The sequence below is a fragment of the Microbispora sp. H10885 genome, assembly GCF_014161415.1.
Classification (GTDB): Bacteria; Actinomycetota; Actinomycetes; order Streptosporangiales; family Streptosporangiaceae; genus Microbispora; species Microbispora triticiradicis.
Window position 1 is genome coordinate 54320 of the sequence record NZ_JABBWY010000018.1, and the last position, 56973, is coordinate 111292.

The window sequence follows — 56973 nt, forward strand, 5'->3', positions numbered from 1 at the left end:
GCCGGTCACGCCGAGGACGAGGATCCCGGCGGCCAGCACGGCCATGAACGTGCGGAAGAGCCGTACCGGATGGTTGAGCAGGTCCTTCTGCAGACGCTCCCGGTGGACCCAGTCGTTGTTCTCGGCGGGAGGCTCGGCGACGTCCTCGCGCGCCGGCCGCTTCGGCGGCGGCCCCGGATCGGGGTACAGCAGAGCGTACTGCCAGCCCAGGTAGATCCGGTCCGCCTGCAACTGGGCATGCTCGGGGTGCGGGTCGCCCACGGGCCCTCCATGTCCGCCTAAGGTCACAGCGTAGGATCTGGAAGCCCTGTCAGGGCGGCCTTCTCGCCATTCGGACCTATTTCCCGCCGGCGCCTGGAACCTATGGGGCCCATGGGGCGATTGTGATCGTACTACCATCGCTTGCCATGACGTCATCCCCCAATGGCGCCCGACGGCGACGCCCGGTGCTGGTCCCGGTCGCCTCTGTGCTGGCCGTAGTGGGCATCGGCGTCACCGCCGCCTTCGGCGGCCTCAAGGAGGCTCCGGACGAACCGCCGCCCACGGCCTCGCCCGGGGACACGATCGACCAGGGGCAGTTCCGCACCCAGTTCATCAAGGCGATCGACACCACGGAGAAGGGCGGCTTCGGCGACCCCAAGCGCTACCTGGAACTCGTCGTCAAGGTCACCAACATGGGCGACGAGACCGCCTCGGTCGGTATCGTGCCGGAACCCGGGAAGGGCTTCCGCCAGACCGGCTCCTTCGCCGGCTCGCTGCTGCGGACCCGCCCCGAGATGAAGAGCGAGTACGGCCCGCGGGCCTCGGTGCTGAGCTACGGCATCGAGAGCCAGCAGCTTCATCCGGGGATCACCACCACGGTCGTGGTGAAGTACGAGCTCCAGCCCACCGCGACCGCACCCGAGGAGATCAGCCTCGACCTCGGCAAATTCGAGAACGAGCCGCTCGGGCTGCTCAACCAGAGTCGTGACTGGATGCTCGCAGGCGAGTACGAGGACGACGACGGCCCATTCCAACCCGAGGTCGCCGCGCGGATCACCCTCCCGGTGCGGAAGGAGGACAGCTGATGGCGCTGGCCCAGGCCGAGAGCCGTACGTCCCGCCGGGCCGCCGCCGGCCGGCCCCGCAGGCGCGGGCTGGGGCGGCGTCTCGCCGCCGGAGTGGCGGGCATCCTGCTCGCTGCGGCGGCCGTCTACGCGCAGCAGAACTTCGCGATGCCCTTCGAGCAGCGCACGTCCTTCCTGACCTACAACGGCCACATCGGGGAGACGGTGACGACCAAGCGCTTCTCCGTGAAGGCCGTGTCGGTCACCGCCGCCCACGCCGTGGACACGACGGACTACTCCGGCAAGGTGAGCAAGGTGGGGACGAGCCATCTGTTCCTGCTGGTCGACGTCACCGCGACCAGCGTCCGGGAGCCGATGAAGCTGAGCAAGCTCAGCCCGCCCCTCCTCCTGAGCGGGGACGGCCGGCGCTACCTGCCCACCGACAAGGTCGACGAGAGCCTGACCCTGTTCAACCGGTACATCCAGCCGGGATTCTGGACGAGCGGACCGCTCGTCTTCGAGGTGCCGAAGGACGCGGTGCCGGGCGCGAGCCTCGTCTTCATCCCGCCCAACAACCCGCTGGTCGTCGACAACTACGCGCCCGAGGCGCAGGTCGACCTGGATCTGTCCGGCGCCGCCGCCGACCGGCTGATCGCGCAGGCGGAGGACTACCACACACTGGCGGGCCCGAGCCGATGACCGAGACGCCCATGGACGGAAACCCGCCGAGGAACGGCCAGGACACCCGCGACTGGTTCGCGCCCCCTCCCGAGCAGCCCACCGACATCGCCTCCGACATCACCTACAGCGGCGCTTTGCCGCCGCGGCCCATGCCGACGGCGCCGCCGTCCATCCCGATCCCTGGGAAGCTGGCCCCGCCGACAGACCAGCTCGTGTGGCCGCCTCCGGAGCCCGAGGGGGAGGACAGATCGACGCAGCCGTTCCCCGCGCTGCGGACGAACCGGCAGCCGCCGCCCCGGGTGCTCTCCCCCACGACGCCTCCCCCCGCGGCCCCTCCCCTCGCCGCGCCACCGGACCCAACCGCCGGGATGCCGCCGGCTGCCCCCACGTACGGCGTGCCGGCGGAACCGCCCGGCGTGGACCTCGCCACGGACGCGTCCGCTTCGCCCGCGCGGCGGCGGACGGGGCTGCTCATCGGCGGAACCGTGCTGTCCGTCGGGCTCGCCGTCGCGGCCCCCTCCTTCTTCGGCTACCAGGCCTACAAGTACGGCCGCCCCGACTACACCGTCCACGTCGTGCCGCCCGGCCAGTCCGGGACCGTGCAGCACGTGTCATGGCAGGTCACCGTCGAGAAGACCAAGGACCCCAGCGGCAAGCCGGAGCGGTCCGACCGCCAGTGGATGAAGATCGTGGCCACCAGGACCGCGCTCGACGCCGAGGGCGCCATTCGTCACGGGGCGCCGTCGGAGGTCAAGCTCACGGACCGGGCCGGGCGCACCTGGCAGGTCGAGACGCTGAACAACGAGACGCCGCCCGACGTCAAGGAGAACAAGGTCGGCACGCCGTACCGGATGGAGATGCTGGGGGTGGTGCCGCCCTCGGTGGCCGACCAGGTCGAGGTCACCCTCCGCCCGAGCACCTACCGGGACGTGCCCGGGCAGTCGGCCAAGGACTTCGTGAAGGACGCCTTCAGCGCGACGGAGAAGGACGATCAGGTTCTGCGGTTCCGGCGGTGACCGGTGACGGGCCGCCCGGTCGGCCGCCTGTCCGTCCGTCGGCCCGGGCCCGGGTCGCGGCCAGGTCGAACGTGGCGGCGATCAGGCACATGGTCACCAGGGTGACGACCAGATCCGTCACGTAGTTGATCGGCACATCGGTCGCGAACCAGAGATACGGCTCCTCGCTCGCGGTGAGATAACGGCCCGCCCTGCCGAGGAAGTCACCGCCGATGTGCAGGCCGACGTAGCACAGCGCGAAGAGGCCGAACAGCGGCGCGCCCCCGCGGGCCGTCAGGCGCAGGGAGTTCAGCAGCGGGATCCAGCGGCCCGTCCACCCGGCGCTCAGCTTGGCCAGCGCCCGCCTCGTCCAGTCATGCGTCCGTTCCAGGTGCACCGCCGCCTGTTCGAGGCGGGTGCCCCTGATCGTGGTCTGGGTGTCCTCCGCGTACGCGCCGTAGACGAGGATGCCGACCGTCAGCCACGCGAGCGGGACGGCCAGGGCGTCGATCACGTACGGCCAGACCTCACCCAGCCACTCCGAGACCTGCTGCCACCCCGGGATGCCGCTCTCCGCCCCGGCCATGAGGTCGTGCCAGGCGGCGACGGCGGACCGCTGACCGATCCAGTCGGAGCGCGCCCCCACGGCCGTCGCGACCGCGTTGATGCCGTAGAAGGCGAACGCCAGCTCGCCGAAGGTGGCGAGCACACCGGAGAAACGGCCGTTCCCCGCCTCGTGGCGGCGGCCGAAGTACCACTTCACCCCGTAGGCGACCATCATCGTCGCGAGGGAGACCTTCGGGTCCAGGTTGATCAGCCCGGCCGCTACCCCGCTGTCGTCTCCGCTGCCCGCGTCGAGCACATACCGGTCCGGCTGCCGCATGATGTCGATGCCCATGAAGTCGCGGGCGTCCTCTGCGACGAATCCCCAGGTCGTGTAGATACCGGCGAAGACGAGCGCGGTCCGGTTGAGGGCGCCCAGCAGGCTCTCCTTGGCCTCGCCGCCGGCGCGCCGGGCCCGGGTCTCCAGCAGCGCCTCGCGGACGACGTACAGCATGCCCACGGTCGTGGCGAGGGACGTCATCACGACGAGCGTGAACAGGAACATCACCAGGACCAGCCGCGCCTGGTACCACGAGCCGTGCGAGACGGTCGCGGCCAGTAGGAGCAGACCCCACCGGACGAGCCGTCCGAGCGAGAACCAGATGATCAGCGGGAGCGCGCACTTCGCGAGGATCCGCAGGGCGTGCAGCGGCAACGCGTACGGCGACAGCATCCAGGCGAACCTGCGGGGGGCGGGCAGTGCGGACGTTCCGGACACCTGCCGCATGTTATCGGCTCCCGCTTCCCCCTATGGCGCGATCACCTTCGCGTGAGCCCGCTACTCGTCGCGCAGCAGCCCCAAGACCTCGTCCGTCGTCGGTGAACGACCGGTCATCCGAAACCGAAAGGCCGGTGCGTTCGCGGGAACGCACCGGCCTCGGGTGAAGCGGTGGATCAGACGGCGACCGAGAGCTGGACGACCTCGCCGAGCTTGGCCTCGACGGCGACGTCCTTGGTGACGCCGCCGCCGGCGATGATGCGGACGGTCCACTGGCCGGGAGCGGCGAAGAAGCGGAAGACGCCCTCGTCGGAGACGACGACCTCGCCGGTGAACTCGCCGCTGTGGTCCAGCAGGCGGGCGTACGCCGTGCCGGCGCCGGAGACGACGCCCTGGATCACGGCCTGGTTGGACAGGTCGATGCCGGCCGGCAGCGCGACGGTCTGCTCAGGAGCAGCGCAACCCTGTGTGGTGGTCATCAGCGGGCCTCTCCCAGCTCGATCGGCACGCCCACGAGCGAGCCGTACTCGGTCCACGAACCGTCGTAGTTCTTGACGTTGGGCTGGTCGAGCAGCTCGTGCAGCACGAACCAGGTGTGCGCGGAGCGCTCGCCGATGCGGCAGTAGGCGATGGTGTCCTTGCCGAGGTCCACACCGGCGCCGGAGTAGAGCTCGCGGAGCTCGTCGTCGGAGCGGAAGGTGCCGTCGTCGTTGGCCGCCTTCGACCACGGGATGTTGCGGGCGGTCGGCACGTGGCCGCCGCGCTGCGCCTGCTCCTGCGGCAGGTGGGCCGGGGCGAGCAGCTTGCCGGTGAACTCGTCGGGCGAGCGCACGTCGACCAGGTTCTGCTTGCCGATCGCGGCGACGACGTCGTCGCGGAAAGCGCGGATGTCGTTGTCGGGCTCCTGCGCCGTGTACTGGGTGGCGGGGCGCTCGACCGCGTCCTTGACCAGCTCGCGGGACTCCAGCTCCCACTTCTTGCGTCCGCCGTCGAGCAGCTTGACGTTCGCGTGGCCGTACACCTTGAAGTACCAGTAGGCGTAGGCGGCGAACCAGTTGTTGTTGCCACCGTAGAGGATCACGGTGTCGTCGTTGGCGATGCCACGGGACGACAGCAGGGCCTCGAAGCCGGCCTTGTCGACGAAGTCGCGGCGGACCGGGTCCTGCAGGTCGGTCCTCCAGTCGATCCTCACGGCACCGCGGATGTGACCCTTGTCGTAGGCGCTGGTGTCCTCGTCGACCTCGACGAGCACGACACCCGGCGTGTCGAGGTTGGCCTCGACCCAGTCGGCGTCCACCAGAACGGCGGAGCGGCTCATTTGATTCTCCCAGGTTGTAGACGGCGGATGAGCAGGTACGTTTCGCAGCCCAGGCAGAAGCCGAACGCTGCGTTGAGGAAGGCGGCCAGCAGTGCCGCTGCTGTCGCACCCAAGGCCAGTGCGGTGATTCCCGCCGCGAATCCGATCAGTCCCACGAGCGCGAACCCCAGGCCGACGATCTGCGCGAATCTCGGCGGCGCCGCGTCCTCCAGCTCGGCTGGCGGCCGCAACCGCGGCCGGACGAACCGGCGGAAGACGAACCCGTACGGCGACGCGTCGGCGGCGCCGAGCGCGAAGACGACCGCCTGTGCGGCGAGCACCCAAGGGTTCTGCGTGACCAGCACGACCGCGAGGACGAACGTGGTCACAGCCGCGTTGAATCGAGGGCCACGAGAATCTATCTGCATCGTGGGACGCTCCTGAAGGATTCTTGGAACGCGGCGCGAAGCCGCAGGAATCACCCTCAGGCGATGCGACAGAGCGATGTCGCGACGCGGCAGAAGTCCACCGCACGCCGCTTCGTGAGCAGCTCTGTCGTGGGAGTCATGGCCACGACAGTACCTTCCGTCTCGACATCTGTCACACCTTGTCCGACGGGTGAGACGGATTTTGAGACGTTCCATCCACGGCGGCACCGAGAGCGGCGATCACGTCGGCCTTGCGCGGCTGGCCCGACGCCCTCTTGACCACGTTTCCCGCGCCGTCGAGGACGAGCACCGTGGGGGTGCGCAGCACCTCGAACCGCCGGACGAGGTCAAGGCGCGACTCCGCGTCGATCTCGACGTGACGCACGCCCGGCACCAGGCCGGCCACCTCGCCGAGGATCCGGCGGGTCGCCCTGCAGGGCTGGCAGAACGCGGTGGAGAACTGCACGAGCGTGGCCCGCTCGCCCAGATCGGCACCGAGATCGGCGGCCAGGACCGCGCCGAGATCGCCTCTCGCCGCCGGGGCGTGTTCCACTGCCCGCACCCTCCCGTCGCGCCGCCCGGGAACCGGCCCGGCGGCCACGTCCAGGACGAGCGTGTCCACCCGGGTCGCGATGCCCGCCATCGCCGTTTGCAACCCTCCGTACGCCGGGGCTGATTCCCGGCCCGGGTCACGGAAAGGTCACAGGACGCTCAGAGCCTGGCGGCGACCAGTGTGCGGCCGTCGGCGCCGGCGAGTTCGACACGCGCGATCTGATCGGGGCTCAGCGCCGTCGAGCCCTCGAAGACCATCTTCGGCCCGCGGTACTCCCCGCGCTCCACCGTCCAGGTGCCGAGGACCGAGACGGTGCCGTCCTTCCCGACCACGCGGAGCGCGCACACCGTCCCCGCGGGCACCCCGGCGACCCTCGCGACGACCTGCGTCCCGCGCTCCTGCGGCACGAGCCGTACGGTCAGCCGCATGTCGCCGTTGCTGCCGCGAGCCTCCGGCGAGGTGGTCACGGTCGCCTCCGCGGGCGGCTGCTCGGCTTTCTTCGCCACGGTGCCGGATGAGGGCACAGGCGAGGCGGAAGCGTCGAAGATTCGCGGGATCTCGTCGTTGCCGGTTCTGGGCGCCTGGGCCGCGGCGGCGTCCGAAGCGGCGTCCGAGGCGGCGCCGCCGGCGGCCGCACTGCCGGCCGCGCCCTCAAGCCTGCTCTCGTACTGCGGGGCCGCGACGGCCGACCCCGCCGCCGTGTCCTGCGACGACGTCTGCGCCGCCGACAGCCAGGCCGTGCCGCCCACGGCCGCGACGACGACGGACGCGGCGAGCGCCAGCAGCACGCGGGACCTGCGCCCCCGCTTCGCCGACGCGGCGACCAGCCGGTCGAGCACGGCGCGCGGCGGCGCGGCGGCGCGCTCGACGTCCTCGGCCGACACGAGCGCCAGCAGGGGCGGCAGCCCCGACAGCGCGGCCAGCTCCGCCCGGCACTCCGCGCAGGTCTCCAGGTGGGCCTCGACCTCGGCGGTCTCCTCGGCGTCGAGCGCCCCGAGGACGTACACGCCGAGTGAGATCCGCACCTCCTCGCAGGTCATGGTGCCAGCCCCCGTTCCTCCAGGGCGAGTTTGAGCGCTCGGAGTGCGTAGTAGGTCCGCGACTTGACCGTCCCCTGCGGGATGCCGAGGATCTCCGACGCCTCCTTCACCGATCTCCCCCGGTAGTACGTCTCCATGAGCACCTCACGGTGCTCCGGCCTGAGTGAGGCCAGCGCCTCCGCGACCCCCCACGACTCGACGGCGCGGTCGAGCTCGTCGTCGGCGGGCAGCACGGCGAGCGCCTCGTCCCCCGTCTCCTGCGGCCTGGACCTGCGGGCACGGTGCTGGTCGACGACGATGTTGCGGGCGACCGTGAACAGCCAGGCGCGCACCGGGCGTCCTTCGAGCACCCCGGGGTTGCGCCAGGCCCGAAGCAGCGTCTCCTGCACCACGTCCTCCGCCCTGCCCGGGTCACTGGTCAGCCGCAGTACGTAGCCGTACAACGGCCCTGCGTGATCCTCGAAAAGCGCGCGTACGAGCTCCTCGTCGGCGGTTCCGGCTGGACTCACACCTTCTTCACGTACGAAACGGCCGGCCGGTTCGGCACTGTGACCATCGTCACGTGGGCCGTCACTTGAAGGAGACATCACTCGCGGTGCCCTGGACCGCGAGTCCCTCACTGGTCGAGGTCACGCGGGTGATGCGCAGGTTCAGCGGCAGGTTCTTCACCGGGACCGTGAAGGAGATGAGCCGCTCGGGGTTCGGCACCGGAATCGCGCCCGCGAGCCGCACGCTCGCCGGGGTGAGCCGGATCCCGTCCTTGATCATTTCGATCTTCATGTCGGCGGTGACCGGCACCTGGTTTCCCAGCACGGTCACGTTGCCCGAGACGCGGAGCTTGTCGTCGCCGGTGCCCTCGACCTTGATGCCCTTCGGCGCGTGGGCGGACAGGGTCTGGCGCGAGATGACCACGGTCCCCACCACGCGGTCGGCCCCGATCTTGGCGGCCGCGGCGTTCTGGATGAGATCGGCGAGCGGGGCGGTCACGCCGTAGAGCGTGGCGTCGATCCGTTCGAGCTGGACACCCTCCCGCTCCACCTCGCCGATGCCGATGGCGATCTCCTCGTATCTGCCGGAGAACGCCTGCGTGAGGAACGGAAGCCCCTTCACCTGCACCGAGGGCGGCTGCGCCAGGTCGTACTGGGCCTCGATCTGGCGGGCGATCTCCCGCTGCACGCCGACCACGGCCACCCGGTCGAGCACGACGAGCAGGATGGCGAGCATAACCACGGCCACGACCAGCTTGCGCATCCGACTCCTCCGAAGGCGCCCGTACGATTCAGCGTAGTGCCCCTGCCCGCGAGATTTGCCCGAGAACGGACAATGTCCGGAGCGACGCACACCCACTCCGGACGCCGTGAGGGGTGAAGCTTGACGGGAGAGGCACGTGCCGCTCATCCCCCGGCGAATGGGGGCAAAACCTCTACCACGAATCCCTCGGGCAGCGTGATCGTGGCGGGGTCGCGGGTGCCCGCCGGGGCGCCGTCGATCAGGAAGGACGACCGGCGCAGCACGCGCTCCAGGGCCGGGTCCCCCCCGATCCGCGCGAGCAGGTCCGCCAGCGTCGCCGCGTCGGCGGCCTCCTCGGGCGTCCCGGCGGCCTCCTTGGCCGCCGCCCAGTAGCGAATCGTCCCCGTGGCCATGGTCAGCCCGCTCCCCTCGTGAGCCGCGTCTCGGTCGGCGTCCGAATCATGTCACCTCCATGAAAGCTCTCCGTCACCGCCACGTTACGGTCTTAAACCACGTGACGTGTTGTTCACACGGGTGACGCGGATTGGACGCAAAGTTCGTGTGGGCTACCCTACGGATTAATGGACTCGGGCGATGTAGCCCCCGGGTCCTTACGTGTTTGTACGGCTGTCGCGGTTTCCAGTGCTGCAAACGGCGCCGAGCCGACATGGTGCGAGGAGGCTCATGTGAGCAATCTGCTCCTGCTGACCAACGCTCTGGAGCCGTCGGCGGAGGTGCTCCCGGCACTCGGACTGCTTCTCCACTCGGTGCGGGTCGCCCCGGCCGAGGCCTCCGCTCTGATCGACGCGCCGCCCGCGGACGCCATCCTGGTCGACGCGCGCCGTGAGCTCGTGCAGGCCAAGAGCCTGTGCCGGCTGCTGCGCACGACCGGTGTCACCTGCCCGCTGATGGCGATCGTGACCGAGGGCGGCCTGGCGGCGATGACGGCGGAGTGGGGCGTGGACGATGTCATCCTCGACACCGCCGGCCCCGCGGAGGTGGAGGCCCGGCTGCGGATGTCCGTCGGGCGGCTGTCGCTGGCCGCCACGGAGGACGTCCCCGACGAGATCCGCAGCGGTGACCTGTCGATCGACGAGGCCACCTACACGGCCAGGCTGCGCGGCCGGGCGCTCGACCTCACGTTCAAGGAGTTCGAGCTGCTCAAGTATCTCGCCCAGCACCCGGGCCGGGTCTTCACCCGGGCCCAGCTGCTCCAGGAGGTCTGGGGCTACGACTACTTCGGCGGCACCCGGACCGTGGACGTCCACGTACGGCGGCTGCGGGCGAAGCTGGGAGCGGAGTACGAGGCGCTCATCGGAACGGTCCGCAACGTCGGCTACCGGTTCGTGCCCGACCGCGGCGGCGAGCAGCAGGCCGAGGCCGAGCCCGCCAGACGCTGACTTCGGCCGGAAAGGCCCGCCCCCGCTGCGGGGGCGGGCCTTCCGGTGTTCTCCGTCCCTTACCGGATGAGGTTGATCCGGCCGGTGGCCGGCGGGGCGATCGGCGAGTGCGCGCCCATGTAGGCGACCAGCGCGTCGATGTCCAGCGGGCCGCTCCACAGGTTGGTGCTCTGCGTGAACACGGTGAAGCCGTCGCCGCCGCCGACGAGGAAGTTGTTGGCGGCCACCCGGATCTGCTGGGTGTCGGTCACCGCGGTGCCGTTGATCTTGATGTCGGAGACCCGCGAGCCCTCCGGCTTGGTGGTGTCGAAGGTGTAGGTCAGCGACGAGGACGGCTGCAGGATCCGCTGGGTGATGCCGCCCGTGGTCGGGTCGACCTTCCAGATCTGCTGCTCCAGCAGCGCCTTCAGCTGGGCCCCGGTGAGCGTGACGACCTGCATGAGGTTGTTGAACGGCTGCACCGTGAAGGCCTCGCCGTACGTCACGACCCCGTCCCCCTCGGCGCCGCTCTGCGGGAAGGTCAGGTCGGCGCGGACGCCGCCCGGATTCATCAGCGCGATCTCGGCGTTGCCGCCGGTCTTGGTCGCCTCCAGCTGCGCGTCGGCGATCAGGTCGCCGAGCGGGGTCTCGCCGACGTTGCCGCCCCGCCCGATCGTAGCGGTGATCTTGCCGATCGGCTTGTTGGCGACGGTCGAGACCCGCTCCTTCCAGGTGTTGATGTACGTCTCGGTGTCGGCGTCCGGGGTGACGGTGCGGGTCACCACGTTGTTCTTGGCGACGACGCTGGAGCGGATGACGTCCTTGGTCCTACGGTCGATCTTGAAGTCGATCTGGGTGATCGCGCGGCCGAACGAGGAGCCCTGGGTGTAGACGCGGTCCTGACCGGCCGGGTCCTTCACCTTGCAGACGTACGCCTGGTGGCTGTGGCCGCTGATGACGAGGTCGATCTGCGGGTCGAGCCCCTTGGCGATGCGCGAGCCGGCGCCGGGGACGACCGGGCACGAGCTGGGGTCCTGGTTGGGAGTGATGCCGTCGCCCTCGTGCACCAGCGCGACCTGCGCCTTGACGCCGTGGCGGGCGAGGAGCTTCGACACCTTGTTGGCGGCCGCGATCTCCTCGGTGAACTTGAGGCCCGCGATGCCGGAGGCGGTGACGATGCTGGGGGTGGTCTGGGTCACCAGACCGATGAAGGCGACCTTCATCCCGTTGATCTTCTTGACGAAGTAGGGCGGCAGGGCGTAGTCGCCGTTCGACTCCTTCTGCACGTTGGCCCCGAGGTAGTCGAAGCTCGTGCCCTTCCACGTCCCGGCCGGGGAGCAGCCGTCGACCGGGTGGCAGCCGCCGTTCATGATGCGCTTGAGCTCGGTGATGCCCTCGTCGAACTCGTGGTTGCCCGCCGAGGAGGTGGCGAGGCCGAGCTGGTCGAGCAGCGCGGCGGTCGGCTCGTCGTGGTAGGCCGCGGACAGCAGCGGCGAGGCGCCGATGAGGTCGCCGGCGCCCACCAGCAGGGTGTTGTCCGTACGCAGTTGCTTGAGGTGCGCGGCCAGGTAGGCGGCTCCGCCGGCGATCGAGTACTTGGCACCGGCGATGCCGGTGAGGGAGCCGTCCGTGTCGGTGAGCGGCCCGTTGGGGTCGAGGATCCGGGAGCCGGACCCGGTCGGGGGCTCCAGGTTGCCGTGCAGGTCGTTGATGGTCAGCAACCGGACGGAGACGGAGGGGTCGGGCTGGTGGCCGTGCCCGGCCGGGTGCTTCGGCCCATGGTTCGTTCCATTGGAGACCGCGGGGGCGGCAGCCTTCGAAGCGGGATCGGCGACGGCCGGGCTCACGGTGAGAGCCGCGGCGCCCAGGATCGCGGCGCCGGCGACGGCCAGTCGCGTCAGGGATGCTCGGGTCATGACCCCCGACAGTAGAACGGCGACCTGATCGGGAAATGGCGCAAAGATAACGATTCAGGGAGGCCACGGCTGGCGTCTATTGCCGAAGCCCCCCGCCGGGGCGCGCCGGCCCCTCGCCTATCGTGCCAGGCATGAACGTACGCGTGGAGATCACGGAAAGTCTCGGCGACGAGCAGGTTACGGCCGTGCTCGCTCTGGTGGAGGCGGCCGCCGAGGCCGACGGGGTGCGACCGCTCAACGAGCACGTGATGCTCCAGGTGCGCTACGGCGGCGTGCCGGGGGCGAGAGCCGTACTGCTGCACAAGGACGGCGACCTCGCCGGATTCGCCCACCTGGACCCGCCCGGCGACCCGGTCGGCCCCGAGGAGGGACCGAGCGGCGAACTCGTGGTGCGCCCGGCCTTCCGCGGGCTCGGCCTGGGCCGGCGGTTGCTCGACGCGGTGCTGGAGGCGAGCGGCGGCAGGCTCCGCCTGTGGGCGCACGGCGACCTGCCCGCCGCCGCCCGCCTCGCCGCGAGCGCGGGCCTGACCCGGGCGCGGTCGCTGTGGCGGATGCGCCGGCCGCTGGCGGAGCCCCTGCCCGCCGCCCCGCTCCCCGAAGGCGTACGGCTGCGCACGTTCGAGCCCGGGCGCGACGAGCAGGCCTGGCTCGCGCTCAACGCGCAGGCCTTCGCCGCCCACCCCGAGCAGGGCTCCTGGACGATCGACGACCTCGAACTGCGCGAACGCGAACCGTGGTTCGACCCCGCCGGCTTCTTCCTCGCCGTACGGGACGACACCCCGGTGGGCTTCCACTGGACCAAGGTGCACCGCGACGGCGACGACGGCGAGCCGATCGGGGAGGTGTACGTCGTGGGGGTCGGGCCCGGCGAACGCGGCACGGGCCTCGGCCGGGCGCTGACGATCGCCGGGCTCGCGCACCTGCGCGGCCTCGGCCTGGCCCGGGTGATGCTCTACGTGGACGAGGAGAACGCCGCGGCGGTCCGGCTCTACGAGTCGCTCGGGTTCACCCGGTGGATCACGGACGTGATGTACCGCCGGTGACGACGGCGGGCCGGTCCCGGGAGAGGGCGCCGGCCCGCCGGGTCAGCCGAGGACGAGGTTGAGGATGAAGTAGCCGATCGCGGCCACGACGGCCGCCGCCGGGATCGTCAGCACCCACGCGGTCACGATGCTGCCCGCGATGCCCCACCGTACGGCCGACAGCCGCTTGGTCGCGCCGACGCCCATGATGGCGCTGGTGATGGTGTGGGTGGTCGAGATGGGCGCGCCGAACCCGAGGGCCGCCGTGTAGAGCACGCTCGCCGCGGCGGCCTCGGCCGCGAAGCCCTGCGGCGGGTCGAGGTGGATGATCCGGCGGCCGAGGGTGCGCATGATCCGCCACCCGCCGGCGTACGTGCCGAGGGAGATCGCGAGCGCCGATGAGGTGATGACCCATTCGGGGATGTGCGAGTCGGGAGAGACGTAGCCGCCGACGACCAGGGCGAGGAAGATCACACCCATCGTCTTCTGCGCGTCCTGCAGGCCGTGACCGAGGGCCATCGCGGCCGCCGACAGCGTCTGGGCGTACCGGAACCCCTTGCTGGCCCGGTGGGGGTTGGCCCTGCGGAAGATCCACAAGATCGCGATCATGATGACCGCGCCCAGGAGGAGCCCCACGACGGGGGACAGCACCATCGGGATGACGACCTTCTCGATCACCCCGCTCCAGTGCACGGACGCGCTCGCCGCCAGTGCCGAGCCGACGAGCCCGCCGATCAGGGCGTGGCTGCTCGACGACGGCAGGCCGAAGTACCAGGTGATGAGGTTCCACACGATGGCGCCGAACAGCGCCCCGCCGACGATGATCAGGCCGTGCCTGCCGTCCGGAGCGTCGATGATCCCCTTCCCCACGGTCGAGGCGACCGAGGTGCCGAGATGGGCGCCGATGAAGTTCATGACCGCCGCCATGAGCAGCGCCACCCGAGGGGTCAGCGCCCGGGTGGAGACCGACGTGGCGATCGCGTTGGCGGCGTCGTGGAAGCCGTTCGTGTAGTCGAACACCAGCGCGATGACGACCACGCTGATGACAAGCGCGAGCTCCACTTAGCTTTCCTTGACCGCGATCGTCTCGACCGTGTTCGCGACGTGCTCGAAGGCGTCCGCAGCGAGTTCGAGCTGCTCGATGACCTCGCGCATCTTCATCACGGTCAGCGCGTCGTACTCACCGCTGAAGAGCTTGGCCAGCAGCCGGCGGTAGATCTGGTCGGCCTGGTTCTCCAGCCGGTTGATCTCGATCCAGTACTCGTTGAGGTGCTGCATAGAGCGCAGGCGCGGCATCGCGTCCGCGGTGAGCTCCGCCGCCCTCTCCAGGACCTCCACCTGGCGTACGACCTCCTTGGGCAGGTGGTCGATCTGGTAGAGGACGATCAGGTCGGCGGCGGCCTCCATGAAGTCCATCACGTCGTCGAGGTTCGACGCGAGGCGGTAGATGTCCTCACGGTCGAAGGGCGTGATGAAGCTCTCGTTGAGCCGGTTCATGATGGCGTGAGTGCGCTCGTCACCCGCGTGTTCGCAGGCGCGCATCTTCTCGGCCAGGGCGTCACGGTCCGAACCGTCGCTGATGATCTCGACCAGCAGACGCGATGCGGTGACGAGGTTGTTCGCCGAGTCGGCGAACAAGTCGTAGTAGCTGTCCTCACGGGGCGTGAGACGCAGGCGCACGTCGTTTCTCCAGTGTGCGGGGACGGTCCGCAGAGAAGGGTACGGGTTACCAGTTGAAATGCGAAGTTCAGGCCATGCAGGCCCACTTGTAACCTACTCTTCCCCTCCCAGCTGCCCGGAAGGGCTCCCGTGACACACTTGTTGCCAGGTTCCGCTCAGATACTCGTCCGGTGGAAGTTGAGGAAGGACCGGCTGGGAGTCGGCCCCCGCTGCCCCTGATAGCGCGAACCGTACCGGTCCGAGCCGTAAGGGAACTCGGCGGGCGAGCTGAGCCGGAACATGCAGAGCTGGCCGATCTTCATGCCGGGCCACAGCTTGATCGGCAGTGTGGCGACGTTCGACAGTTCGAGCGTCACATGCCCCTGGAAACCGGGGTCGATGAACCCGGCCGTGGAGTGCGTGAGCAGTCCCAGCCGGCCCAGGCTCGACTTGCCTTCGAGCCGTGAGGCGATGTCGTCCGGAAGGCTGATCACCTCGTACGTGCTGGCCAGCACGAACTCCCCCGGATGCAGGATGAACGGCTCGTCGCCCTCCGGCTCCACCTGCCGGGTCAGGTCGGGCTGCTCCATCGCCGGGTCGATGTGCGGGTACCGGTGGTTCTCGAACACCCGGAAGTAGCGGTCCAGGCGTACGTCGACACTGGACGGCTGGATCATCACCGGGTCGTACGGGTCGAGCTTCACCCTGCCCGACTCGATCTCGGCGCGAAGGTCACGATCGGAAAGCAGCACGGTGCCAGGCTAGTAGGCCCGTTGAGCGCCGGTGTCAGGGATCTTCGCGTCGGGACTGCAGGAGCACGCCTTGAATCCGCTACAGTAGGGGCAGCGACGGGCTCCACGGCCCGTCACGCGGGTGTAGTTCAATGGCAGAACATCAGCTTCCCAAGCTGACAGCGCGGGTTCGATTCCCGTCACCCGCTCCAAGATCTAAGCGAGCACCTCCGGCAGTAGCCTGAACGCCGCCACATGCCGCGGCCGGATCAGTCCGAAATCGCGCCGGTCGATCGTCGCGATCTGTGTGATTCCCAGACGCTCGGCGGTTGCGACCACGGACACATCGGCAGGGTCGAGGCGAGCATCTTTGTAGAGCCGGACGAGTTCGGCCATACGTCGTACGTCAGCGGCAAGCAGATCGACCAGCTCGAACTCTGCCGTGACGAGATCAAGAAACTGCGCGTGTACGGCCGGTCCCATGTGCCTGTTGATCGTCCAACCGGCCTCGATAAGGACGGTTGAGGGCAGAAGCAACGGCCCTTCCAACTGCTCAAGGAGTCGCACACACGAGGCATGGTGCTTGTCATCGCGATCGACAACGGCGATCAGCGGCCCTGTGTCCAGGAGCGTAGCGGTCACACCGACCGATTGAATCGCTCCGCCAGCAGATCTTCGACCCGTTCTGACAGATCGCCCTCTCCGGATGCGCCGATCCCCGCGATCGACAGCCGACGACGCCGTACCGGCTCCGACAGATCTTCGTTCGCGGCCTCAGCGAGTTCCGGGTCCGTCTTGACCAACCGCAGCAGCCGACCCGCCTGGTCCGGCGACAGCCGATCCACCAGGTGATGAAGCTCCTCATGCGCATGCCCAGCGCTCATGCTCAGAGTCTACGCTCGCGATCTCGCTAGCGTCAGGGACACGGTGGCCGTGCCCGTTGCGTGCCCGATCGGATGGCTATCAGCGGGAAGCCACGGGGACTCACGGTCACGCGACCGCCATAGGCCCAGGTTGTAGTTTTCCCAGCTCAGCTGGCTTGATCTTGAAAGACTTCCCAAGCTGACAGCGCGGGTCCGATTCCCGTCACCCGCTCCACGTACGAAGGCCCAGGTCAGGGATAGTTTCCGCACTCGGGCCTTGATTGTTTCTGACGGTGTTCGATCTTCGCATGCCATTAGCGTGCGGTTAGCCCTTGGTCAGCCCACCGGAGCCAGGCTCTGTTCGCAGTCCAGATCTTCGGTTCATGAGTAACTGGTTCAGGAACAGGCTGAGGAGGCGGGATGAACAGGGTCGTGGTCCTCGGACGGGGTGGCGCGGGCAAGTCCACGCTCGCGGTCCGGCTCGGTGAGGTGCTGTCGCTGCCGGTCGTCGAACTGGACAAGCGCTTCTGGAGCACCGGGCTCTCTCCCACCCCCAAGGAGGAGTGGGAGGTCGTTCAGCGGCGGCTCGTCGATGCGCCCCAATGGGTCCTCGATGGTGACCTGGGCCCCTACGACGTCCTCGACGTCCGTCTACGAGCCGCTGACACGGTGGTCGTCCTGAACTTTCCGCTCTGGCGCTGCGCCTGGCGTGCGCTGCGCCGATCCCGCGAGGGTCTGACCTTCTGGCGCTGGGTCCTCACCTACCGGTGTCGCGCTCTGCCCCTTGTGATGGACGCGATCGCCGAACACGCGGGCACCGCCGAACTCCATGTGCTGAAGAACCCCGACGGAGTCGAACGGTTCCTGGCCAGGGCGAACGGGGCCACGCTCCGGCCCTAGCAGCCCGGCCGGGCCGTCGCCCTCGTCGTCATCACGCCGCATGATCTGCCGGTCGATGGCGTCCGTGATCGTCTTGTCGGCACCCCGTACGGCGTGCTGGTAGATCCGCGCGTCGCGGACGTTGTCGTGCCCCATCCGGGCCGTGAGGTCCTTGAGCCCCGCGCCCGACTCGGCGGCGAGCATGTTGCCGGTGTGACGCAGATCATGGAAGTGAAGGCCAGGGAGACCCATCTCCTTGACCACGTCCACCCAGCACCTACGGGTGTTGAAGCCGCTCCGCCGCAACGGGCCACCCTTAGCGCCGGGGAAGAGGAGCGTGTCGGGATCGTCCTGGACGTAGCTTGTAAGCTGCTCACGCAGCGCGGAGACGATCGCTTGCGGAATGCCCACGCTCCGCCGTCCTGCCTTCAAGTCGGCGGCGCTGCGCGCCGCCTCGCGGCCTGTCGCTCGCTCGGCGGCCGGGCGTGCGGACTGGGGAACGATCCCGCCGCCGGCAGCTCGGGCCGCCCGCCATATTCCGCCTGCATATGCCAGCACCGCATCATCGCGACCGGTTCACCGTGTTCGAGTCAAAAGGTACGTTTGCCAGCGATCGTCGAGTTCACCGATCTTCTTGCGTAGCACGCGCGCATCCCTCGTTGGGCAGACTTGGATGACGGCGTCCAAGAACTCGTAAAGCTCCAGAGGATCTGGACAGCAGAGCATCTCCCCGCACGACTGCGCTGGATCAAAGCGGTGATCCCAGGGGTCCTGTAAGAACAGCAACCAGGCGCGCAATGCTTCTGCCGCGGCGCCTGGCCAGTAGCGCTTACGCTCCAGATGAGCGACTGCGAGATCACCCCGCCGGGACAAACCGGAGATGACCTCGGGCTGAGCGCCGGTTACCTGCTTGGGGCGCGGAGCACCGGCCCGAACCTGCGCCGGGCGTCTACGCGCCACGGTCCTTTCGCTTGATCGACATGGGCACCATCTTGTCACGCGCTGGACTCCGGACAAGACCTCGCCTCCGGCGGGGCACTCCGGCTCCGGGTGATCTCCCAGGGCCTGCTCAGCCTGACTGACCATAAGTGGCTGAGGTAGGGGCCTGATCACCCCGCCCCCCATCGACCCGGGACAAGCCGAGCAGACCAAGGCCGCTTTCCCTTCGGGCGGGTCGACGGCACACGGGGTGATCAGGAGCGCGGACAGTACGCGCCGCGCATGTAGGGCCACGGGAGGGCTCCTCCTCGTACGCTGGCCTGCGTGGACCCCCGATCGGTGGACCGGGCTGCAATTCCCGGCCCGAAGTGGTACTCGCCCCAATGCGTGGCGGAGGCGTTCAGGGCCTTGATGCGGACGACATGGGCTGACCAGGATCCGGGCGCCGGTATTCGCTCAGCCGTCGGTAATGATCACGCGGGCACGCTCTACCCAGCTGCTGTCGTAGGCACAGATGTGTTGCTGCACATCATTTCCACCTGTCCGGGCGCACCGAGGAACGCCGCCCTGCACATCCTGTTGGATTGGTGGGGGTGCTTCCAGCCCGAACCGGGTTTCGAAGCGTACACAGATCAGGACGGACATCGAGTCGAAATCATCCCCACAATCATGCAGCGGTTAGAGCAAGCAGCCGACACCATGCGCGTCATCGCAGAGCACGACACGCAGGCGCGAGGGCTAGTCCGAGAACTACTCCGCAGCCTCGACCGAGGATGGATTGTCGAGGAGCCCAGCCCGTAGGCAGTTCGCCGGGCCACCAGCGGGCCATTAAGGAGGGTAACGAGGGGCAACCACGGTCATCTATGACCAGCTCAATGCCCAGCTCAGTGGCTTGTCCCGCGCCTGCACGAAGCGGCCGTTGGCCGAGGCGTCGAAGTCCTTGACCGCCTCCACCTCGCTGACGAGGTAGCAGCCGTGCGGGAAGACCATGTCGAAGCTGACGGTGATCGGACCCAACCCTGCTAGGTCAAGTGCCTGAGCAGAGTAACTTCGAGCGCACCAGCTCGCGTCCGACTACGAAAACGTCGGTGTCCCTTGTCAGGATGATCAGGACTTCCCCAGTGCGAGGAGACGCGAGCACCTTGAGCGCTGCCGGCAAAAGCAAGGCCACGACGGGCGAGTACGCGTGGTGGGGCCAGTCTCGCTGGCCGGAGTTCTGTTTCAGCTTCATAGCCGGGCTCACACCGGAAGACCTGCTACGTCGGCTGGGGTTGACGGAGGACCCCGATCAGGAAGGCTTCGCTACGGTCGAAGTGGGCCGCGCCGAAGGTGGATCGGTCATGGTGGAATGGGGTGGCGCTGCCGGAATCCTGCGGGACGTGGTGCGGGACCTGTCAGCTGGTACGTCGATGGCCAGTATCTCCCGCAACGTCAACCATCACTCCCACTTCGTCCATGCCATCGACGGCCGGACTGTCGCCTACCTCGATCCGATGTTCCCGCACTGGACCCTGAGCGCCGATCCTGGACGGCTACGCCAAGACCTCGAAGAGCTCGGCATGCTTCCAGAGTTCGACCCTGATGACGACGACTTCTTCCCTCAATACATCGAGGCCGCACTGGCGCTCGCCGAACGATGCACCGGCGTACGTCTAGAACGCCGCCACCTTCAGCCCGGCGCCCTGCCCTACTGCACATCGATCGCCCGCTAGTACGAAGCACCCGAAGGCACGTTCCCGGAATTGGCCGGATACTCCGATCAGTAGCGAAAGCCGAGCCTCAGATGATCAGAGGCTCCGCTTCGTTGACGTCGGTCACCGGGTGAGGCGGCGCCTGCTCACCACCCTCGCCGGCGACGACCGCCTGGCGGTCCGAAGGCACGCCACGTGACCGTCACGCGCGCGTCTGGCGTGCCAGGTCCGTCTGGGTGGTCAGGCTCACGAGCATCGCGGTGAGTCCTGCCTGGAGCCGCGACTCCAACCGCAGCTTGGCGAGAATCGCGGTGATGTGCCGTTTGGCCGTACGTTCGCTGATGGACAGCATTCTGGCGATGGACCGGTTGTCGTAGCCGAGGCCGAGCAGTTCGAAGACCGACGCCTCCCGGGCCGTCAACGACGGGGCGAGCGACAGCGCCGCGGCGATCGGCGAAGGAAGGGCGTCATTCCCGATGCTGACGCATCCCCGGACGTCCTGGGATCCGCACGTCGTGCAGCCGCTCAGCGCAGGACCCGCCGCCCGCCGCGGCCCGAGCCTGGCGTGCCGACGCCTGGCCGTCCCGCTGTCGATCGCGGACCCCGGACTCCGATCAGGAGGAGCGAACATGACGTAATGCTGTGGGATCGCAGTATCGATGCGGTTTGCTCCCGGTGTAGTTCCGGTAGTCCCGTCATCATCCGTGTTCGGCAGCCGGGGCCGCCGACGTCGACCGTTCCGCGGCGGCCAGGGCGGCCCTCGCGTAGACACCGGCGATCAGGATGAGCAGGCCTGACAGAGCGAGGATCGAGTCGATCGGCCCGAACCGCACCCCGGCCAGCGAGCCGTCGAGGTTGCGCAGGTCGGTGCTGGCCAGCCAACCGGCGGCCGACGCGGCCAGCATCGAGGCGAGTTGCGTGACCGGATAGAACACGGCCATGACCCGGCCCAGATACTCCTTCGGCGCGGCGGCGAGCAGCAGTGGCGTCATCGCCGTGTTGAGCATGGTGATGGGAACCACGAACAGGGAGAGCACGATGAGACCGCCGAGGAACTCGGTCTGCCGTGTATAGGTGAGCAGCAACGCGCCGCTCACGATCAGGCCGATCCACGCGGTCCTCCGAGCGCCGATCCACTGCACGACCCTCCCGGCGCACAGCGCGCCGATGATCCCGCCGATGCCCTCCGCCGTGCCGAGGTAGCCGAACAGATGAGATGGCGAGTGCAGGTTGTCGGTGAGGAAGAACACGTTCAACGTGTTCAGGGCGCCCAGCCCGCACTGGCCGATCACCGCGAGGGTCAGCAGGGCGACCAGAAACCTGCTGCCGGCGAAGAAGCGCAGGCCGACGACGAACTCCTTGCGCAGCCCGGGCGGCGAGCCGTCCGATCTGCCCGGGTCGGGGGCGGAGTCGCGGCGAACCGAGCGGATGACGGCGTAGGACACGGCATAGGACGCCGCGTTGAGGAGCAGCGCCCATTGCAGCCCGACGCTGAACATCAGCGGCGCGGCGAGCGGCGGGCCGACGATGGCGATGGCCCCGGCCGTGCCCTGGGCGATGCCCGCCGCCCGGGCCCGGTCGGCCTCGCCTGTCACGATGTCCCTGATGATGGACAGGCGCGCGGGCCCGAAGAACTGACCCGTGGCGTTCAGCACGAGGACGGACGTGTAGATCAGTGCGAGCCAGGCCCAGACCGGGATCGCATCGGCGGGCAGGAGCGCCACCACCGTCAAAAACGCCACCAGAACGCCGCGGATCACCTCGGTGCCGAGCATGGTGCGCATCTTGTCCCACCGGTCGACGAACACCCCGGCGATCGGACCCACGAACAGCACCGCGCCGCCCACTGCCAGCAGGATGCCGCTCACCGCCGCGGGCGCCCACGACTGGTCCTTGGCCAGGACATCGGCCACCCACAGGACGAGGGTGGTGCTGAAGACGACGTCTCCCGTGGACGAGACGGCCTGCCCGTACCACAGGCGGGCATAGTCGCGATTGATCAGGAACCGGTGCTTGACAGTGGCCGGCACGAGAGGACCAGGGCTACCGGCGGCGCGACGCGGACAAGGTGATCATCGTAGCCATGGCGGTCACGAGAGTCGTGTGATAGGCCTTCCGGAAGACCTCGACCGCCGACGCCGACTCCGGTGGCCGCTGGGCGGCGTACCGTCCGGGAATGGCCCCGCTGGGCAGCTGGGCCTCCAGGAGGTTCCGTATCGCGGCCAGACCGGACCGGGTGCGGGTCGGATCCTCGCCGACGAGGGACTGCGAGAGCAGGAACTCCCCGACGAGATCCCAGTAGTCGATCTCCACGAAGTGGGTCGTCAGTTCGTCGAGGACCTGGAAGATCCGCCTCCGCTCGTCGTCGGTGAAGCCGGGGTCCCGGGCGCCGAAGTCGCTCAGGTGGAACAGGATGTGCGTGATGACGTAGGCGTCCTCGATGTCGACCGGATACGTCGTGGTCCAGTCGGCGAGGAGGGTGCTCTCGTACAGCTCCCGGTACGAAGGGAAGTCGTGGCGGAGGCCGGCGCGTTCCGCGTAGTAACGGGTTTCGAGGCGCACGTGCGGCGACCTGCCGTAGAGCGGGAAAAAGCCGCCGGGAGCCAGCTCCCCGAGGACGGCCCAGTGGCGCCCGTCGGTGAGCCCGGGGGGTGCCAGCGCGCCGAAGGCCAGGCCGTACGCCCGGTAATACCTGGGCATGGCCGTCAGCTGCCGTGGGAAGTCCGGGTCATGCCAGATCTTCCGGACGGTCGCGGCCACCTTCGCCAGATCCTCGTCGTCGGGCCGCAACCTCGTCCAGATCGCACAGAGCTGCGCCAGTTCCAGGCACGCCTTCACCTTGGGTGTGACGGGCAGCCCCGAATACGACGGATCGAGGTACTCCAGGTTGTCGCTGATCCAGCGCCTGGCCCCGGCCGACAGCCGCTCCAGGTCGCCGGTCGCCCTCTCGTCCGCGTAGGTCGTCGCAGGTTCGGTCATCCATCTGCCCCTTTCGAGAGCCATCATGTTTCGAGAGGCATCGTGTCCACGGCCCGGTCCGCGGGTCAGTGCGGCTTCCGGGCCACCCGGGCACAGGAGAGTTCGACGACGTCGGCCGCGCGTGAGGCGCTGTCGGCCGAGGCCAGCCTGCGGCCGAGAGCCGCGGCGCGTTTCCGCAGCCCCGGGTCCTCCCAGGCCAGGTGGAGCATCTTCCACGGATCGGAGTCCGTGTCCTCCAGTGCGTACACCGCGACCCCGGCCCGGACGCACGCCGCGGCCAGCAGCGGCTGCTCGGACCCGTTGGGCGTCACTCCGAGCGGCCGTCCCTGCAGTAGCGCGGCCAGCACCGGCGCCGACGTGCCGCTGGTCAGCACCAGTCCGGCCCGGTCGACGAACGGCCCCATGTACGGCCTGCGCACGAGCAGCATGTCCGCGCCGGGGTCAGGGCGGGGATCCAGCGTCCGGCCCTGCTCGACCAGGGCCTGGAACGGGCCGCCGGTGAAGGCCGAGTTGAGCCGCGGCCACTGGACCTTCCCTCCGAAGAAGCGACCGAGATGCACGTAGACGACGGGCTTGCCCACCCGGTCGAGATGTTCCATCACGGTGTCGACGTCGGCCCCGTCCGCCGTCGGCTCCCACGCCAGCGGTCCGACGTGGTGCACGCGCTCGGGCAGCACCGCGCCCGGGTACTCGAAGACGGGATCACCCCGCAGCAGCAACGCCGCGCCGAACAGCGGGCTCTCCGGCCGCGGGTCGCTCCGTGCGGCCAGGCCGACCTCCGCGCGCAGCTCGCGGTAGTACTGAAGGATCTCGCGTGACCGCGCTTGCCTGCTCATTCCGGGCTGCGGCTCGTCGTGGCCTCCGGCCGCGTAGTTCAACAGGTGGGCCGACAGCCCCAGCACCACCGCCGGGATGTCCAGCGCCTCGGCGGCGAGCAGTGCTCCATGGCACAGGACCGAGGTGACGAGCACGTCGGCCCGGACCTGCCGGGCTGCTCGGAGGGCGGCCCGGAACTGCGCCGGCCCCCCGTCGCGCCACCTGGCGACCGAGAACCCCCGCTGCCCGCCGTACCGCTCCGCCGTCAGGTACGGCAGGCCGGATTCGGCCACGATCTGCGCGGCCGAGGTCCTGCCCAGCACGCAGACGGTGTTCCCCCGCCGTTCGAGCTCGCGTCCGGCCGCGATCGCCGGATACAGATACCCCCCGTCGCTCAGCGGGCAGAGCAGGACGTTCATGCCGGACTCACCCCGAGGTGGGCGGCGAGGAAGGCCAGGCAGTCGGCGAACAGCGCCACCCCGCTGGACGCGGCGCGAACCCCGTGGCCCACCCCCCGCTCGAACCGGAACAGCGCCGGGCCCTTCCCCGACGTGGCGTGCTGGAGCGCGGCGCACATCTTCCGCGCGTGCAGCGGATCCACCCTGGTGTCACCGTCGGACGCGGTGAACAGGACCGGGGGGTACGCGACGTCCGGGACGACGTGATGGTAGGGGGAGTACGACAGCAGCGTCCGCGCCTGGCCGGGGTCGGCGGCGCTGCCGTACTCCGGGACCCAGCTCGGCCCGAGCCCGTGGAGCTCGTAACGGGCCATGTCCAGGAGCGGAGACATGCACACGGCGGCCGAGTACTTTTCGGGGTGCTGCGTGAGCGCCACGCCCACGAGGAGGCCGCCGTTGGAGCCGCCTATGATCGCGAGCTGGCCGGGCCTGGTCCAGCCCGCCTCGACCAGATGGTCGGCAGCGGCGTCGAAGTCGTCGAAGGTGTTCTGCTTTCTCGGCCCGCGGCCGGCACGGTGCCACTCCTCGCCCTCCTCGCCGCCCCCGCGCAGGCACGCGGTGGCGAAGATCCCGCCCGCCTCGACCCAGGCGACGATCAGAGGCGAGTAGCGCGGCGACATCGACACGCCGAAGCCGCCGTATCCCATGAGGATGGCGGGGCGCGGACGATCGGGGGCACCCGACGGGGACGCCACGAACATCCGTACCGTCGTGCCGTCCGCGGACCGGCAGGTCTCCAGGCCGGCCTTCACGCGAGGAGCGCCGATCCCCGGCGCCGGCGACCACGGCCCGACCTGGCCCGTTCGCGCGTCGTAGTGGAGCACCAAGGGAGGCGTGGCGTAGTCGGTGTAGGGGAACCAGGCTTCGTGTCCCGCTTCCGGCCGTACCGAGATCCGCCCGATGGAACCGACGCCGGGCAGCGGGACGGTCCCCAGCTCACGGCCGTCGGTCAGGTCGTGGACGGTGATCTCCGCGGCCGCGTGGCGGATCCAGGAGACCAGCCCGATCGGCCGCGCGAGCTCCGGGCCGCTGAGGACGGTGAGGTCGTCCAGCACCGCGTCGGGGCGTTCGGCGATCAGCTCACGCCAGGCTCCAAGCGCCGGGTCCGCCGGGGTGCACACGACGACGCGTCCGCGAGCGGCGTCCCTGTCGGTGCGCAGCCACATGGGGTCGTGCGGACCGGTGCCCGGGGCGATGCGTACCCGGGTGCGGCCCTGTCCGGCTTCCTGGACCGGCCGCAGGTCCGGACATCCGGGCGGGCTCGTGGACAGGTCGGCCAGGTAGACCGCCGCGCCGCGGTCGGTGCCGGTCGCGGCGGTGACGGTGAGCCATCGGCCGTCCGGTGTGACGGCCACGGTGTAGAACTGGGTTCTCTCCCGGCCCTCGCCGAACACGAGGACGTCGGTATCCGGCTCGGAGCCGACCTTGTGCAGGTAGATTCGGCGCTGGTAGAGCGCCTCCGATGCCAGGCGGCCCACGTAGTAGAAGGCCTCGCCACCCGGTAGCCATCCGATCGACGTCCGGCGCACCCGGTCGATGGGCCCGTCGGCGACCGCCCCGGTGGCGACGTCGAGCACCCACAGCGTCGCGTCCTCGGTGCCGTCGCGGGAGATCAGACAGGCGAGCCGGTCGCCCTCCACGGACGGCTCCCAGGACTCGAGCACGGTACGGCCGGCCGGATCCAGCGCACGCACATCCAGCAGGGGCCGCTCGGCCTCCCCCTCGCGGACGTAGAGCACCGGGTGGTCCTGTCCCGCGTCCCGTCGCTCGACGAAGATCCGGGAACCGCGCGCCTTCGGGGTGATGACGAGGTCGGTGGCGTTGAGCGCCGCCAGCTCCGCCCGCCACCGGTCCGCGTCCGGCCACGTCGCCCGTTCCGCTTGGTAGAGAACCTCCTGCTCCGCGGTCCACCGCAGTGTCCTGGGGTCCTCGGAGTCCTCGAGCCAGCGGTAGGGATCAGGCACGCGCCGCCCGTGCAGCTCTTGGACGACGTCGTCGCGGGGCGCGTCCGGGTACCGGCGGGACGATGGCATCGCTAGAGGCGTCCCGTCTCGTCGAGGTGGTCGAGCAGGGCGGCGTCGACGGCGTCGCGGAAGGCCGCGAGCGCACGCTCGTCCTGCTGGTTGCGGTACAGGTCCGCGCAGGAGATCCAGCGTCCGCGGGTCCGCGCGCCGGGAAGGTAACCCTCGGCGACCGAGCCGACCTCCCAGCCGGGTTTCCCCGCGGTCTCCCAGCAGCTGGACAGGGTGCCGTCCGCGTTCACCACCGCGCCGTAGCGGCCGTCGCCGTACCCGCAGGTGGCGCATGGCAGGTGAGCACGCGGCCTGCTCACGGAGAAGCCGCGATCGAGCGCCGCGCGCTGCCATCGGGCGAATCCGGCCGCCAGCTCGCCGGTCGGCGTCAGGTCGTTCGCGTACCCGATGCCCACGTCCCCCACCTGGGCGAAGTAGATGCCGCATCGCGAGGGATCCAGGGCGGCGGCGAGCCGGTCGACGAGAGCGTCGACCCCCCGGAACGTGTGGTGGGAGACGTTCACCCTCAGCGTCCACCGGATCGAGGTGACCTCCGAAGCCCTGGCGATGTTGCGGACGATGGTGTCGAAGGTCCCGCCGTGCGACCGGCGGACCCGGATCCGGTCGTGGTCCTCCCGATCGCCGTCGAAGGTCACCTGGACGGACTTGAGCCGGAGCTCTTCGAGTCGGCTGGCCAGCGACGGTGTGAGCAGCGTGAGGTTGGAGATCATCGACGCGGAGGTCAGCCCATGACCGACCGCCCGCGACAGCAGTTCCACGCAGCCTCTGGGGTTGAGCAGGGGCTCTCCGCCGAACAGCAGGATCTTGAGCTTGTCCAGCCCGGCCGCGGCCATCTGCCGGTCGGTGAAGCGGAGAATGGACGTGACGGTCTCCGGTGTCAGCCGGGCGTGGGCGATCCGCGGCGGGCGGCTGCCACCGGCGGTGTCCTGGCTGGTGTTCTGGAAGCAGTACCCGCATCCCAGGTTGCAGTCGGTGCTGGTCAGAACGGTGAGCGAATAGGCGGTCACCGGGGCGGTGGTGAGCAGCCCGCTCTCGCGCAGCCGGCGCTCTGTGCCCGGCTGGAGCGCGCCCCCGGGGGTCAGGTGCCGGGCGCGTAGCCGAGCCACGCCGCCGGGACCGACGAACCACCAGTTCTTCGCCCCTTTGAGGATCCGCTCCCCGCTGCTCACGTTCACTGTGGCCTCCGTGACGTCATGGTGGCGAGATCGGGAAGGCTTCCGGCCCCGTTGCGAAGCCGGAAGCCTTCACCCAGCCGGCAAAGCTCACAGCGCGTTGCTGTTGTTGGTGAGGCAGGTGCCCGGCTCCTCTTCCTCTTCGGTGCTGTGCGCCACGACCTCGACGTCGTCCGTCTCGGTGGCGTCGATGGCCTCGGGGGCCTTGTCCTCGGACATAGCGCCTCTCCTTGACTCAAGGTTTGACTGACGGAAATTCCTGACACGCACAGTGTCACCGCGCCACCCCAGCGCAGAAATTGCACTTTTGGGCCATCGCGCTCAGCGTGGCGGCTCGTCGGCCGTCGATCCGGAGATGCCCGTCGTCGCGTCCGAGAACGGCTGCGCGTCATGGAGAGGTACGGCGGCCCTCCGGATCGGACACCGGGTGCCGCCTGACCTGACTGGAAGACAACGATCGCTACATAGTGGCTCGACGCGCCCTGACAATCCGCCGACCCGAGCTGCTTGACTAGTAGCGCGCGACTGTCAGCAGATTACACGATCCATGTCAGTATTCAGCCTGCTATCCGGGAAGCGACAACCATATGGCTTGCCGCCGCAATAAACGTTTCTATGTTTTACAGTGCAGACATGTTCAACCGAACATAGCGGTCGCGAAAGAGGGGCGATATGGGAAAGAAGAAGAAGACCCCCTTGGCTCACGACATCATCGACGCTGTAGCCACGGTTGCCGGGTCAGCGGTCACGGTGAAGGTCACCGCTCTCGGCGTTGTCACCGGGCAACCAGTGGCCGGAGCGCTCGGGGGCGCCTACGCGGGCAAGAAGGTCCGGGATGAGATCAACAGCCTGAAGACCTCCGAAGGCCGCGAGAAGTGGGGCGAACGCCTGGACAATCTCGGCGAGAACACGAAAAACAACCCATGCCCTGGATATTGACGGTCGGCACTTACGCGGTCTCGATACTGGTGCGCACAGGATTCATCCCTGCTGCCGGGTAGCGCGAGACAAACACCGGGCACGCCGCGGGCATGGCCCGACGCCGCCGCCCTGCGGAGCCGAAAACACGTTGCAGAAGACGGCCGGGGCGAGGAAGGCTGCCGGCGTGAAGATGCACGCCAACCAGCTGACGGTGACCCTGGAGACGGTGCGCATATTGGTCGATGAGCAGTTCCCCGAGTGGCAGAGCCTGCCCATCACCCGCATCGCCGCCCATGGGACGGTCAACGCCATCTTTCGCGTCGGCGACCGCTTCACAGCTCGGTTCCCCCTGTTACCCGGAGACATCGACCCGACGCGGCGCCGGCTGGAGTCCGAAGCGGAAGCAGCGCGCGAGCTGGCAGGTCGAACGCGGTTTCCCACGCCCGAGCCGGTCGCGCTCGGTGAACCCGGCGCGGGATACCCGCTTCCGTGGTCGGTGCAGACGTGGCTGCCCGGCGTCGTGGCCACCGACGAGGACCCGGCCGAATCGGTCGCGTTCGCCCACGACCTGGCCGATCTCATCAATGACCTGCGCGCGATCGACACACGTGGCCGCACGTTCGCCGGCAGAGGCCGGGGAGGCGACCTTCAAGCCCACGACGCGTGGATGGAGACCTGTTTCAGGTACAGCGAACAACTCCTGGACGTTCGCCGACTTCGCCGGATATGGGAAGACCTTCGATGTCTCCCTCGCGAAGCAGCCGACGTGATGACCCACAGTGATCTCATTCCCGGCAACGTCCTCGTGTCCGCTGGTCGGCTGGCCGGGATTCTCGACGTCGGCGGCTTCGGACCGGCCGACCCTGCTTTAGATCTCGTGAGTGCCTGGCACCTGCTTGAGGCCGGGCCGCGGCAGGTGCTCCGCCGCGACCTCGAGTGCGAAGACCTTGAATGGGAACGAGGCAAAGCGTGGGCCTTCGAACAGGCGATGGGGCTCGTCTGGTACTACCTGGAAACCAACCCGGCCATGAGCCTGATGGGCCGACGCACCCTGGAACGCATCTCGGCAGACACCCCCTCTGCCAGGAGAGGCGAGGAGGCCGCAGGCTTGCTCGGTTCTCCCTGACTTGGCCAGGTCGCGACATGCGCCAGACGATCGATCACTGTGTTTCCCCGTTCGCGCCCGAAAGGTCCGGCCGGACATTCCGTCCTCCGAAGAGGATGACGTCATCCAGGCCATCCTGCGCGCGGCCTGCAATGCCGCGTTGTGCGGCACCCCTTCCTAGCTATCGCCGCAGACGCAGAGATTGCCCACGATTTCCTCAGCGAGCATGCCCATTCCGTCAGCGATCAGCTTGTCATCAGGGCGCCGGAGGCGTGGGAATCTTCTATGTTCGGCCTCGACCACCAGCCACCAGGAGAGTCCATCTCACCCGAGGGGCTGTTTCGCGTGGTCGTCAGCAGGCAGGGATTGCTCGGTCCAGATGCATTTGCCGTCATAGAGGTAGCGGGCGCCCCAGCGCCGGGAGAGGGCGGCCACCAACTGCAGGCCCCGGCCGCCTTCGTCGGTGTAGGAGGAGTGGCGGATGCGCGGGGTACTGAGGCTGCCGTCGTAGACCTCGCAGATCAGAGAGCGGCTGCGCAGCAGGCGCAGGCATACGGGGCCCTTCGCGTGCCGGATCACGTTGCCGACGAGCTCGCTGACCAGAAGTTCGGTGGTGACCGTCAGTTCGTCCAGTCCCCAGGTGGCCAATTGTTTGCGGACATATCTGCGGGCCTGTCCGGCTGCCCTGGGATCGTCGGGGAGGCTGCAGGTGGCGACATCGTCGGCGGCGGTACCACGGGTGTGAGCGATGAACAGGGCGGCGTCGTCGTCGGTCTCTTCACGGGCGGGCAGCAGCGCCGAAACGACCGTGTCGCAGAGATTTTCCAGGCACCCGACGTCGTCGCACTGGTCTCCTGACCAGAGGTGAGGAATGCGGGGCACGGCCTGGGCCAGGATCCGGCAGAGCTGAGCCAGTCCCTGGTCGACGTCGCGGGTGGCGGATTCGACCAGGCCGTCGGTGCAGAGCACCAGCAGGCTCTCCTCGGCCAGATGCAATTCGTGGACCTCGAAGGGCGGTTCCGCGGCGCCCAGCGGCGGATCGGCGGCCAGGTAGGGGCACACCACGGTGCCGTCGGGGTAGACGATGACCGGTGGGGGATGGCCGGCCAGGCAGAGCGTACAGGTCCGGGTGGTGGGATCGAAGACGGCGTACAGGCAGGTGGCGTAGAAGTCGTCACCGAGGTCGCTGACCAGGTCGTTGAGGTGGCCGATCAGTTCGTCGGGCGGCAGGTCGAGGTCGGCGAGGGTGCTTACAGCGGTGCGCAGGCGACCCATGGTGACCGCCTCGGTGATGCCGTGTCCCATGACGTCGCCGATCACGATGGCGACCCGGCTGCCGGACAGCGGGATCAGGTCGTACCAGTCGCCGCCCACCTCCTCGCCCCGGCCCGCGGGCAGGTAGCGCGCAGCGGCGCAGGCCACGGGGAGACGGGGAAGCTCCCGGGGAAGCAGGCCGCGCTGCAGTTCCTGTGCGCGGGCGTGTTCCACGTCGTACAACCGGGCCCGTTCCAGCGCCTGGCCGACCAGACCGCTCAACGCCGTCAGCAGGGTGCGCTCCTCGTCGCTGAAGACACGCTCCCGGGCGAAGGACACCACACATACGCCGATGGCCCGCCCGGAGGCGATCACGGGCAGGAGCGCCCAGGCGTTCTTCGGTGACGCCTCCGCCACGATCTTCATCGTCGGATAGCGCCGGCGATACTCCGCGCGCGATCCGATGAACCGGGGAGCACCGCTCGTCAGCACATCCATCACCGATGCGGTCTCGGTGAGCGGGACCCGGTCGAGAAGACTGAGGAATTCCGGTGGGTACCCGGCGGCGCCGACCACATCCACTCGGTCGCCTTCGATCAGCCAGACCACGAGCCCGTCGGCACAGAACGGAGGCAGGACATGGTCCGCGACGGCCTGCACGACGTCCCGGCTGGTGACGGCCTCGGCGAGCGCCGCGGTCAGCTCGCCCATCTGGACCGTCTTCTCGGACCCTGCCGCCGAAGTAAGGCCCGGCGCCGTGCCGGGCAAGCCTTCCAGGCGCGCAGCGGCCCATGCCGCTACCGCACCGAGAAAGGAACGCTGCTCGTCGTCCGGCTCGGCGGGCCCTGCCGTGAGCACGGACAACACCCCGACCGGCCCGTCGGCACCCGGGAGGGGCAGTGCCGCCGTGCCGGCTGCCCCGATCCCCAAGCTGTCCCCGCACACCCAGACGTAGCCACCACGCCGCACGGCGCGTGTGGGCGCCACGTCCTGCGCGGTGCAAAGATCCGCCCACACCTCGGCGGTCTCCGGGAGAAGCCCGCTGGCCGCCGCCAGGTGCAGGCGACCGGTAGCGGAATCGTACCTGTGCACGAGGGCGCCCAGGCCGCCCAGGCTCGTCACCGCCTGCTGGAGAGCCAGCGTCAGCGTCTGCGCGCTCCAGTGCCCTTCGTCCGAGGCCCACACAACGCCGAGCTGCTCCGCCTGCGGCTGTTCAGCGTGGCTCTCGGACCTGACTTTCGCGGTCGCCACCTCACCTCCCGGCGTAAGCGCGGCAATGGGGCAAGTCACCACTTATGTGCATCAACACTAGCTTTCAATGCCATACACGGCACTTTCGGGGTCCGCCACACTCCTCCGCTTCGTGTGCGCCCCTTGGCAAGCCGGAGTCAGCCGCCCGGCAGCGCCGGACGGCATCCGCTCGCAGCTCAGATCGACGAAGCGGGGGCCGCGTTCGCGTCCGGCCCCCAGCCGTCCAGACCGCTCAGAGCCTGCTCCAACGTCTCGTGCATCTCGAACAACTGGATCAGACCGGTCGTGTTGAGCATGCGCCGGAAAAAGGCCGGTGGAGCAGCCAAAGCCATCCGGATGCCGTGCTCCTGGCAGCCCCGGAACACCCTGATCAACTGGGAGATGCCGGAGGAGTCGCAGAAGCGCATCGGGCCGAGGTCCAGAACCAGACAGCCGTCGCGGAGGTGATCCCACAGGCGCTCAACCGTGTCGAGCAAGCTGGCAGACCTCGTCCAATCGAGGTCCCCCGTGACGTGAACGACCGCCCACCTCCCGTAGGCACCATGATCCACGTCGAACACGATCCCCTTCGGAGGCACCGTGATCATCGCCTCCTACCCGCGAAGCGTCACCGCCGTACAACCCAGTCCCCGACCAAGGTACGGCAACATCGGCCACACGAGGCGCTCGTCACCGTGGTACGGAAGGGCCCACTACCCACCTCTCGCCCCATCATGCCTCCGGCGGGGCCCCTGCGATGTCCTCCGCTTCCGTCTGCGACCCGGTGACGTTACATGCCGCACCGGCCCACGCGTCCCCGGTCGTACAGCAGGACGGCGACGGCCAGCAGCAACAGCAGCAGGGGTGAGCACTGAGAGCGCCTGCCTCACAAGAAAGGACTTCTTGTGAGGCATTTCTTTCGCTGGCGAATCGGCGTGGAAGCCTCAATTCATCGGGGCGGGGTTCCCTGTGAACGACGTGGCGTGGTCGGTGACCCACTGGCGGAAGGTTCGCGCCGGCCTCCCGAGGAGGTCGGACACCGTCGAGGTGACGTATGCCGGGCGTCCCGTCGCGGCGTTCCACGCCGCCAGGAGCATGTCCGCGGCCGGGCGCGAGGCTTCTGGGGTCTCGCGCCGGAACTCGTCGGGTGGCATTTCCTCGAACGTCAGCGGGCGGCCCAGCGCGTCTCCGACGATGCGTATCTGTTCGGCCTGGGTGAGTGACTCGGGACCGGTCAGGACGTAGTCGCCGCCCGCGTGTCCGCCCTCGCGCAGGGTCAGCGCGACGACCGCGGCCACGTCTCGATCGTCGACCGGAGCCGTCTCGGCCGCACCGTACGGCCACCGGACCAGGCCGTCGCCACGGATCGCGGCGGACCACCAGAACAGGGCGTTCGACGCGAACATCCCCGGCCGGACGATCGTCGAGTCGAGTCCGGTGGCCGCGATGAGCCGCTCGATCTCGGCGTGCAGCGCCGCCATCGGGTTCGGTTGCCGGAAGAACGGGTGCGGGGTCCGGTGCGGTGCGGACAGGTAGACGACCCGCTGCGCCTGGGCGGCCAGCCGGTCGACGACGGCCGCCGCGGCCTGCGGCGGGGCGGTCCAGACCAGGAAGACCGTGCTGACGGCGTGCAGCGCGGCGTCGAGCGATTCGGGCACCGTGAGATCGCCGTTGACGATCTCGACGTCGGGGGGCAGCGTCACCGCGGCCTCGGAGCGGCGCACGAGGGCACGGACCGGCACGCCCGCATCGGTCAGCTGGTCGACCACGGCACGGCCGATGCGTCCGGTCGCCCCGGTGACGAGCACCGGAGGCTCTCCTGCGGGTGTCATGGCAGCCGCGCCGTCGTCGACGGAGCGCGGCGGGCGTCTGTCTGTTCCATGGCCGCCATCTTTTCGTCACCGAGTTAAAAAAGCAACTTGGTTACAAATGTTAATCTGACACGGTGAGCGAGCCGGTCGGGCTGCGGGCCCGCAAGAAGGTACGGACCCGGGACGCGATCGCTGACGCGGCGATCTCGCTGTTCCTGGCGCGCGGGTTCGACCAGGTGTCGGTGTCCGACATCGCCGCGATGGCCGAGGTGTCGAAACCGACGCTGTTCCGCTACTTCGCCACCAAGGAAGACCTGATCCTGTACCGCTTCGCGGACCACAACGGTGAGGCCGCACGCGTGGTCCGTGACCGGCACCCGGATATCGCGCCGATCACGGCGCTGCACCGGCATTTCCGGGCCGGTCTCGATCGCTTCGAGCCGGTCACCGGCCTCAACGATCATCCCGAGGTGGTGGCGTTCCATCGGCTGGTGTTCACCACCCCGAGCCTGGCGGGACGGCTCCTGCAGTACATGCTCGACGATGAGGACGCGCTGGCCGCCGTCCTCGATCCGGGTGTCCGGGGCCGACTGCAAGCCGCCCAGGTGATCGCGGTCCAACGCGTACTGGCCCGGACCAACTGGCAGAAGATCGCCGACGGGCGGACCGCACACGACGTGCGACCCGAGGCGGTCGCCGACGCGGACCACGCCTTCGCCCGGCTGTGTCACGCGGCCGGCGACTCCTGGTCCGCCGCACCCGCACGCTCCGGGAAACTCGATTGCCCTGGGCGTACGGAGAGCCAGATCATGCCGGGATGAGTCAGGAGCAGCTTCCACCGCCGGCAGAGGGCGTACGGATCCCGTGGTCGGCGGTGCCCGAGGACCTGCGGCTCGCGGTGGAAGGTCGTCTCGGCGATCGGGTGGCCGAGGCGGTCACGCAGCCCGGGGGCTTCTCACCGGGTGTGGCCGCCCGGCTGCGGCTCGCGGGCGGCGGCAGGGCGTTCGTCAAGGCGGTCGGCCCACAGCCCAACCCGGACAGCCCCGCCTTCCACCGCGCCGAGGCCAGGGTGGCCGCCGCGCTGCCGGCCGGCGTGCCCGCGCCCCGGCTGCTCGCCTCCTTCGACCAGAACGGCTGGGTGGTGCTGCTGTTCGAGGACGTGGAGGGGCGCCTGCCCGCCCAGCCGTGGGCGCCGGACGAGCTGGCCCTCGTGCTCGACGCGGTGGCCCGCATGGCCGAGGCGCTCACCCCCGCCCCGATCGAGGTGCCGGCCGCCGCCGAGAAGCTCGACGACGAGTTCCGGGGCTGGCGGCGCCTGGCCGCGGACGGCGCGGACCTGGCCGCCGTCCTCGACCCCTGGGCCGTACGGCACCTGCCGCGGCTGGCGGACCTGGAGGAGCGATGGGGGCAGGCGGCCGAGGGCGACTGCCTCGCCCACGCCGACCTACGGGCGGACAACCTGCTGCTCACGGCCGACGGCCGGGTGCTCGTGGTGGACTGGCCCCACGCGTGCCTGGCCGCGCCGTGGTTCGACCTGCTCGGGATGCTGCCCAGCGTGACCATGCAAGGGGGGCCGCCACCGGCCCAGATCTTCGGCGGCCACCCGGCCGCGAGGAACGCCGATCCCGGAGCCGTCACCGCCGTTCTCGCCGCGATGACCGGATACTTCCTGCAGCGAGGGCTCCTGCCCCCGCCGCCCGGCCTCCCCACCCTGCGCGCCTTCCAGCTCGCGCAGGGCAGGGTGGCGCTGGCATGGCTGCGGCAGCGGACCGGCTGGAAGTGACGTCGGCCGCGTCAGCGCAGGCCCCCGACGGACAGTCCGCCGCGCCAGTGCCGCTGGAGGGTGAAGAAGGCGACGATGAGCGGGATCACCGACACGAGCGCGCCCAGGATGATCAGGCTCCAGAGGGAGGTGCTGCCCGCGTTGTTCGCGGAGGCGATTCCCTGCCAGAGGCCGAGTCCGACGGTGACGGGGAAAAGGCGGTTGTCGGAGAGCATGGCGACGGGCAGGAAGTAGTTGTTCCAGGACGCCACCGCGGACAGGAGCAGCACCGTGACCACCGCGGGCCGCATCAGCGGGAGCGCGACCTGCAGGAACGTCCGCACTTCACCCGCGCCGTCGGCCCGCGCCGCGTCCAGGATCTCGTCGGGGACCGCGTCGCGCGCGTACACGTGCATCAGGTAGACGCCGAACGGGTTGAGCAGTGACGGAAGGATCACCGCCCATATCGTGTTCGTCAGGCCGAGCCCGGAGAACATCACGAAGGTGGGAATCACCAGGGCGGTCGCGGGCACCATCAACGCGCCCAGCAGGACGGAGAAGCCGAAGCGCCTGCCGGCGAACCGGTACTTGGCGAATCCGTAACCGGCCATGACGGCCAGGATCGTGGCGCCGATCCCGCCCGCGAACGCGTACAGCGTGGAGTTGAGGATCCACCTGCCGTAGATGCCGCCGTCGTAGGTGAACAGCTGCCTGAGGTTCTCGAAGTAGTCGATCCGGTCGGTGAACCACAGGGTGTTGCCGCCGCCGAAGAGGCCGGGGGCGTCCTTGGAACTGTTGACGATGACCCACCAGAACGGCACGAGGAAGTAGACGACCAGGAAGCCGAGGAGCACCTGCAGGGGCAGGTGGCGTTGTGGCGGGCGGCGTGCGCCGGAGCGGCCGGTCATCACAGAAAGCTCCTCCGCTTGCGGGTGAAGAACAGGAAGGCGTAGACGCCGGCGAACACGATCCCGCCGAGGGCGAAGGAGATCGCCGACCCGTAGTTGAAGTTCGCGAGTGCGAACGCCTGCTGGTAGGCGTACATGTTGGGGGTGAAGTCCGGCCCGATCGTGCCGGCCGCGAGGAACCGCAGGAACTGTGGTTCGTTGAAGAACTGCAGCGTGCCGATGAGCGCGAAGACCAGGATCAGGAGCAGCGCGGGGGCGATGAGCGGGATTTTGATCCGCAGCGCGATCTGCCACTTGCCGGCGCCGTCCATGCGGGCCGCCTCGTAGAGTGCCGGGTCGATGCCCTGCAGCGCCGCGTACAGGATGATCATGTAGTAACCGGCCCACTGCCAGGTGACGACGTTGACCAGGCCGTAGAAGACCAGGTTGCTGCTGAGGAAGTCGGGCGCGGTGGCGCCGAACAGTCCGAAGATGTCGGAGAGCGGCCCGAAGCTCCTGCTGTACAGGAACCCCCACATCACCGCACCGATGACCGTGGGAATCGCGTATGGAAGGAAAATCATCAACCGCGAGAACCGGGCGAACGCGGAGGTGACGGTATCCAGGATGAGGGCCATCGCGAGCGCGATGACGATCTGCAGCGGGATGGCGACCAGGGAGAAGCGGACGACGAACCACGCCCCGGAAAGGAAGCTCGGGTCGGTGAACGCCTTCACGTAGTTGTCGAACAGGACGAAGCTGGTGCCGCCGATCAGCTTCTTCCGGAAGAGGCTGAGGTACAGCGCGTACGCGAGCGGCGCGATGAGAAGCGCCAGGAAGACGAGCCCGAACGGCCCGACGAAGAGCCACCCCATCAGGTGCTCGCGGAGACGCACCGTGCCGCGGACCTTGTGCGCTTTCTCTTGAGTGCTCGACGCACTCTCCTCGATCAGGAGGGTCATCTTGGGCTCCGGGAGGTCGATGCTGGGGAGTGGCGGGTGGGCCGGCCGGTCGAGGACGGCGGGCCCACCCGTGGTGTCACTGGACGGTGAAGCCTTGCTCCTTGGCGTAGCCGACCACGTCCTCCTGGACGCGGTCGGCCGCCTGCGCACCGGTGATGGAGCCCTCGATGACCGCGCCGATCTGCTTCGTCATGGCATCGAAGTAGTACTGGCCGAACGGGCTGTAGGTCATGCCCTTGTAGGCGTTCGCCGCGGGGACGTAGACCTCCTTGTTCGCCTGCTGGCCGTCGAAGAACGACACCTTCAAATCCACGAACTTGGGATCGTTGAGCGCCTTGAGGTTCAGCGGGAAGATGATCTGGTTGGTCCAGCCGTCGGTGAGCGACTCGTCGTCGGCGTAGAGGCCGTACGCCACCTTCGCCGCGAGTTCGGGGTTCTTCGCCTGACTTGTCACGGAGAAGGCCGACCCGCCCCAGTTCACCTGCACCGGGTTGGCGGGATCCCACTGCGGGAGCGGCGCCACCGCGAACTTGCCGGTGTCCTTGCCCTTGCCGACGCCGGCGCCGGTGAGGTACCCGGGCGCCCAGGCCGCCGAGATGTACGTCGCGTACTTACCGTTGATGACGCCGGAGATGTACTCCGGCGTGAACTGGTCCTGTGTCCCGACCAGGCCCTTCCGCGCGAGGTTCCCCCAGTAGTCCAGGACGTCCTTGGACGCCTGGTCGTTCAGCGCGATACCGATCGACTCGGGCTTCGCCGGGTCGTAGGTGATGGGAGTGGCGCCCTTCTGGATCTGCAGCGCCATCATGACGGCCGGCACGTTCGCGCCCAGGTCGCCGAACAGCGGGCCTCCCGCGTCCTTCACCTTCTGCGCCGCCTGCTCGTACTCGGCCCACGTCTTCGGCGGCGTGATCTTGTACTTGTCGAAGATGTCCTTCCGGTAGATCATCGCCATCGGGCCGCCGTCGACCGGTACGCCGTAGACCGCGCCGCCGATCGAGACGTCCTTCCACGCGCCGTCGCCGTAGTTCGCCTTGACGGCGTCGAAGCCGTACTGCTTGATGTCGACGAGCGCCTTCTGGATCTGGAAGGTCGGGATCCGGTCCGCCTCGATCATGATCACATCGGGCGCGCCGGTGCCCGCCGAGATGGCCGTCTGGAACTTGTCGTACTCGTCGCCGCCCTGGCCGACGTTGGTCCAGCAGACCTGCACCTCGTTGTTCTGCTTGTTGAAGTTGTCGACGACGAGCTGCATGTTGGGGTACCAGCCCCAGAAGGTCACGACCGGCAGGTCCTTCTTGCTGATCGTGTTCGTGCAGTTGCTCGCCTTGTTTCCGGTCGTGTCGTTTCCGCTGTTGCTCGCCCTCGCGCTGCTTTCGCTTCCCGCGGTGGAGGAGCAGGCGGCAAGCACGCACGCCGCGGCGAGCATGGCTGTGGTGGCGAATATTCTCTTCGTCTTCGTTGACATGATTTCCCCTCCGGGTCCGCGTCCTGTCCTTCGTGCCGGCTCCCGTACGCTGCGGGCACCGCCGGGGCAGGAACGCCCATGCCCCGGCGGCACCGCCTCGTCGGGCCTACCTAGCGCTTGAACAGTCGCGGCGCCAGGTCGATGAGGTTCTTCTGCCACACGTCCCAGCCGTGCGGTCCAGGGGTGACCCCGTCGAACTCGTAGCGGACGCCGAGGTCGTTCATCGTGGTCAGGCCCGCCATGAACGACGGGTACACGAAATCGGTCACATCGCCGACGTACATGCGCAGCAGCTTGGTCCCGCTGTTGATCGCCGCCACGTCGACGCCGCTGCCGCCGCCGAACCCGGCCGAGAACGCCGCGATGTAGGCGAACCGGCCCGGGTACGCCTTGAGCACCCCGATCGTCTGTCCACCGCCCATCGAGAGGCCGGCCAGGGCCTGCTGAGACGGGTCGCCGGAGATGTTGTAGCGGGCCCGGGCCGCCGGAACGATGTTCTCCAGCAGCTCCTTGTTGAAGTCGGACGTGTTGCCGTTGCCCATCACGACCACCATCGGCACCAGCTTCCCGTCGAGGAAGTGGTGGTCGAGGATCTGCTTGGCGCGTCCCATCTCCACCCAGTCGGTGTAGTTCTGGCCGCCACCGTGCTGGAGGTAGAAGACGGGATACGGCTGCGCGCGGTTCGGGTCGTATCCGGGCGGGGTCCACACCAACGCGGTCCGGTCGGCGTTCGCCACGTTGCTCCGGTACGTCAGGCTCTCCACCTTTCCGCCCTGACCGGCGGGAACGTCCGAGAGCAGGCGCGACCTCTCTCCGGAGATGAAGAAGGTGCTCCAGGTTGGCTCGGTGGTCACCTTCGCCGGGTTCGACACGTCCTTGACCGAGACCCCGTCCACGATCCACTGGTAGTAGTAGAACCACGGGTCCAGCGGTCCCACGGTCGCCCGCCACCGGTCGCCCTCGCGGGACATCGGAACGCGCAGCCAGCTCCCGCCGGGAGCGATGTTCGCCCACACGGTGACGTGCTGGGCGTTCTTGAAGTCCGTCGTGGTCTCGAAGGTGACGAAGCCGTCCTTCGTCACGAACGGCGTCGGAGTCGTGCCGGGCGCCGGCGGGTGGAACTCGCCCTTCAGCCGCTCGTGACCGGCGCTCGGACCATGGTCCGGCGCCTTGCGGAACAGCCGCGGGAGGAAATCGATCAGGTTCTCCTGCCAGGCGGTCCAGTTCCCCCCGGCGTCGGGGTTGACCCCGTCGAACTCGTACCTGACACCGGCGCGGTCCAGCGCCTTCGTCAGGCGGACGGTGGCGTTGTAGGCGGGATCGGTCACGTTCCCGGTGTACAGGCGCAGCAGCTTGGCACCGGGGTTCGGCCCGGGACCGGGCCTGCCTCCGGCGATCTCCGTGAGGAGACCCGAGAACGAACCGGCGTAGGCGAACTGGCCGGCACCGGTCAGGGCGGCGCGCAACGCCTGCGTCCCGCCCTCGGACACACCGGCGATCGCCTGGTGCTCCCGGTCGTGATGGACGCGGTAGGCGTCTCCGACGGCCTTGCGGAGGTCCTTGAGGTCCTTGTCGTCGTCCGGTCCGCGACCGTCGGCGATCACGACCACCATCGGCTCGATGGAACCGCCGGCCGACAGGTTGTCGAGGATCTGCCTGGCACGGCCGAGGTCGAGCCAGTCGGTGGCGCTCCTGTCCGGGCCGGACAGCAGGTAGAGCACCGGAAGCGGCTTGCCGCCCTTGGCCGGGTAGCCCGGCGGCGTCCAGACCAGAGCCGACCGCTCCTGCGTCCCGGCCCGGTAGGTCAGGGTCCCGACCTTGCCGCCCCGCCCTTCGGGCGCGTCCGCCAGCAGACGCGCCGAGTCGCCCGCGACGAGAAAGGTGCTCCACAGAGGCTTGGACGCCACGGTGGTGGCGTTCGTCGGGTCCTTGAAACTCTTGGTGTCGTCGCCCGTGACCTGGTAGGAGTACAGCCCCGGCTTGAGCGGGCCGAGGATCCCCGACCAGGCGTCGCCCCGGCGGGTCAGGCCGTACTCCGCCCAGGCGGAGGAGGGACCGAAGTTCCCCTCGACGACGACCTGGGACACCTGGCCCACGTTGGTCTGCACATAGGCCGCCGGGACGGTGAACGACGCGTAGCCGTCCTCGGAGACGCTCAGCCAGGGCGTGTCCGCCACCGCGGATCGCGGCGGGAGCAACACCGCCGCGAGTGCCATGACTCCGGCGACGACCGCCGCCGAGAGCCGGCGTACGCCCATGGGGCGCACTCTGCCGTGATATAATGACAGTGACATACCGATCTCCTTTGTGGTCGGCAGCGGATTGGGCCCGACTGACCGACCTGATTCATCGGTGGATGTGGTGTGGACTCTGTTCCTGCACCTCCGTCCGTCGCGAGTCTGTTTTCGATTGACCTGACGTCAGGTACGGCCGCATACCGCACCTGTGGGTTGTCAGGGTCTTGTCGTGGTCCTCGGCGGTGCGGTGCTGCCGCGGACCACCAAGCGCGTCGGGAGCAGTATCTGGCGGGGGCCCTCCCACTCATCGGTCACCAGTGATCGCAGCATGCGCGCGGCCTCGTGTCCGAGCCGGTACATCGACTGGTCCACCGTGGTCAGCCCCGGCTCCGCCAGCGCGGCCTCCGGAATGTTGTCGAATCCGACCACCGACAGGTCGCCGGGGACGCTGAGTCCCAGCTCCTTCGCGACCTCCAGCACCTTCAGGGCCATCCCGTCGCTCGCTGCGAAGATCGCCGTCGGACGGTCCGCCCTTCCCAGCAGCTCGCGCGCCAACGGGACCGTGGACTCGGGATTGAAGTCGCCCCTGCCGATCAGGGCCGGGTCGACCGGCACGCCGGCTTCGGTCAGCGCCCTCCGGTAACCCTCCTCGCGCGACCACGCGGCCGCGAGGCTGGAACGGCCCGCGATGAATCCGATCCGGCGGTGGCCCAGGCCCAGCAGATGCTCGACCACTGTGACGGCGCCCGAGAGGTTGTCCGCCGTCACCGACGGCACCGTCGAATCCCGCACCGGATCGATGACCACGACCGGAGTGCTGCTCCGCACCTCGCCCCAGGGCGTGACCACGATGCACCCGTCCGTGAGCGTGCCCGACAGGCGGGTGAGGTGCCGTTGCTCCCAGCCCTCCGAGTATGTCCCGTAGACGGCGCTGTTGGCGTAGACGATCAGATCGAAGCTCGACCGGGCCAACGCCTCCATCACGCCCTTGAGCACCTCGGCCGTATAGGACTGGAAGCTGTGGGTCACCAGACCCAGGACATTGGTACGACTGCGCCGCAGACTCGTCGCCACCAGACTCGACTCGTAGCCCAGCCGCTCGATGGCCGAACGGACCTGCGCGGTGGTGCCGGTGCTGACGCCGTAGCGCCCGTTGACCACCCGCGACACGGTTGCCACGGAGACGCCCGCCAGTCGCGCGACATCGCTCATGGTCACCGGAGCTCCGCCATCGGCCATGCGGCCCTCTCTGTTTGCAATCGTTATCGGTTACGTTTGCGGTTTTTTTAACGTAAGCGACAACGATTGCGAAGACAAGACCCATTTCGGCCACTCACCGCGCCGACCGTACGTCCTATAAGGACATGACCAGAATGCGCAGGCAGGGCGGGGGACGGCTGTCCGTCGCGCATCGGCAGGCCGTCATCCCGTCAGGCCGGCGACGTGGCCGCCTGAGGCGGTTCGCCGACGGTGACCGTGCCCGAGTAGGCCTTCCGGACCTCCGGCCGGCCGGAGTCGCCGGTGATGGTGAACGTGCCCGCGAGCGTACGAATATCGGAGGAGAAGCCGACGTACACCTCGATGAGCCCGGTTTCCACCGAGTAGTTCATGTCCCTGTCGTAAAAGCCGAGCTGGCCCGTGGGCAGGTCGAAGCGTACGGCCCTTCGCTGCCCGGGACCGGCGGCGACACGGGCGAAGCTCTTCAACTCCAGCACCGGCCGGGTGACCGTCGCCTGCGGGTCGCGAACGTAGAGCTGGACGACTTCCTCTCCGGCTCGATCACCGATGTTGGCCACGGTGGCCTCCACGGCGACGCTGTCCCCCGCGATCACTTCGGTGCGGTCCAGAGTGACCTGTTCGATGACGAACGGGGCGTACCCCAGGCCGTGACCGAAGCGGTATCGCGGGCTGACGGGCGAGTCGACGTAGTCGCCGTGCCAGTGCGACCGCCCGCCGGACACCTTGTGTCCGTAGAAGACGGGGATCTGCCCCACGGTCCTCGGGTAGGAGATGGGCAGCTTCCCGCTCGGGTTGACCTCGCCGAGCAGCACCTCGGTGATCGCCTGCGCCCCGGTCTGCCCCGGCAGCCAGGCCAGCAGCACCGCGGCGCACTTCTCGTGCAGGAAGTCGCCGCCGACCGGCCGACCGGCGACGAGCACCGCCACCACGGGTGTTCCGGTGGCGACGACGGCTCGGACCAGATCCTCCTGGACGCCGGGAAGCTCCAGGCTCGACCGGTCCCGCGACTCTCCCGTGGTGGCCTGGGTCGTCAACCCCGAACGATCACCCAGGACCAGCACCGCGACGTCGGCGGCCGCGGCGGCCGCGACCGCCTCGTCGAAACCGTCCCTCGACGTGTCGATCACGTCGCACCCGCGCGCGTAGCGCACCCGGTCGCCCAGGCGGGCGGTGAGCTCGTCGCGCACCGTGGGGACCCCGTCGGTGCTCTCCTCGACCTCGAGGTCGTCCGGCACGGTCATCGTCTGGCCGAGCAGACCCTTCCGCTCACGCGCCTCCAGCAGCGACTCCACATGCGCCGCGAAGGAGTAGTCACCGAGCAGATGCCGGGCGCTGTCGGCGTTCGGCCCGATGAGGGCGACCGTTCCGGTGCCCGGCCGGAGCGGCAGGACGCCGTCGTTCTTGAGCAGGACGAGGCTGCGGCGAGCCACCTCGAGCGCCACCTCCCGGTGCCGCTCGGCGTTCACCGCCACCGTCACCGCGACCTCGTCCACGTAAGGGTTCTCGAACAGGCCGAGCTCGAACTTGTGCCGGAGCACCCGCGAGACCGCTTCGTCCAGTCGCCCTTCACTGATCTCGCCGGCGTCCAGGGCGCCTGCCAGCGCCTCCGCGTACGCGTCCGTGGCCGGAAGCTCGACGTCGGTGCCCGCGGTGAGTGCCAGAGCCGCCGCTCGCCGCTTGTCCTCGGCGAAGTGGTGATACGAGTGGAGATCGTCGACGGCGAAGTAGTCCGACACGACGGTCCCCGCGAAGCCCCACTCTCCACGGAGGACATCGCCGAGGAGCTCACGGTTGGCATGGCAGGGAATCCCGTCCAGCTCGTGGTAGCCGGCCATCACCGACTGAAGGCCCGCCTCGCGGACCGCCGCCTCGAATGGATGGAGATACACCTCCCGCAGCAGACGAGGCGGCAGGTGCGCAGGCGCCCAGTTCAGCCCGCCCTCGGACGCCCCGTAACCGACGAAGTGCTTGGCCGTCGCGACGACGCCCTCCGCGAGAGAAGCACCCTGCAGGCCCCGGATGAACGCCACGCCCATGCGGGCCACCAGGTAAGGATCCTCCCCATAGGTCTCCTCCGTCCGGCCCCAGCGCGGATCCCGCACCACGTCCAGCACCGGCGAGAGCCCCTGATGGCTTCCCATCGCGCGCATCCGCGCACGGACGGCATCCGCCAGCAGCCGGTTGAGCTCCGGCTCCCAGGTGCTCGCGACGCCGATCGCCTGAGGGAAGATGGTCGCCTCCCGCGCCATCAACCCGGAGCACACCTCCTCGTGGACGATCGCCGGGATCCCCAGCCGGGTCTCCGTCACCAGGAAGCGCTGGATCTCATTTGTCACCCGCGCCACCTGCTCCGCCCTGAGACTTGTGGCTCCCGCGACACGGGTCACGTGCCCCAAGCCGTGCCGGAGGACCGTCCGCGCCCGCTCGGCCGAAAACCGCCCGCCCTCCATCAGCGAGAACGCCCAGGCGCTCCCCAGCTGTGCGAGCTTCTCCTCCCGGGTCATCCGGGCCAGCAGATCCGTCACGCGCTCTCCGACGGCAGCGGCCGGATCGGTGTAGGTCACTGCCGGCTCCGGAGTCACAGCGGTCATCCGGTACCCCCCAATCACGCCTTGATCAAGTGGATCCCGTGCCTACCGCAAACGTGATCGATAACGTTTGCAATACAAAGATCGCTGATCGACTTCGCGATGTCCAGAGTCCGCATCCGAGACCCGGCGCCCCGGCCGGGCCGGTCACGGGTGGGCCGCGGTCTCGGGTTCGCCGAGCCAGGTGGGGGTGATGCCGAGATTCCGGCAGATGGCCTCGGCGAGGGCGAAAGACTCGGCCGCCTCCTCCGTCCTCCCCCGGCTGCCGGCGACCCGTCCGAGGTGGTGCAGCACGTCGGCCTCGACGATCCGCTCCCCCGCCGCCCTCGCGTGCGCCAGGGCGAGCGTGAGAGTGCGGTGCGCGGTGTCCCATCGCGTCAGGGCGGCCCACGCCCGGCCCATGCCGTACAGGGCGTGGGCCATGCCGACCTGGTCGTCGATGGCCTGGCAGAACTCGTGGACGCGCTCGAACCGGGGCAGTGCCTCGGCCGGTTCGCCGCACTCCAGGCTGAGCTCGCCGAGCCGGTAGTTCACCTGCTGGGCCAGGCGGGCGCCCTGCGCCTTCTGCGCCATCTGCAGGGCCTGCTCCAGATTGATCCGGGCCTCTTCGTGGTTGCCGAGCTGGAGATGGATCTGCCCGATCTGACGGAGCACGAGTGCTTCGTTGCCGACGTCGCCGAGCGCGCTGAGGGCTGCGGCGCTGCGCCGGGCACGGGAGAGGGCGTCCTGGAGCCGGCCCCCGAGACGGTCGAGTACGGCCAGCTTGTGCTCGGTGATGGCCTCGGCGTGCCGGTCGCGCAGCGCCGTGAAGATGGTGGCGGCCTGCCCGATGAAGTTCGCCGCCGCACCATAGTCGTGTCTGTGCAGGCTGAGCTCGCCGAGCTCGGCGAGGATGACCGCCTCGCCGCGGCGGTTGCCGGCGGCCCTGGTGGCGTCGAGGGCGATCTCGTGCGTCTGCTCCCACTCGTCGTGGTGTTTGCGGACCTCCAGGAGAGGTGCGGCGGTCACCGCGAGATCCCAGCAGAGGTCGTCGAAGTCCAGGTGCGCCGCCTGGCGGACCGCTCCCTGGATGTTCGGCAGTTCGGCCTCGCACCAGGTGACGGGATCGACGACGATCTCCCTGAGGTGCTCCTCCGTCATCGGCCGCCGCCGGGCCATGCCGTGCAGCACCAGGTGGTCGTGGCCCGCGAGCTGGGTGTGGGCGTACTCGGTCACCGTCAGCAGGGCTCCGATGGCCCGCTCCAGCGCGGCGCGCACCTCGGCGCAGGGGAGCTGCGCCTGCGCCTGCTGCCGGGCGAAGATGCGGACCAGGTCGTGCAGGCCGTACCGGGGCTGGCCGTGGTCTCCGGCCGCCACGGTGACCAGGTGGCTGTGGGCGAGCTGGTCCAGGAGGTCCTCGGCCTCCCGGAGCGGGCAGTCCAGCAGCGCCGACGCCGCCCATTCCTCGTATTCGACGAGGTCGAGACTGCCGAGCAGCATGAGAAGGAGCCTGGCCCGCGGACCCAGGGCCGCGTAGGAGAGCATCAGGTTGGCGCGCACGTCCAGTTCGCCGTGCACGAGTTCGTCGAGCCGATGGTGCTCTCCGGCCAGCCGGTCGACCATGCGGCGTACGGGCCAGTGCGGCCGGGCGGCGAGCCGCGCGCCCGCGATGCGCAGCGCGAGCGGGTGCCGCCCGCACAGGCGGACGAGCCGCGCGCCGGCCTCGGGGCTGCTCCTCATGCGGTCGTCGCCGAGCATCCGCTGCAGGAAGTCGATCGCCTGCTCCTCGGTGAAGGACTCGAGCTCCAGCCGCCGTATGCCCGGAACGGCGGTGAGGCGGTGCCGGCTCGTGATCAGGACGGCGCAGCCGCTCGTGCCCGGGATGAGCGGCATCACCTGGCTCTCGTCCGCGGCGTCGTCGAGGATCAGCAGCGCACGTCGCTCCGAGAGCACCTCCCGGAGCATCGCGCTGCGTTCCTCGATGTGCTCGGGCAGCCGGTGGTCGGGCACTCCCAGGGTGCGCAGCGAGCCGGCCAGCGCGACGCCCGGCGGGATGCGGCGCGCCGCCTCGGCCCCGCGGAGCGGCACGAAGATCTGCCCGTCCGGAAAGTCCTCCCGCAACCGGTGGGCGACGTGTACGGCCAGGGTGGTCTTGCCCGCGCCTCCCCGGGCGGACACCGCCACGATCGACGGGCCGACCCGGTCACCGGAGGTCAGCCAGCGGGTGATCCGCGCGATCTCCTCGGCCCGGCCGGTGAAGTCGGGGGTGTCGGCCGGGAGGTTGCACGGGCGCGGCGAGGCGGCGGCGGGTTCCTCGCCCGGCGACACGGCCTCCCGCAGGATCGCCTGTTCCTGTTCCCGCAGCTGCGGGCCGGGCTCGATGCCGAGCGACTCGACGAGGAGGGCGCGCGTGTCCCGATAGAGCTGCAGCGCCTCCGCCTGGCGGCCCGACCGGTGCAGCGCCTCCATCAACCGGCCGCGCAGCGACTCACGCAGCGGGAACTCCTCGACGAGCTGGACCAGGACGGGGATCATGTCCGCGTGCCGGCCGAGTGCGAGTTCGTGCTCCACCCACTGGCCGACGGCGGTGAACCGCTGTTCCTCCAGCACCGCGGCCTCCGTACGCAGCGCGGGGCAGTCGTCGAGCCCGGCGAAGGGCACGCCGGTCCACTCGTCCAGCGCCCCGCGGAGGATCTCCGCCGCCCGCGCGACATCGCCGCCGGCGGCCGACTCCTCGCTCCTGGCGACCAGCGCGGAGAACCGCAGGGCGTCCACCTCGGCCGGCCGTACGTGGAGGAGGTAACCGCGGTCGACGCGGGTGATGCGGTGCGGGTCGCCCAACGTCGTCCGGAGGCCGCGGATGTAGGCGCGCAGGTTCGCGGCCGCGGACGCCGGCGGGTCCGACGGCCACAGCCCGTCGATCAGCCGGTCATCCGGTACGGCGGTGTTCGGACAACAGAGCAGGAGGGCCAGGAGCGTTCGCACCTTCTGGCCCTTCAAGGGGACCGGGGAGCCATTCGCCGTCAGCTCCAGCGGTCCGAGTATGCGGAACCGCAGATCTGGGTGCTGCTCTCCCCCGGCCATGGCGGGTAAATACTATGTCAAAACCCTGCGGCCAGCCGGTGAATATGCTTCGCCCCCACTTCAGCGACACGCGGGACGGCTTGACGTCCATGAGAAGCACGCCGAGCACCATGGTCGCGGCGCCCGCCCAGCCCAGCGGCGTCAAACGATCTCCAGCGAGCCAATATCCGAAGACGCCGGCGAAGACGGGTTCCATCCCGAGGATGACGGACACCCGGGTCGGCGAGGTGCGCCGTTGCGCGTACGCCTGAACGAAATAGGCGAAGGCGCTGGCGGCCAGCCCGGTGAACGCGATCGCACCCCAGGCGTCCCATTCGCCGGGCAGGCGGAAATCCTCCTTGATCAGCGCGATGCACAGGGCGACCGTTCCGCACGTCCCCAGTTGCACCGCGACCAGGGCTCCCGTGGGGAAACGGCGGACCGCCCGGTCCATGGCGATGATGTGCAGCGCGAAGCAGAGGCTCGATGCCAGGGTGAGCGCGTCGCCCAGCGGGTGGAAGGCCCCGCCGTAACCCGAGAGGAGCAGCAGGCCCAGGGCGGCGGTCGCGATGCACAGGGCGCTCCAGCGGGTGACCCGCTGACGAAGGAGCAACGCGGCCATGAGCGGGGTGAACACGATGTAGAGACCCGTGATGAAGCCCGAGTTGGACGCGGTCGTGTACGTGAGACCGATCGTCTGGAACGCGTACCCGCCGACCAGCAGCAGGCCCAGACCCGCCCCGACGCCCCATCCCGTACGTGAGAGCCGGCCGATCTGCGCGGCGTACGGCACGGCCACCACACCGGCCGCCAGCAGAAAGCGGAGAGCCACGAACGACCACGGCGGCACGTTTTCGATGGCGTCCTGAATTACGACGAAAGTAAGCCCGAAAACGGCGGCGACCACGACGAGACCCGACTCCGCCATCCATGCGGCCGGCGCGTCCGTCTTCCGCGCGGCGGGCTCTTCGATCGACATCAACGGTTTCCTCCGGGCGACGTGCTGGGACACGAGGCTAAGCGGCCGTTGTATAAGCGCCGTATATGCGGCGCGCACGGTCGCGATGCCCGGTCGCCCGGCACAGGCCCGGAAAGCCTCTGCCGTTATACGAGGAATGTACAGAAATTCGAACTTCGTCCTCTAGCCTCTCCGATGGACGCGAAGTCTCACCTCGCGAAGTCTCACCTGGAGGATCCGACATGGTGATCGGTATCGATCTGGTGCACGCTGCGGTGTGGAGGTTCGACATTCAGCGGAAATCGGGAGCCGGCCGGGCCGCCGACTTCTCCGAAGTCAGCGTCGTCGCCGACCTCGGGGAATTGGCCGTCGACCTTCTCGGGGGAACGGTGGCCGCTCTCGAGAACGGGTTCGAAGGAGACGCGCTCAAGGACCTGGGCCTCGTGCTCGTTCCCGCTCCGGGCGTCGACGGAGCGGTCTTCACTCCAAGGGAGTGCGAGGCCCTCGACCGATACGTCCAGGAGGGGGGCGCGGTGCTGATCCTCGGGGACGGGGAGTGGCCGCAGCCGCCCCAGGGCCCCGCCCCCTTCGGGTTCGCCTCGGGTGATCTCGCGATCGGCGACCCCGCGGATCCGGCGCAGCCCCACGTGCGGCCCTACCAGTTCCCGGCCGAGGTCACCGGTGCGCACCCCGCGCTGGAGGGCGTCACCCGGGCGTACCTCTACCGGCCCAAGCCCGTCAGCGCCCGCTTCCCGCTGACCGGCCTGGTGGAGAAGGACGGCCAGATCTTCCTGGGGGTCGCGCGTCACGGGGCGGGCAGGGTCGCCGTGGTGGGCAACGCCGAGATGTTCGCGCGCCCCTTCCTCGGCCGCGAGGACAACGCGCGGCTCCTGCTCAACCTGCTCTCCTGGCTGCTGGACGGCCGGCACCAGGGGTCGGCCGCCGACCTGGCGGCCGAGGTGACCGGCGCCTACCGGTTCTCCGGCCGGGACTTCTCCCCCACGGAGAACCTGAAGAACGAGCCCGGGCCGCACGTCGTCGACGCCGGTGTCTACGCCCACATGTTCACCGGGCTCGCCGACGGGTTCCTGCGCGACTCGGAGACCGACGAGGAGGCGTTCCTCCGCGAGGCCGAACTGCGGTTCCACGAGATGCCGCGCGTCGTCAGGCAGGCGGTGAGCCGGTTCCGTCAGCACGGCACCGACTCGGGCGTCCTGCTGGTGAAGGGCCTGCCCGTGGACCCCGCGCTTCCCCCCACCCCCGCCGACCCGAAGGCGCGGGTCCGCTTCGCCAGTCCGCTCAGCGAGCTGTGGCTGGCGGCCTTCGCGCAGGCGCTGGGCGAGCCCATCGGCTACCGCCAGGAGAAGAACGGTCTGCTGTTCCAGAACGTGGTGCCGACGCCCCACAACGCCGCGAAGCTCTCCTCCGAGAGCTCGGCCATCCTGCTCGACTACCACACCGAGACGGCGTTCCATCCCTTCATGCCCGACTACGTGCTGCTGCACTGCCTGCGGCCCGACCACGACGGGGCGGCCAAGACGATCAGCGCCAGCCTGCGGATGGCCCTGCCCCGGTTGAGCCTCCGCGAGCGGGCGATCCTCAGCGAGCCCCTCTACCGGACCGGGATCGACTACTCGTTCGGCAGCTCGCACGGCACGAAGGGCAACGGGCCGCTGCTGCGCGTGCTCTACGGCGACCCCTTCGATCCCTATCTCACCGTGGACCCCGACCTCATGATGGGGATCGTGCCCGAGGCGGACGCCGCCCTGAAGCGGCTGCACGCGGTGCTCCACGAGGTCAGGCGGTGGGTGTGCCTCGACACGGGGGACCTGCTGATCGTCGACAACCGCAGGGCGGTCCACGGCCGCTCGGAGTTCACTCCCAGATACGACGGCCGGGACCGATGGCTCCAGCGCGTCTGCGTGGTCCGGGACCTCGTTCCTTCCGCCGGACACCGGAGACTGCGCGGCCGTATCATCGACACCGCGTTCGCCGTCTGATCCCTTTTATGTAAGGACAAGGACCGCGCCATGGGCGAAACCACTTCGGCCCCGAGCACCGTCGTCCTGTTCCCGCAGGGCGTGAGCGTCTGTGAGGCCACCGTCGTCCTCGCGGAGGCCGCCGGCGACGAGGGCCGGGTCGTGATCGTCACCGACCGGACGCCGTTCCACCCGCTCGACCACACCTGGCCCGACCAGCCGGGCGACCGGGGCACCATCACGCTCGGGCGTCAGGAGCACGCCGTCGTGGACGCCGTCACGATGGCGGTCGGGCCCGACGGCACGCTGCACCGGGCGGAGGAGATCCCCGCCCGCCGTACGGACCCGGGCTGGTCCTTCCTGGTCGGTCACGTCCTCGAGACGCCGCCGGACGGGAGCCCGGCGGATCTCGTCGGCGAACAGGTGGGCCTCGCGGTGGACGTGGCGCGGCGATCGAGCCTGAGCGCCGCGCACACCGCCTGCCACCTGATGTCCCTCGCCCTGAACATGGAGCTGCGCGACCTGTGGCGCAAGGTCCCGCGTACGGACTGCCTCGGCAGCCCCGACTTCGACCAGGCGGCGATCACGCGGTCGAGCATCACCCCGTGGGAGAGCGTCGACCGCTACCGCCTCGGCAAGTCGCTCCGCAAGGCGGGCTTCGACGCCGAGGCCCTCCCCGGACGGCTCGACGCGGTACGCGAGGGCGTCACGGCCCGGCTGTCGGAGTGGATCGCCGCCGGCGGGCGGATCACGATCGACACCGAGGGGCCCTGGATCAACTCCCGCCGCTGGTGGGGTTGCGAGCTGCCCCCGGGTCCCGCACGACTCCCCTGCGGTGGCACGCACCTGGGGAATCTCGGCGAGCTGGCCTCGATCGACGTGCGGATAGTGATCGGAGAGGGGGAGCTGGTAGTCAACACTACGGCCAAGCAGTCATGAACCCGGAAGTGGAGGTCAGTCCGTGTTCGATCCGGTCGGCTCGTCCGTCCTCGTCGTAGAACCGGTCTCCGGCGGCGCAGACGTCGCCCGGCTCGCGCACCACCTCGGCATGACAGTTGTGATCGCCTCACAGGACGTGGGCGACTGCGAGATCCCGGCGGAGCTGAGGAAGATCGCCTCAGTGGTGCTCACCGTCGACACCAACGACGAGCAGACGTTGTTCGACGTGGTCGCCGAGCACCACGAGCGCGAACCGCTCGCCGCGGTGCTCCCGGGATGCGATTTCTACGTGGCCACGACGGCCAGGCTCGCGGCGCGTCTGGGACTGCCCGGCCTGCCGGTCGAGACCGTGGACGCCGTACGCAACAAGGCGCGCATGCGCGAGCGGGTCGCCGCCGCCGGACTGCGCACGCCGCGCTTCGCCGAGGCGTCCTCCCCGGAGGCCCTCCGTACGGCGACGGAGATCGTCGGCTTCCCGAACGTCATGAAGCCGGTCGAGTCCTCCGGCAGCATCCACGTGAGCAGGGCCGACGACTGGGCGCAGCTCGCCGCCGCCTACGCCGCCCTGACCGGCGACCGGGAGCTCGACCTCGGCCGCCCGATGGGGCACACCGTCGTCGTCGAGCAGTACGTCGCGGGTGAGGAGGTCAGCGCCGACGGCTACGTCGAGAACGGCCGGGCCACCGTCGTCGCGATCACCAGGACGGTCCTCGGCGCCGAGCCGCGGTTCGTCGAGCTGGGGCACCTGACGCCGGCCGACCTCCCGGACGACGTGACGAAGGAGGTCGTCGCGTACACGGAACAGGTGGTCAGGGCGCTGAACGTGACCGCCGGGCCGTTCCACTGCGAGGTGCGGCTGAGCGACGAGGGCCCGGTCCTGATGGAGCTCGGCGCCCGGTTGCCGGGCGACGGGATCCCCGAGCTGATCCGGCTCGCCACCGGAACCGACCTCGCCGCGGTCATGCTCGCGGCGGGGCTGGGCATCGGCGCCGCGGAGCTGCCGGCGTTCGGCCCGCCCGCCGCGCCGTACGCCGCCGTACGGTTCCTCACGGCCGACGGCCTGCACTCCTACAGCAGGATCCTCGGCTGGGACGAGCTCGACGGCCGGCCCGACGTCATCGGCAAGCAGCTGTTCATCCCGCCCGGCACGCCTATTCCCCAGACCGGCGACTGCCGTTCGCGGCTCGCCTGCGTGCGCTACACCGCGGAGTCGTACGAGGCCGTCCAGGCGTTCTGGAAGAGCCTGGACGACCTGGCGGTGCTCCCGTGAGCGACGTCCTGGACTACGCGGCGGTGGGGGTCGGCCCCGCCAACCTGAGCCTGGCGGCCCTCGGCGCCGACGTGGACGACCTGCGGAGCGTGCACTTCGAGGCGCGCCCCGACTTCTCCTGGCACCCCGGCCTGCTGCTGCCCGAGGCGACCCTCCAGGTCTCGCCGCTCAAGGACCTGGTCACGCTGGTCGACCCGACGAGCCGTTACTCGTTCCTCGCCTTCCTCGCCAACGAGGGCAGGTTGTACCAGTTCCTCACTGCGAAGTTCCCGGCCGTCCTGCGCGCCGAGTTCGACCAGTATCTCCAGTGGGCCTCCCGGAGCATCCCGTCCATCGAGTTCGGCACCGAGGTGCGCGGCGTCCGGGTGCGTGACGGGCACTTCGTCCTCGACACGGGACACGGCGAGGTCACCGCGCGGAACGTGGTGCTCGGGACCGGCCAGGCGCCGTTCGTCCCCGGCTTCCTGCGCCCCCACCTGTGCGCCGACGTGTTCCACGCCGAGGAGTTCCTGTCACGGCCGCGGGAGCTGCCCGACCGCGCCGTGACGGTGATCGGCGGCGGGCAGTCGGGGGCGGAGATCGTCCGCCACCTCATGCGTCTCGACGTGCCCCCGCGCAGCATCACCTGGATCACCCGCAGGCCCGGCTTCCTGCCGATGGACGACTCCCCCTTCACCAACGAGTACTTCTTCCCGGCGTACGCGCGGGAGTTCCACGGGCTGCCCCAGACCCACAAGCAGGAGCTGCTGGCCGAGCAGAAGCTCGCGAGCGACGGGATCGACCTCGCGACGCTCCAGGACGTCTACCGCGAGCGCTACCGGCACGAGTGCCTGCTGGGCCGCAAGGACTGGCTCCGCCTGATGCCCCGGTCGGAGGTCACCGGCTGCGCCCGGCTCTCCGACGGCTGGGAACTGGAGGTGAGTGGCCCGCACGCCTCGGTCGTCCGGTCCGACGTCGTGGTCCTCGCGACCGGGTACGAGTACCGCCTTCCGGACTGCATGAGCGAGCTCGCCCCCCACCTGGCCAGGGCCCCCGAAGGGCTGGTGGTCGGCGACGACTACGCGCTGTCGCTGGACCTGCGGACCTCGGGCCGCGTCTTCCTGCAGAACGGCGCCCGGCACACCTGGGGCATCGCCGACCCCAACCTCAGCCTGCTGGCCTGGCGCAGCGCGGTCATCCTCAACGCGATTCTCGGTTACCGGAGGTACAACACATGAGCCTCCCCCGGCTCGGCTTCGAGGCGCTGCCGCGCGAGTTCGAGGAGCTGGACGAATGGGCCGCGCTCCTCAGGCCGTTCGACGGCGACCGTCCCTTCTCCATGGCGCGCTTCACGGTGGCCGCCGGCGGCGCGACGCCGCCCGACAGCCACGCCGTGAAGGAGATCTGGCTGATCCTCGACGGCGCGGGAACCGTCCGCTACGAGGACCGGCCGTACGAGGTCGGCAAGGGCGATCTGCTGGGTTTCGCGCCCTTCGCCGAGCACGTGGCGATGGCGGACCGCGGCGTCCCGCTCTCCGTGCTGTCGATCTGGTGGGGCACGACCGGATGACCGGCGCGATCCCGGACTTCGACCTCGCGGTCGTCGGAGCCGGCGTCGTCGGCGCCATGACGGGTCACCTCGCCCTGGAGCGGGAACCGGGCCTGCGCGTACTCACGGTGGACCAGCTCCCCCTGAACCAGGGCGGCCTCAACGCGACGGGCCTGTCGGCGGGGCTCGACGTGCCGACGGGGCGGGACGCGCGGCAGCGCGAGCTCGCGGCCCGGAGCACCGCCCTCTACCGGCGGCTCCTGGCCACGCGGCCCGGCCTGCCCGTCCGTTCCCTCGACACCTTCTGGCTGCTGGCGCGCGGCAACGTCGGCCGTCTCCGCGAGACGATGGCCGGCCCTGTCCTGGAGGAGGCCGACCCGGACGCCCTCGACGGCGTCTTCCCCGGGCTCCGCCCGTCCGGCGACCGGGTCCTGCTCCGTTCCGGCGGCTCCTGGCGCGCCGACGTCGCCGGGCTGACCCGCGCTCTCCTCGACGAACAGCGGGGCCGCTCCGGCTGCGCCGTCCGGGAGGACGAGGAGGTCACCTCCCTGCGGCCGTACGGGGACGGGTTCCTCCTGGCCGGCGAGGGCGGGCGGCCGCTCGCGCGGTGCCGTGCGGCGGTCGTCGCCACCGGGCCGTGGGCCCTGCACGGACCGTTCGGCGAGCGGATGCGGGCGGCCGGCCTGCGGATCAAGAAGGTCGCCGCGTTCCACCTGGACCTCCGGCCCGCCGACGACGCGCCCGTGCTGATCTTCGAGGACGACGACGCGTTCCTGCTGCCGCAGCCGGAGAGCGGCCGCTGGCTCTTCAGCTTCACCTCCCAGGAGTGGGGCGGCTCTCCGGTCCTGAGGCCGGCCGCCCTGAGCGGCGGGGACTACAGCGAGGCGGTGCGCGTCCTGCGCCGGTACGCTCCGTCGCTGGCCGGGGCGATCTCCGGCGGGCGTGCCTTCTACGACGGCTACACCCACGACCGGCTGCCGCTGGTCGAGCCGGTGCCCGATCACCCCGGCGTCGTGATCGCGGCCGGCGGCAACGGTTCCGGCTTCCGCCTGGCGCCCGCGATCGCGGAACGAGCCCTCGGTCTTCTCACCCCCGGTCACCTGAACCCCCCGTCACTTGGAACCCAGTCACTTGGAAGTGGTCGCTCATGAGCACTCGCTCCACGGGCCTCATCCGGAACGCGGGCACCCTCCCCCCGCGCCGCTACCTGCTGGTCCCGCCCGAGCCGACCCCCAACGGACGGCTCCACCTGGGGCACATCGCCGGGCCCTACCTGCGGTCGGACATGCTCAGCCGGTTCGCCCGCATGAGGGGCGACCTGCCCCTCACGATCACCGGGATCGACGTCTACGAGCCGTACATGACGCTCAAGTCGGCCGTCGACGGTCGCCCCGAAGGTGAGATCGCCGCCGAGTACCACGCGCTCATCGCCGAGGACCTCGCCGCGATGGACATCGGCCTCGACGCGTTCATCAACCCGGCCGAGGAGCCGTGGCGTGCGGCGTTCGAGGACGAGGTGGCGGGCTGCCTCCGGCGGCTGCGGGAGCGGGGCGCGGTGACGACGCTGCGCGAGCGGGTCCCCTACAGCCCCGCGGCGGGGCGGTTCGCCGTGGGCCCCTGGCTCTCCGGCCGGTGCCCGGACTGCGGCGCCGACGCGGGCAGCTACTTCTGCGAGTCCTGCGGAGGCCACTTCCGCCCCGAGAACCTGCGCGACCCCGAGGGCACGAACGGGGTGGGCCCGCTCCAGTGGCGGGAGATCACCTCGCTGTTCCTGCGCCCGGCGGACCCGCACGACCTGGGGTCGCGGATGGCCGGCATCGGGGTCCCGGCGCGTTACCAGGAGACGGTGAAGCGCTACCTGAGCCGCGAGGGCGGGATGGTCCGCGTCAGCGCCCCGGAGAGCTGGGGGATCCCGCTGGACCAGGTGGACCCCGGCGTGCCGCGGACGCTCTTCCCGTACGCCGGGATCTTCATGTTCGCCCGGCTGACCGGCGCCGTCCACGGCTCGCTGAGCGGCACCGGCGTGAACGCGTTCGACCCGGGCTCGGACGTCGTCACGGTCACCAGCCTCGGCGTCGACAACGTGGTCCCCACACTCGTCTGCATCGTCGGCACGTCGCTGCTCCACGGGGACATGAAGACCTACGACCGCACGCTGATCAACGAGTTCTACGGCCTCGAAGGGGAGAAGTTCTCCACCAGCAGGGGCCACGTCATCGGGGCCGCCGACATCGCCGGCACCCCGAACGTCGACGTCGACGCCGTACGGTACTTCCTCGCCGGGACCCGGCTGGAGGAGCGCCGGGAGAGCATGGAGCCGGAGTCGTTCGTCGAGACGGTCAACCGGCGCCTGGCGGACGGCCTGACGCCCCTGCTGGAAAGAGCCCGCCGTACGCTCGCCGGGATCTCCGTTCCGGAGGCGATCTCGGACGGGCAGCTCGCGCGGCTGGAGGCGCTGCTGGAGCGGCAGCAGTCGGCGCTGGACGGCCCGGTCGTCTCGACCTCCCAGGCGCTGGAGGCCTTCGACGCCTGGTGGCGGAGCGTCGCCGACCTCGAAGAGAGCGCCTACTGGTGGCTGAAGGGCGTGAGCGTCCTCGGATTCCCGATCATGCCCCGGATGGGCCGCCGTATCTGGGAGGATCTCGGCGGGGTGGGAGAACCCCGGC

The 56973-nt window shown here is 69.5% G+C and carries 54 protein-coding genes, 1 tRNA gene and 1 pseudogene (2 of these 56 only partly in view); 19 read left to right on the forward strand and 37 right to left on the reverse strand.

Translation table 11 applies throughout. The features are described 5' to 3' along the window. Window positions 1-261, reverse strand: the 5' end (the start) of a protein-coding gene (locus tag HHX37_RS34210) for a hypothetical protein (RefSeq protein WP_182888045.1). 1671 nt of this gene lie to the left of the window's left edge; the window shows 261 of its 1932 coding nt (coding positions 1-261); it begins with the start codon at window positions 259-261; the stop codon falls past the left edge of the window. A gap of 146 nt (window positions 262-407) precedes the next feature. Here HHX37_RS34210 and HHX37_RS34215 point away from each other — a divergent pair, with 146 nt between their 5' ends. From HHX37_RS34215 to HHX37_RS34225, 3 genes are read left to right on the forward strand one after another with little or no spacing between them, the layout of a single operon-like run. Next, complete coding sequence (locus HHX37_RS34215; protein ID WP_182888046.1) at window positions 408-1067, forward strand: hypothetical protein; 660 nt, start codon at window positions 408-410, stop codon at window positions 1065-1067. Further along, on the forward strand, window positions 1067-1744 hold the full coding sequence (locus HHX37_RS34220; protein WP_182888047.1) for a DUF4352 domain-containing protein: 678 nt from the start codon (window positions 1067-1069) through the stop codon (window positions 1742-1744). The genes HHX37_RS34215 and HHX37_RS34220 overlap by 1 nt, the downstream gene beginning before the upstream one ends. Further along, window positions 1741-2742, forward strand: a complete 1002-nt coding sequence (locus HHX37_RS34225) for a hypothetical protein (protein WP_182888048.1) — start codon at window positions 1741-1743, stop codon at window positions 2740-2742. The genes HHX37_RS34220 and HHX37_RS34225 overlap by 4 nt, the downstream gene beginning before the upstream one ends. Here HHX37_RS34225 and HHX37_RS34230 read toward each other — a convergent pair. The 10 genes from HHX37_RS34230 to HHX37_RS34270 all read right to left on the reverse strand — a co-directional run bounded on the left by HHX37_RS34230 (window position 2696) and on the right by HHX37_RS34270 (window position 9003). Then, the gene (locus tag HHX37_RS34230) at window positions 2696-4042 is read right to left on the reverse strand and encodes a hypothetical protein (RefSeq protein WP_182888049.1); all 1347 of its coding nucleotides are present in this window, start codon (window positions 4040-4042) and stop codon (window positions 2696-2698) included. The genes HHX37_RS34225 and HHX37_RS34230 overlap by 47 nt on opposite strands. A gap of 176 nt (window positions 4043-4218) precedes the next feature. After that, complete coding sequence (locus tag HHX37_RS34235; RefSeq protein WP_111697714.1) at window positions 4219-4521, reverse strand: DUF1416 domain-containing protein; 303 nt, start codon at window positions 4519-4521, stop codon at window positions 4219-4221. Beyond that, on the reverse strand, window positions 4521-5360 hold the full coding sequence (locus HHX37_RS34240; protein WP_111697715.1) for a sulfurtransferase: 840 nt from the start codon (window positions 5358-5360) through the stop codon (window positions 4521-4523). The genes HHX37_RS34235 and HHX37_RS34240 overlap by 1 nt, the downstream gene beginning before the upstream one ends. After that, window positions 5357-5767, reverse strand: coding sequence for a DUF4395 domain-containing protein (locus HHX37_RS34245; RefSeq protein ID WP_182888050.1), 411 nt, complete (start codon window positions 5765-5767; stop codon window positions 5357-5359). The genes HHX37_RS34240 and HHX37_RS34245 overlap by 4 nt, the downstream gene beginning before the upstream one ends. A gap of 56 nt (window positions 5768-5823) precedes the next feature. Then, window positions 5824-5907, reverse strand: a complete 84-nt coding sequence (locus HHX37_RS38335; protein WP_396777579.1) for a putative leader peptide — start codon at window positions 5905-5907, stop codon at window positions 5824-5826. Between the two features lie 32 nt (window positions 5908-5939). Next, entirely contained in the window at window positions 5940-6410 is a 471-nt protein-coding gene (locus HHX37_RS34250) for a thioredoxin family protein (RefSeq protein ID WP_182888051.1), read from the reverse strand. Between the two features lie 68 nt (window positions 6411-6478). After that, complete coding sequence (locus tag HHX37_RS37415) at window positions 6479-7360, reverse strand: anti-sigma factor family protein (protein WP_259406958.1); 882 nt, start codon at window positions 7358-7360, stop codon at window positions 6479-6481. Beyond that, window positions 7357-7869 (reverse strand): sigma-70 family RNA polymerase sigma factor, encoded by a 513-nt coding sequence (locus HHX37_RS34260; RefSeq protein WP_244301829.1) that lies wholly within the window; start codon window positions 7867-7869, stop codon window positions 7357-7359. The genes HHX37_RS37415 and HHX37_RS34260 overlap by 4 nt, the downstream gene beginning before the upstream one ends. Window positions 7870-7930: 61 nt before the next feature. Then, window positions 7931-8611, reverse strand: a complete 681-nt coding sequence (locus HHX37_RS34265) for a DUF2993 domain-containing protein (RefSeq protein WP_182874165.1) — start codon at window positions 8609-8611, stop codon at window positions 7931-7933. Window positions 8612-8754: 143 nt separating this feature from the next. Beyond that, the gene (locus HHX37_RS34270) at window positions 8755-9003 is read right to left on the reverse strand and encodes a MoaD/ThiS family protein (protein ID WP_138460561.1); all 249 of its coding nucleotides are present in this window, start codon (window positions 9001-9003) and stop codon (window positions 8755-8757) included. Window positions 9004-9276: 273 nt separating this feature from the next. Between HHX37_RS34270 and HHX37_RS34275 the strand changes: the two genes are divergently transcribed. After that, window positions 9277-9990: a winged helix-turn-helix transcriptional regulator gene (locus HHX37_RS34275; protein WP_182888052.1), complete on the forward strand. Its 714-nt coding sequence runs from the start codon at window positions 9277-9279 to the stop codon at window positions 9988-9990. A 59-nt stretch (window positions 9991-10049) separates the two neighbouring features. Here HHX37_RS34275 and HHX37_RS34280 read toward each other — a convergent pair whose 3' ends face one another. Beyond that, the gene (locus HHX37_RS34280) at window positions 10050-11885 is read right to left on the reverse strand and encodes a bifunctional metallophosphatase/5'-nucleotidase (protein ID WP_182888053.1); all 1836 of its coding nucleotides are present in this window, start codon (window positions 11883-11885) and stop codon (window positions 10050-10052) included. A gap of 131 nt (window positions 11886-12016) precedes the next feature. Here HHX37_RS34280 and mshD point away from each other — a divergent pair, with 131 nt between their 5' ends. After that, entirely contained in the window at window positions 12017-12928 is a 912-nt protein-coding gene (gene mshD, locus HHX37_RS34285; RefSeq protein WP_182888054.1) for a mycothiol synthase, read from the forward strand. A 42-nt stretch (window positions 12929-12970) separates the two neighbouring features. Here mshD and HHX37_RS34290 read toward each other — a convergent pair whose 3' ends face one another. The 3 genes from HHX37_RS34290 to dcd all read right to left on the reverse strand — a co-directional run bounded on the left by HHX37_RS34290 (window position 12971) and on the right by dcd (window position 15318). Next, window positions 12971-13969, reverse strand: a complete 999-nt coding sequence (locus HHX37_RS34290) for an inorganic phosphate transporter (RefSeq protein ID WP_182877803.1) — start codon at window positions 13967-13969, stop codon at window positions 12971-12973. Then, window positions 13970-14587, reverse strand: coding sequence for a DUF47 domain-containing protein (locus HHX37_RS34295; protein WP_036328787.1), 618 nt, complete (start codon window positions 14585-14587; stop codon window positions 13970-13972). A gap of 155 nt (window positions 14588-14742) precedes the next feature. Beyond that, window positions 14743-15318: a dCTP deaminase gene (dcd, locus tag HHX37_RS34300; RefSeq protein ID WP_182879548.1), complete on the reverse strand. Its 576-nt coding sequence runs from the start codon at window positions 15316-15318 to the stop codon at window positions 14743-14745. Between the two features lie 117 nt (window positions 15319-15435). Here dcd and HHX37_RS34305 point away from each other — a divergent pair. Beyond that, window positions 15436-15509, forward strand: a tRNA-Gly gene (locus HHX37_RS34305). Between the two features lie 4 nt (window positions 15510-15513). Here the strand turns inward: HHX37_RS34305 and HHX37_RS34310 are convergent. Beyond that, complete coding sequence (locus HHX37_RS34310; RefSeq protein WP_182888055.1) at window positions 15514-15939, reverse strand: type II toxin-antitoxin system VapC family toxin; 426 nt, start codon at window positions 15937-15939, stop codon at window positions 15514-15516. Then, window positions 15936-16181: a hypothetical protein gene (locus HHX37_RS34315; protein WP_169953045.1), complete on the reverse strand. Its 246-nt coding sequence runs from the start codon at window positions 16179-16181 to the stop codon at window positions 15936-15938. Before HHX37_RS34315 ends, HHX37_RS34310 begins: the two co-directional genes overlap by 4 nt. Window positions 16182-16580: 399 nt before the next feature. Between HHX37_RS34315 and HHX37_RS37420 the strand changes: the two genes are divergently transcribed. Then, on the forward strand, window positions 16581-17060 hold the full coding sequence (locus HHX37_RS37420; RefSeq protein WP_182888056.1) for an adenylate kinase: 480 nt from the start codon (window positions 16581-16583) through the stop codon (window positions 17058-17060). A gap of 102 nt (window positions 17061-17162) precedes the next feature. Here HHX37_RS37420 and HHX37_RS38340 read toward each other — a convergent pair. Both HHX37_RS38340 and HHX37_RS37425 read right to left on the reverse strand, forming a co-directional pair. After that, window positions 17163-17597 (reverse strand): annotated as a pseudogene (locus HHX37_RS38340) (tyrosine-type recombinase/integrase); the annotation flags it as partial. 1242 nt (window positions 17598-18839) lie between these two features. Then, the gene (locus tag HHX37_RS37425; protein ID WP_259406959.1) at window positions 18840-18995 is read right to left on the reverse strand and encodes a hypothetical protein; all 156 of its coding nucleotides are present in this window, start codon (window positions 18993-18995) and stop codon (window positions 18840-18842) included. Between the two features lie 125 nt (window positions 18996-19120). On the opposite strand from HHX37_RS37425, the gene HHX37_RS34330 reads away from it, so the two are divergent. Further along, window positions 19121-19690, forward strand: a complete 570-nt coding sequence (locus HHX37_RS34330; RefSeq protein ID WP_182888057.1) for a DUF6461 domain-containing protein — start codon at window positions 19121-19123, stop codon at window positions 19688-19690. A 181-nt stretch (window positions 19691-19871) separates the two neighbouring features. Here HHX37_RS34330 and HHX37_RS34335 read toward each other — a convergent pair whose 3' ends face one another. The 7 genes from HHX37_RS34335 to HHX37_RS37430 form a co-directional block, all read right to left on the reverse strand. Continuing rightward, window positions 19872-20300 (reverse strand): response regulator transcription factor, encoded by a 429-nt coding sequence (locus tag HHX37_RS34335; protein ID WP_182879539.1) that lies wholly within the window; start codon window positions 20298-20300, stop codon window positions 19872-19874. 67 nt (window positions 20301-20367) lie between these two features. Continuing rightward, window positions 20368-21699: an MFS transporter gene (locus HHX37_RS34340; protein ID WP_182888058.1), complete on the reverse strand. Its 1332-nt coding sequence runs from the start codon at window positions 21697-21699 to the stop codon at window positions 20368-20370. A gap of 13 nt (window positions 21700-21712) precedes the next feature. After that, window positions 21713-22648: a DUF6895 family protein gene (locus HHX37_RS34345; RefSeq protein WP_182888059.1), complete on the reverse strand. Its 936-nt coding sequence runs from the start codon at window positions 22646-22648 to the stop codon at window positions 21713-21715. 65 nt (window positions 22649-22713) lie between these two features. After that, on the reverse strand, window positions 22714-23883 hold the full coding sequence (locus HHX37_RS34350; protein ID WP_182888060.1) for a glycosyltransferase: 1170 nt from the start codon (window positions 23881-23883) through the stop codon (window positions 22714-22716). After that, entirely contained in the window at window positions 23880-25955 is a 2076-nt protein-coding gene (locus tag HHX37_RS34355; RefSeq protein ID WP_182888061.1) for a prolyl oligopeptidase family serine peptidase, read from the reverse strand. Before HHX37_RS34355 ends, HHX37_RS34350 begins: the two co-directional genes overlap by 4 nt. Before the next feature lie 2 nt (window positions 25956-25957). Further along, window positions 25958-27130: a radical SAM protein gene (locus HHX37_RS34360; protein WP_182888062.1), complete on the reverse strand. Its 1173-nt coding sequence runs from the start codon at window positions 27128-27130 to the stop codon at window positions 25958-25960. A gap of 87 nt (window positions 27131-27217) precedes the next feature. After that, window positions 27218-27346, reverse strand: a complete 129-nt coding sequence (locus HHX37_RS37430) for a hypothetical protein (RefSeq protein ID WP_259403290.1) — start codon at window positions 27344-27346, stop codon at window positions 27218-27220. Window positions 27347-27799: 453 nt separating this feature from the next. Here HHX37_RS37430 and HHX37_RS34365 point away from each other — a divergent pair, with 453 nt between their 5' ends. Together HHX37_RS34365 and HHX37_RS34370 are read left to right on the forward strand one after the other, a co-directional pair. Beyond that, entirely contained in the window at window positions 27800-28066 is a 267-nt protein-coding gene (locus HHX37_RS34365; RefSeq protein WP_133305873.1) for a hypothetical protein, read from the forward strand. Between the two features lie 172 nt (window positions 28067-28238). Then, a complete protein-coding gene (locus HHX37_RS34370; protein ID WP_182888086.1) occupies window positions 28239-29174 on the forward strand; it encodes an aminoglycoside phosphotransferase family protein in 936 nt (311 codons plus the stop codon). Window positions 29175-29477: 303 nt separating this feature from the next. Here HHX37_RS34370 and HHX37_RS34375 read toward each other — a convergent pair whose 3' ends face one another. The 3 genes from HHX37_RS34375 to HHX37_RS34385 form a co-directional block, all read right to left on the reverse strand. Beyond that, window positions 29478-31658: an ATP-binding SpoIIE family protein phosphatase gene (locus HHX37_RS34375; RefSeq protein ID WP_220503382.1), complete on the reverse strand. Its 2181-nt coding sequence runs from the start codon at window positions 31656-31658 to the stop codon at window positions 29478-29480. Window positions 31659-31834: 176 nt separating this feature from the next. Continuing rightward, entirely contained in the window at window positions 31835-32245 is a 411-nt protein-coding gene (locus HHX37_RS34380) for an STAS domain-containing protein (protein WP_182879532.1), read from the reverse strand. Between the two features lie 336 nt (window positions 32246-32581). Continuing rightward, window positions 32582-33469, reverse strand: a complete 888-nt coding sequence (locus HHX37_RS34385) for an NAD(P)H-binding protein (RefSeq protein WP_220503383.1) — start codon at window positions 33467-33469, stop codon at window positions 32582-32584. 113 nt (window positions 33470-33582) lie between these two features. On the opposite strand from HHX37_RS34385, the gene HHX37_RS34390 reads away from it, so the two are divergent. Continuing rightward, complete coding sequence (locus HHX37_RS34390) at window positions 33583-34269, forward strand: TetR/AcrR family transcriptional regulator (RefSeq protein WP_182888063.1); 687 nt, start codon at window positions 33583-33585, stop codon at window positions 34267-34269. Continuing rightward, complete coding sequence (locus tag HHX37_RS34395) at window positions 34266-35231, forward strand: aminoglycoside phosphotransferase family protein (RefSeq protein ID WP_182888064.1); 966 nt, start codon at window positions 34266-34268, stop codon at window positions 35229-35231. The genes HHX37_RS34390 and HHX37_RS34395 overlap by 4 nt, the downstream gene beginning before the upstream one ends. Before the next feature lie 11 nt (window positions 35232-35242). On the opposite strand, the gene HHX37_RS34400 is transcribed toward HHX37_RS34395, so the two are convergent. From HHX37_RS34400 to HHX37_RS34435, 8 genes are all read right to left on the reverse strand, one after another. Beyond that, complete coding sequence (locus tag HHX37_RS34400; RefSeq protein WP_111697769.1) at window positions 35243-36118, reverse strand: carbohydrate ABC transporter permease; 876 nt, start codon at window positions 36116-36118, stop codon at window positions 35243-35245. Continuing rightward, on the reverse strand, window positions 36118-37059 hold the full coding sequence (locus HHX37_RS34405) for a carbohydrate ABC transporter permease (RefSeq protein WP_182888065.1): 942 nt from the start codon (window positions 37057-37059) through the stop codon (window positions 36118-36120). The genes HHX37_RS34400 and HHX37_RS34405 overlap by 1 nt, the downstream gene beginning before the upstream one ends. A gap of 76 nt (window positions 37060-37135) precedes the next feature. After that, window positions 37136-38527, reverse strand: a complete 1392-nt coding sequence (locus HHX37_RS34410; RefSeq protein ID WP_220498714.1) for an extracellular solute-binding protein — start codon at window positions 38525-38527, stop codon at window positions 37136-37138. A 110-nt stretch (window positions 38528-38637) separates the two neighbouring features. Continuing rightward, the gene (locus HHX37_RS34415; protein WP_182888066.1) at window positions 38638-40821 is read right to left on the reverse strand and encodes an alpha/beta hydrolase; all 2184 of its coding nucleotides are present in this window, start codon (window positions 40819-40821) and stop codon (window positions 38638-38640) included. Between the two features lie 159 nt (window positions 40822-40980). After that, window positions 40981-41976, reverse strand: a complete 996-nt coding sequence (locus HHX37_RS34420) for a LacI family DNA-binding transcriptional regulator (RefSeq protein WP_259406967.1) — start codon at window positions 41974-41976, stop codon at window positions 40981-40983. Between the two features lie 218 nt (window positions 41977-42194). Then, window positions 42195-44528 carry a glycoside hydrolase family 3 N-terminal domain-containing protein gene (locus tag HHX37_RS34425; protein ID WP_220503385.1) on the reverse strand — a complete coding sequence of 778 codons (2334 nt, stop codon included), beginning with the start codon at window positions 44526-44528 and terminating at the stop codon, window positions 42195-42197. Between the two features lie 210 nt (window positions 44529-44738). Continuing rightward, entirely contained in the window at window positions 44739-47555 is a 2817-nt protein-coding gene (locus tag HHX37_RS34430; protein ID WP_182888069.1) for an AfsR/SARP family transcriptional regulator, read from the reverse strand. Next, entirely contained in the window at window positions 47500-48612 is a 1113-nt protein-coding gene (locus tag HHX37_RS34435; RefSeq protein ID WP_182888070.1) for a DMT family transporter, read from the reverse strand. Before HHX37_RS34435 ends, HHX37_RS34430 begins: the two co-directional genes overlap by 56 nt. A gap of 221 nt (window positions 48613-48833) precedes the next feature. On the opposite strand from HHX37_RS34435, the gene HHX37_RS34440 reads away from it, so the two are divergent. The 7 genes in view from HHX37_RS34440 to HHX37_RS34470 are tightly spaced (at most 30 nt apart) and all read left to right on the forward strand, a layout consistent with a single transcriptional unit that may run on beyond the window. Then, window positions 48834-50591, forward strand: a complete 1758-nt coding sequence (locus tag HHX37_RS34440; protein WP_182877826.1) for a TauD/TfdA family dioxygenase — start codon at window positions 48834-48836, stop codon at window positions 50589-50591. A gap of 30 nt (window positions 50592-50621) precedes the next feature. Then, complete coding sequence (locus tag HHX37_RS34445) at window positions 50622-51509, forward strand: metal-dependent hydrolase (RefSeq protein WP_182888071.1); 888 nt, start codon at window positions 50622-50624, stop codon at window positions 51507-51509. A 22-nt stretch (window positions 51510-51531) separates the two neighbouring features. After that, window positions 51532-52779, forward strand: a complete 1248-nt coding sequence (locus HHX37_RS34450) for an ATP-grasp domain-containing protein (protein WP_182888072.1) — start codon at window positions 51532-51534, stop codon at window positions 52777-52779. Then, window positions 52776-53996 (forward strand): lysine N(6)-hydroxylase/L-ornithine N(5)-oxygenase family protein, encoded by a 1221-nt coding sequence (locus tag HHX37_RS34455; protein WP_182888073.1) that lies wholly within the window; start codon window positions 52776-52778, stop codon window positions 53994-53996. The genes HHX37_RS34450 and HHX37_RS34455 overlap by 4 nt, the downstream gene beginning before the upstream one ends. Beyond that, window positions 53993-54328, forward strand: a complete 336-nt coding sequence (locus tag HHX37_RS34460) for a cupin domain-containing protein (protein ID WP_182888074.1) — start codon at window positions 53993-53995, stop codon at window positions 54326-54328. Before HHX37_RS34455 ends, HHX37_RS34460 begins: the two co-directional genes overlap by 4 nt. After that, complete coding sequence (locus tag HHX37_RS34465; RefSeq protein WP_182888075.1) at window positions 54325-55458, forward strand: NAD(P)/FAD-dependent oxidoreductase; 1134 nt, start codon at window positions 54325-54327, stop codon at window positions 55456-55458. The genes HHX37_RS34460 and HHX37_RS34465 overlap by 4 nt, the downstream gene beginning before the upstream one ends. Beyond that, window positions 55455-56973: the 5' portion of a class I tRNA ligase family protein gene (locus HHX37_RS34470; protein ID WP_182888076.1), read on the forward strand. It continues 122 nt past the right edge of the window; the window shows 1519 of its 1641 coding nt (coding positions 1-1519); it begins with the start codon at window positions 55455-55457; its stop codon lies off the right edge, out of view. Before HHX37_RS34465 ends, HHX37_RS34470 begins: the two co-directional genes overlap by 4 nt.

Bases quoted from the DNA above. Each gene is read 5' to 3' on its own strand.
- HHX37_RS34445 (WP_182888071.1), top strand. From the start codon at position 50,622: ATGGGCGAAACCACTTCGGCCCCGAGCACCGTCGTCCTGTTCCCGCAG.
- HHX37_RS34385 (WP_220503383.1), bottom strand. From the start codon at position 33,469: ATGACACCCGCAGGAGAGCCTCCGGTGCTCGTCACCGGGGCGACCGGA.
- HHX37_RS34245 (WP_182888050.1), bottom strand. From the start codon at position 5,767: ATGCAGATAGATTCTCGTGGCCCTCGATTCAACGCGGCTGTGACCACG.
- HHX37_RS37420 (WP_182888056.1), top strand. From the start codon at position 16,581: ATGAACAGGGTCGTGGTCCTCGGACGGGGTGGCGCGGGCAAGTCCACG.
- HHX37_RS34400 (WP_111697769.1), bottom strand. From the start codon at position 36,118: ATGACCGGCCGCTCCGGCGCACGCCGCCCGCCACAACGCCACCTGCCC.
- HHX37_RS34380 (WP_182879532.1), bottom strand. From the start codon at position 32,245: ATGATCACGGTGCCTCCGAAGGGGATCGTGTTCGACGTGGATCATGGT.
- HHX37_RS34420 (WP_259406967.1), bottom strand. From the start codon at position 41,976: ATGAGCGATGTCGCGCGACTGGCGGGCGTCTCCGTGGCAACCGTGTCG.
- HHX37_RS37415 (WP_259406958.1), bottom strand. From the start codon at position 7,360: ATGACCTGCGAGGAGGTGCGGATCTCACTCGGCGTGTACGTCCTCGGG.
- HHX37_RS34365 (WP_133305873.1), top strand. From the start codon at position 27,800: ATGGGAAAGAAGAAGAAGACCCCCTTGGCTCACGACATCATCGACGCT.
- HHX37_RS34335 (WP_182879539.1), bottom strand. From the start codon at position 20,300: ATGTTCGCTCCTCCTGATCGGAGTCCGGGGTCCGCGATCGACAGCGGG.
- HHX37_RS34410 (WP_220498714.1), bottom strand. From the start codon at position 38,527: ATGTCAACGAAGACGAAGAGAATATTCGCCACCACAGCCATGCTCGCC.
- HHX37_RS34370 (WP_182888086.1), top strand. From the start codon at position 28,239: ATGCACGCCAACCAGCTGACGGTGACCCTGGAGACGGTGCGCATATTG.
- HHX37_RS34235 (WP_111697714.1), bottom strand. From the start codon at position 4,521: ATGACCACCACACAGGGTTGCGCTGCTCCTGAGCAGACCGTCGCGCTG.
- HHX37_RS34440 (WP_182877826.1), top strand. From the start codon at position 48,834: ATGGTGATCGGTATCGATCTGGTGCACGCTGCGGTGTGGAGGTTCGAC.
- HHX37_RS34315 (WP_169953045.1), bottom strand. From the start codon at position 16,181: ATGAGCGCTGGGCATGCGCATGAGGAGCTTCATCACCTGGTGGATCGG.
- HHX37_RS34225 (WP_182888048.1), top strand. From the start codon at position 1,741: ATGACCGAGACGCCCATGGACGGAAACCCGCCGAGGAACGGCCAGGAC.
- HHX37_RS34460 (WP_182888074.1), top strand. From the start codon at position 53,993: ATGAGCCTCCCCCGGCTCGGCTTCGAGGCGCTGCCGCGCGAGTTCGAG.
- HHX37_RS34280 (WP_182888053.1), bottom strand. From the start codon at position 11,885: ATGACCCGAGCATCCCTGACGCGACTGGCCGTCGCCGGCGCCGCGATC.
- HHX37_RS34215 (WP_182888046.1), top strand. From the start codon at position 408: ATGACGTCATCCCCCAATGGCGCCCGACGGCGACGCCCGGTGCTGGTC.
- HHX37_RS38335 (WP_396777579.1), bottom strand. From the start codon at position 5,907: ATGACTCCCACGACAGAGCTGCTCACGAAGCGGCGTGCGGTGGACTTC.
- HHX37_RS34250 (WP_182888051.1), bottom strand. From the start codon at position 6,410: ATGGCGGGCATCGCGACCCGGGTGGACACGCTCGTCCTGGACGTGGCC.
- HHX37_RS34350 (WP_182888060.1), bottom strand. From the start codon at position 23,883: ATGAACGTCCTGCTCTGCCCGCTGAGCGACGGGGGGTATCTGTATCCG.
- HHX37_RS34355 (WP_182888061.1), bottom strand. From the start codon at position 25,955: ATGCCATCGTCCCGCCGGTACCCGGACGCGCCCCGCGACGACGTCGTC.
- HHX37_RS34270 (WP_138460561.1), bottom strand. From the start codon at position 9,003: ATGGCCACGGGGACGATTCGCTACTGGGCGGCGGCCAAGGAGGCCGCC.
- HHX37_RS34405 (WP_182888065.1), bottom strand. From the start codon at position 37,059: ATGACCCTCCTGATCGAGGAGAGTGCGTCGAGCACTCAAGAGAAAGCG.
- HHX37_RS34220 (WP_182888047.1), top strand. From the start codon at position 1,067: ATGGCGCTGGCCCAGGCCGAGAGCCGTACGTCCCGCCGGGCCGCCGCC.
- HHX37_RS34240 (WP_111697715.1), bottom strand. From the start codon at position 5,360: ATGAGCCGCTCCGCCGTTCTGGTGGACGCCGACTGGGTCGAGGCCAAC.
- HHX37_RS34465 (WP_182888075.1), top strand. From the start codon at position 54,325: ATGACCGGCGCGATCCCGGACTTCGACCTCGCGGTCGTCGGAGCCGGC.
- mshD (WP_182888054.1), top strand. From the start codon at position 12,017: ATGAACGTACGCGTGGAGATCACGGAAAGTCTCGGCGACGAGCAGGTT.
- HHX37_RS34345 (WP_182888059.1), bottom strand. From the start codon at position 22,648: ATGACCGAACCTGCGACGACCTACGCGGACGAGAGGGCGACCGGCGAC.
- HHX37_RS37430 (WP_259403290.1), bottom strand. From the start codon at position 27,346: ATGTCCGAGGACAAGGCCCCCGAGGCCATCGACGCCACCGAGACGGAC.
- HHX37_RS34395 (WP_182888064.1), top strand. From the start codon at position 34,266: ATGAGTCAGGAGCAGCTTCCACCGCCGGCAGAGGGCGTACGGATCCCG.
- HHX37_RS34265 (WP_182874165.1), bottom strand. From the start codon at position 8,611: ATGCGCAAGCTGGTCGTGGCCGTGGTTATGCTCGCCATCCTGCTCGTC.
- HHX37_RS34435 (WP_182888070.1), bottom strand. From the start codon at position 48,612: ATGTCGATCGAAGAGCCCGCCGCGCGGAAGACGGACGCGCCGGCCGCA.
- HHX37_RS34415 (WP_182888066.1), bottom strand. From the start codon at position 40,821: ATGTCACTGTCATTATATCACGGCAGAGTGCGCCCCATGGGCGTACGC.